Source organism: Cyclobacterium xiamenense, assembly GCF_900109255.1.
Taxonomy (GTDB): Bacteria; Bacteroidota; Bacteroidia; order Cytophagales; family Cyclobacteriaceae; genus Cyclobacterium; species Cyclobacterium xiamenense.
Map to the genome: position 1 here is coordinate 1 of NZ_FNZH01000015.1, position 45,715 is coordinate 45,715.

The following is a 45,715-nucleotide window of genomic DNA, read 5'->3' on the forward strand; positions in this document are numbered from 1 at the left end:
CTGCCCACATCTTCGCCGGGTTCTCGACTTAGCGCTCCGGTAAGTAGCGACTCGTCCTCCCCATTTACAAATCCGCTGCTGCTAAAGGTAAAGGTCGGATCGGATTCGCCGTAGGTTTTACTTTGACTGGCGTTGGCGGAAACGCTAAGTGTTTGTTGATTGATGGCAAAGTTGGCCGGGGTAAAGTCTACCGTGTAGTTTCCACCGGCACTTAGGTCACCCAGTGTCAGTGCATAGCTGCCCACATCTTCGCCCGGCTCGCGGCTTAGTGCACCCGTTAGTATGGATTCGTCCTCCCCATTTACAAAACCGCTGCTGCTAAAGGCAAAGGTCGGATCGGATTCCCCATAGGTCTTGCTTTGACCGGGGTTGGCGGAAATGCTGAGTGTTTGTTGATTGATGGCAAAGTTGGCAGGGGTAAAGTCCAGCGTGTAATTTGCGCCGGCACTTAAATCACCCAGGATCAGCGCATAGCTGCCCACATCTTCGCCCGGCTCGCGACTTAGTGCACCCGTCAGTATGGATTCGTCCTCCCCATTTACAAAACCGCTGCTGCTAAAGGCAAAGGTCGGATCGGATTCGCCGTAGGTCTTGCTTTGGCCGTTATCGGCAATAATGCTAAGTGTTTGTTGATTGATGCTAAAGTTGGCCGGGGTAAAGTCCAGCGTGTAGTTTTCACCGGCACTTAGGTCACCTAAAGTCAGTGCATAGCTGCCCACATCTTCGCCGGGTTCTCGACTTAGCGCTCCGGTAAGTAGCGACTCGTCCTCCCCATTTACAAATCCGCTGCTGCTAAAGGTAAAGGTAGGGTCTGCTTGTCCGTAGATTTTGCTTTGACCGGCGTTGGCGGAAATGCTGAGTGTTTGTTGATTGATGCTAAAGTCGGCCGGAGTAAAGTCCAGGGCATAATTTGCGCCGGCGCTCAAATCACCCAAAGTCAGCGCATAGCTGCCGACATCTTCGCCAGGTTCTCGACTTAGTGCACCCGTCAGTATGGATTCGTCCTCCCCATTCACAAAACCGCTGCTGCTAAAGGCAAAGGTCGGATCGGCTTGACCGTAGGTTTTGCTTTGGGCTGCATCTGCGGTGATGCTGAGTGTTTGTTGATTGATAGTAAAGTCGGCCGGAGTAAAGTCCAGCGTGTAGTTTCCACCGGCAGTTAGGTCACCTAAAGTCAGTGCATAGCTGCCGACATTTTCTCCGGGCTCGCGGCTAAGTGCTCCAGCTACTAGCGTTTCGTCTTCCCCAGTTACAAATCCACTGGAGACAAAGGTAAAGGTGGGATCCACGCTCCCATAGGTTTTGGATAAGCCTTCTGTAGCATCGATGCTCAATGGTTTCGGATTAATATTGGCACTACCGGTTGGGGCACCGGAAAGTGTCAGCGTGTACTTATCGGCATCTGCACCACTTAAGGCTGCCGATACGATGGACACGGGTTTGCTGGCTCCGCTTTGGGCAGTGGCAAACGCCACTACCAGGTCGGTGAGTTGTACGTCATCTCCTGTCTGTGGACTGAGTAGCTCCAGGTTGTTGCTAAGTAGCACCGCCTGTACCGTTCCGTCGTAGGTTTTGTCTGTGGCCTGGAAGGTGCCTCCCAGGGTAAGTTCTTGTTTTTCGGTGGTAAAGCTTGTTTCCGTACCAAAGGCAGTACCTGCGGCGTTGGTAGCAAAAGCTCTGACATAATACAGGGTATTGGGGTCCAATCCGGATACCGTGGAGGAAAAGACACCTGTACCGGTACCCATGCTGACTTTTTGGTCCGTCAGGTCTGGATTTCCCGACGTATTGAGAACAATCCCTCGTTCGGTTACCGAACTGAATTGGTCATTTTCCACCTCGCCTCCCAGCGATGCAGCGTCGAATGCGATGCTGGCTGGAGTCGTTGTGGTGACCACAGGAAGGGCAAAGACGGGGCCGAGGTAGGCGGATTTCACGGGGGTACCCGCATTGTTTCCATCGGATGGAGTGACTTCAAAACTGATAAAATGGCCCAGATAGCCGGAAAGCAGGTTCAACGCCTGTCCGTTTTCACCGGTAATTGGTGTCTCGTTACTTCCCAGCGCGTCGTCTGCCTGCCACCATTGAAAGGTACTTCCGGTCTCTGCGTCGTTTTCGGTATCGCTATAGGTATAGGTGCCCGTCAGGCTTTCACCAACAGCTGTCGTGCCGGAGGTACTTACTCCTGAAGCGACCGGAGGAGCATTGGGAGCGTTTACCTGGATGGATAGATCGCTGGTTGCTAGCAGGGATCCTCCGGTACCGGTATTTCCCTGATCATCGACTTGAATGGAGAGCACCGCTTCCCCGACAAAACCGCTCGTACTGGTGAAAACCAATCCATCCAGCGCGTTATTTATGTCGGTCAGGTTTCCAGTGAATTCCATGGAAGAATCACCAGCGCCTGTGCCCGTTAAGAAGGTTAATCCGGTGGTCATTGCCAGATCCAGGCTGCCGTTTGTCACAGAAAGTTCCACAAGTAAGGCATTGGCTCCCGCGTCTGGATCGCTTACAGCAATTTCGTTACCGCCAGCGTTGCTAAATGTAAGGGCTTGGTCGGAGACCGTTGTTTCGTTGGCCGGAAGGGCGAGTTCCGGCGCATCGTTGACGGCTGTCACGGGTATGGATAGGTTATTGGTTCCGTTTGCCAGCACGGATAGGCCTCCATTTGCATCTTCCACGACAATGGAAACAATTCTTTCTGTTTCGGTCCCCCCCAGTGTGGGGTCGTCCGAGGTAGAGCGAAAGGCCAACCCTCGGAGTATTTCGGTCAGGGCTGCTGCGGTGGAGGTACCCGTCAGTTCCAACGTGTTATCGTCTACTTCCTGTAAGGTAAAGGGAGAGGGATCTCCGAGACTCAGCTCATCGCCTGTGATTTTTCCAGAACCTTCAAACCGGATGGCGGCACGAACGAGTTGGTCCCCGTCTGCGTCGCTTGCCACGATGCTTTCTGCAATCAAAACGTTAGCGGCATTTTCCAGGTAGGCAGGCGCTGTTAGGGGGTCCGGACTAACCTCAGGAACGGTATTGATAAACTTAGTCACTTGTGCGGTGGCATCTGCTCCTGTATTTCCGGATAGGTCGGTCAGTGAAACCGTTAGAACGACTAGTCCGTTTGGCAGGCTTGTAAGGTCGATTCCTGACACTTGTTCGGTGGTGCTACCGATTGTACCCGAGCCTGTCACGGGAGTGCCGCCACCGGAACTCGCAAATGAAAACGAATAATTCGTCCCCACTTCGGCCCCGGCGAAGGTAAACCCAATCTGATCCTGGTTTGAAGCGCCGATTTCGGCTTGATCGATGGTGACCGAATAGCCTGTAGGCGCTTCCGTATCCAGGCAAAAATCAAAATTATCCAGGGCCAGGTAGGCAAAGGAACCGCCAACTTCCAGAACCAATTCATCAACGAAGTTGCCGGAATAGTCGGATGCCCCGTCGGTTGAAAAATCCAGGCTAAAGAATCCACCGGTGCTGCCAAAGGAGGTGGGGAAGCCCGTATTTTTTTGGATGGTATAGACCGTAGTACCATCCAATTTTCCGGTAACTGTCAGCGAGCCATCGTTGGTAGGCGTCACTCCGGAGGCAAAGGAGGAGAGGTAAAGGCTGATTTTGCTCAGGGTTACGGGCGTTCCGCTGACTTGTACCGTATAGGGGCCGGTACCGGAGGATTCGAGAAATTTCGCGGATCCATTGGCTCCAAACCCAATCCGGTTTTTTAACGCCCAATTACCGGATAGGCCAAAGGTCTTTCCATTTCCGCTAAAACTTACGGCTCCATCTGTTTCATCCTCAAAAGACTCGGAAAAGCAAGCCCCAACCAAATGGATTTGTCCGTTGACGTACTCTAGCGGACCCGTGTTACCGAGCGCATCGGCAACATCCGTTCCACTCTTTAGACGTAGTTGAAGCGAACCTTCACCAGAAATACCTGTGATCGTTACCTGATAGCTGCTACCGCTGCCAGTAAGTTGATTTAAAGTACCGGTGGCGCTTCCGGTAGTGACCAATGAAAAATCATCCAGGCTCAGGTTAAAGGCGTTTTCATCAAAAATGACAGAAAAGTCGATGGAACTGGCGGTGCTGCTGGGGCTTCCGTCTACCAGTATGCGCTGCACAGCCGGCGCTGCCGTATCGGTGTCGGGTACTGCTGCACAAAAGTTAATATTGTCAATCAGCAATTGTTGGAATCCATCGGCAATGGTAAATTCCACCTCGTCAACATTTGTATTTCTAAAATTTGTTGTTCCGTCGGTGGAAAAATCGAGTGTAAAAAACCCGCCATTTAGCGTGGCATCGACCGGAAACCCGGTGGTTTTAAGGATGGTAAATACAGCGACTCCATTTTTTTTACCTGTGACGGTCAGTGTGCCGCTTCCGGTAGGATTATCTCCGTTGGAAAGATCGGACAGAAACAGGTCGATGGTATTCAACGTGAAAAAGCTACTAGAACTGATGGAAAAGCTTCCGGGATTGTCCGTGTTTTTTATAAACCGATTGGAATTCCCGGCACCAAAACCCAGTCGGCTTTCTACCTCAAGCCCCGTTCCCAGGGAAAAAGACAACCCATTGCTGGAAAAAGTGGTGCTTCCATCCGGAGCACTCTCCAGAATTTCAGTAAAACAGGCGCTGACGGTGTGGGTATTTCCAGTGGTGAATGCGGGAACGCCTCCCGTGTTGTCTGCATTGGTGATATTGGTACCCCCTTTGAGATCCAATCGAATAAAGCCCTCACCGCTGATGCCGGTTGCGGTTACCTGGTAACTATTTCCCGAACCGCTAATTGCGGAAAGTGTTCCGGCGGTACCAGAGGTTGTCAATAGAAAGTCATCCAAACTGACATTGAGGGCAATTTTTGAAAAATTGACCGTGAAGCTCACCGTTGTTGCGGTGGTGGGAGGGGCTCCGTTTACGCTGATACCTGTAACCACGGGAGGATCTTCGTCCAACGGGGAAAAGGGTGATCCGGTCGTAACCTGATCGAGAAAGAAATAAATGTCGTCGGCATTGATCCGCACCTCGTCCACATCGTAAAAGTCCGGGTCGTTGTCAAACGTCTTCAGGCCATTGGTGGCTGAATTAAAGTCAATCGCTTTAGCCGCACCGATCGGGTTTCCTGCTTTGTAGGCACGGATGGTACCCGAAGTGGAAGCGCCCACACCGCCCTCCTGAAGAAAAATGCTTATAAATTGAAAGGAAGAGCCATCCGTTTTGCGAATGCTCCATTGCTGAATGCCGTTAGGGTTGAGGTTCGAGTCATTCAATGCCACGCTGCCCATAAATCCATCGTTTTGGGTGGCTTTTATCCCGGAGTTGACCGTGGCACTGGAGGTTTTTGTGACAGAAAATCGCAGACCGCTGTTGTCATAGGTCTCTCCAAACGTTCCTATGTAATTGGTAATTTCATTGAATGTTACCGTCGTTTGTGCCGTTACTAGCTGGCAACCAAAAAAAGATAAGGTTAGAACAAGCAGGTGCTTTAAAAGTGTCTTCATGGTCGTAAAAAGAATAATTGTTCGTTCGAAAAAGAATTCCCCGAAAAAACGATCGGGGAATTCTCTCAAGCATTTTCTAGCTTCGGGAAGGGTAGATTCCCTGGGTACAGATGATGAAATTTATCCCGGTAAAGGGAGGCGTATGGTCAAATGGCTGGCTTTGTCCTGCCACACCAATGGCTTGTGGACTCATGGTGGTATTGGCACCGCTGTCGTATGCGTTTACTGCTACGGGTGGATTGGATCGGTCTATTTGAACCTCGCTTAACGCAGGAAAGGCATTTTGAGGACTATTGGTATTTCCTGCGGCACTGTTGGCAACAAGGGGATGATTGTGTGCGGGCATATTTGCGACCGAAAGGGTAGTGCTCTCCCGACCCGCCATTTCTCCGAGGGTCCGAGTTGAAAGTCCGGGTCCCTGACCCGGCCCCATGGGTACCCGCCCTCGGAGGTCCGGTAAAGCGAAGGTATTTCGGCCATCTCCACCATAGGTCGTACCCAGGATCGAGAAGAGGGCCGAATTTTGGCTGATGGATAAAAGTTGACCATTGCAGAGGGCATACCCCCTGGGAGCGAAGTTACCGGCGAACATTTTGATTGTGCCCATTAGTTCTTCCATGATTCTAAATTGAGTTTTGGTTGATGATTGAAATAAAATATGAATAAATACCGTGAATTAGAAAGTAAATGAACGGTAACCAAAGGTAAATTAAAATAATAATATTTCTAGTCGATGAATTCGCTATATTTCAATAGCTTACGTTACTATACATGAAAAAGCTTTTCATATAAATTAAAACGCTTGATATACTGAAAAAAATTTAAATAATTCATATTAATCGTGAATTTAAGACAGCCGTTGTCTATAAGTTTTGCCAATTCACACGTTGGCAGAATAAAATAAGTATTGAAAAAATTTAACGTAGGCAAATATGGATTTCCCTCCTTCCAGCCTTCTGCTGGAGTCCTTTTTGCGAAAGAGGAGGGTCTGCCCGACGCATAATTCGCACCCTTATTGAGTAGAAGTATGTTTGATAGGATCGAATTCCTTGTAAATGACAAACCTTTTGCAGATTTTTGAAAAGGCCAAATACAGGCAAGGGTTGCAGCAATCAAGGCATGGAATCGCATGTAAGGAATAAACTATGGCACAAAATCGGGCATGCCTGAGGCAGACAGGCATAGGGTCATTAAAAGGCAAGATAAAATTCTATGAAAAATACGAACGGTGTAAAATCTGGAATTGCATCAAAAGCGGCGCTGTTGCTGTTAGTGGTGTTGGCTTTGGTTCGGGTTGGCTTTTGCCAGGATTCTCTACATGTCGTCGTCCATACGGAATTGGGCGAAATTCAAATCGAGCTTTTTCCGGATTGCGCTCCGATTACGGTGGCCAATTTTATGGCATATGTAGCTTCCGATGCCTATTCTTACTCCCATTTTTTCAGGGTGTGCAACGCGAGAAATGAAGCTGAACGGGAAATTCGTATCGAAGTGATTCAGGGAGGAGACGTACCCGATAGTCTGCTTCGCGTTCCTATTCAGTTAGAGACCACGAAACAGACCGGACTTTTACACAAAGATGGAACCGTTTCCATGGCCCGGTCCGAACCGAACAGCGCACAGAGTTCGTTTTTTATATGCATTGGCGATCAGCCGGAATTGGATTTTGGTGGAAAAAGAAATCCGGATGGCCAGGGATTTGCGGCCTTTGGAAAGGTAATTCGCGGGATGGACGTGGTACGACGCATCCAACAACTCCCCGACCAGGACCAATACTTGCTGGATCCCGTAGCAATTCGTTCGATCAAACGTCTGGAATAGGGGAAGGTGTACCCTTACCGGGTAGCTTATTTTGCCGTCCATCCTCCATCCACCGTGAGCATGCTACCGGTGGTGTAGCTTGCTGCATCGCTGGCCAAATACAGGGCGGCACCCTGTATTTCCTTTAGCTCGCCCCAGCGCCCAAGGGCCGTAGCGCCGATGATAAAATCCCGGGTCGCCGGATCATCCGCTACGGGTATATTCATTTCGGTTAAGAAGGGCCCCGGGCAAATGGCATTTACATGGATGCCAAAAGGAGCCAATTCGATGGCCAGGGCCCGGGTCATTTGCACGACGGCCCCTTTGCTAGCCGTGTAGGGCGTACGGTTTGCAAGACCTACCAAGCCCAGGGTGCTCGCCAAATTGATGATCTTTCCGGATTTTCGCGCTTTCATCGAGGGGATAACGGCCTTGTTGCACAGCCAGGTGCCGGTTACGTTGACGGACTGTACCTGATTGAAGGATTCCAGGCTAAGTTCGTCAATGGCCCCGCGAATGTTGATTCCTGCGCTGTTGATCAACACATCGATCTGGCCAAAATGCTCCAGCGCCTGGGCAGCCATGGCCTCGGTTTCTTCTTCTTTGCTAATATCCGCCGCAAAGGAAAGGGCCCGTATGCCAAACGCTTCGGATAAGACAGCAGCGGCTTTTTCTCCATCAGCTGCATTCCGGTTGACCAACAGAACATCTGCCCCAGCCGAAGCCAGCCCGGCTGCCATGGCCAGGCCCAATCCCTTTGATCCTCCAGTAACGATGGCTTTTCTGTTGCTTAAATCAAAAAGTTTGATTCCTGGTAGTCTGTCTTTCATAACGAAGGGGGTAACGAGTGAATGGTAGGGAAAGAAAAGAGGTGCCTTCTTGCACCTTGCGGTTGGATTAATCCCTGTCGAGGCAGGCCTCCAAACCGGCTTCGATGGAAGTAGGTTGCAATCCGTATGCCGATTCAATTTTGCTGCTGTCGAAACAATAATCTTCATCGAGCTGGTACCTAAGTTCCTTGATCTCCTGCATCAGTGGCATAAATAGGGCCAGCAACCCGATGGCCCAGGCGGGTAGCACCTGAATTTTATCGGGTTGATCCAACTTCGACCCCAGAAATGTAGCAATTGTCTGCGCAGAGGGGTAGGCCTTGGCGGTAGGCAGGTGCCATACCTGATTCCAGGCATCTTCCTGTACTGCGAGAAAAGCAGTCGCTTCTACCGCGTCGGGAATAAAGGTAAAGGAGTGTTTTTTGTCCTTGTTGTACATCCATTGGGGCTGTTTGCCCTTTTTCATGCGGTTAATAATGGTTTCGTGTACCATACTGGATGTTGCTCCCGGCCCGTAAAAATCGGCCGCACGAACGATCATGGCCGTTAGTTGCCCCTGGGCGATTTCATCCAAAATCAATTGGGCAATGGCCGCCCGCACAGCCCCTTTTCTGCTTTTCGGTCGGATAGGCGTAGCTTCATGCAAGGCGCCCACCTCGGCGGGGTCGTAGGCATACATGTTGTCAAAGAAAACCAATCTGGATCCATGGGTTTTGCAGGCTGCAATCACGTTTTTCATGATTATTGGCCATTGCTGTTCCCAAACTTTTGCCCGGTAGGTGATCCCGGCTACCAGATAGGTAATGGTAGAGCCCCTTACCGCTTCGTTCACCTCGCCAGCCTCTAATAAATCGGCTGTAACCAACGCTTCCTTGCCAGTAATTGGCTTGGGATGCCGGCTTACCAGGCGGACCGAAAGGGAGGATTCTGCCAGCTTACTGGTCAGACCGGCACCAATATTGCCACCGGCTCCTAAAATCGTATGTACCTTCATTGTGCTTTTTTAACGGTATGTCGACAAAATTAATAAAATTACCGATAAACCAATGAAATTGGGCCAAATCGAGCACTAACGGGCATTTTCAAAAAAGCACATTGGGTTATTTTTTTCCAATAAAAAAGCTACTTTTGTCGCCTGTATATTCGTATCACGTTGGTTTTAATCCATACGCTATGGCCCATTTCCGAAGCATTCGTTCCATGATCGGTGGAATAGTATTATTGCTTTTTCTCGTTCCTTCGGCATTCAATGCAGCCGCTCAGGACACCGTTTCCTTTACCGATCTCGAGGCTTTTGAAAAACCCGGCAAAACCTGGCAGGTAGCGGGCGATGTCATCGCAGATCTATCAGAAAAAGGAAGACTGGATATCATCGATGGATCCGGCGTATTGGTGAATCTCCCCACGGATAAAGATAATGGGCGGGATTTGTTCACGAAAGCGACCTATGGGGACCTGGACCTGGAAGTAGAGTACCTGGTGGCTAGTGGCGCCAATTCGGGAATTTACCTACAGGGAATGTACGAGATCCAAATCCTTGATAGCTGGGGTATAACGACGCCACGCGCCGCTGACAATGGAGGTATTTACGAGCGCTGGGACGAGCGCCAACCGGAAGGTCAAAAAGGCTATCAGGGATATGCACCCCGGCAGAACGCCAGTAAGGCGCCCGGTTTGTGGCAAACGCTTTCGGTATCCTTCCGGGCACCCAGATTTGATGCCGCTGGAAAGAAAATAGAAAATGCCCGGATTTTATTTGTGAGATTAAATGGGGTGACCATACACGAGGACGTGGAGCTTTTCGGGCCAACCCGGGGAGCCATGGCTGCGGAGGAAGTGAGCCGTGGACCCCTGCGCATACAGGGAGATCATGGTACGGTGGCATTTCGCAACCTTCGGATAACCGCTTTTGATAACCCAGCTCCGGAACTACGTGATTTGTCCTATGCGTTGTATCGCGGAAAGTTTGACGCGGTACCTGATTTTACCGCATTGCAGGCAACTAAATCCGGTAGTTTGAAAGCACTTACGGCCTCAATGGCTGGCGATGCAGGTCAGTTTGTGATTCGGTACCGTGGCCAGTTAGACGTGCAAACGGCAGGAAACTACTCTTTTCAGTTCAATTTTCCAGGAGGAAGCGGAAACGTGTCCATCAACGGAAAAGAAGTAGGTGCTTCCGGCGGAGCAAATCTTTCGGCGGAGATGTATTTGGAGGCAGGAAGGCATGCATTTGACCTGGCTTATCTCAAAGTTCAGGATTGGATGGCGGCCCATTTGGGTGCGGAAATTGCCGGTCCGGGCATCCGTCCGGTGACGCTCTCGGATCAGTCACTTTTGGGAACAAGGGGCCCGGACCCCATACTGGTGGATCCCAACGAACGGCCGGTCCTGCGAAGTTTCATGGATATACCGGGTAGCTACCGGGTCACCCATGCCGTATCCGTAGGCTCGCCGCAGCAGGTGAATTATACCTACGACATGGATCACGGAAGTCTGGTGCAGGTTTGGACCGGTGGGTTTCTAAATGCGACCCCTATGTGGCACAGCCGGGGCGACGGTTCTTCCCGACCGATGGGCGCAGTCGTCCACCTGGGTACACCCGCCCTGAGTCTGGCGCGGTTAGGTTCTCTCGAGGAAGTATGGCCTTCCGATACACTGGGAAGTAAGTTTCGAACAAACGGATACCGGGTAGGTACCGAGGCCCATGATTTGCAATTTTTGTACGAAGCGTTTGACCTGCAGGTGGAAGATTCGCTGGAGCCGTTAGAGGACCGGAAAGGCATTCGACGAATCCTGCACTTGACCGGGTCGCTCGAAAACACGTACCTCCGCCTGGCCGTTGCAGATCAAATCACCGATCTCGGAAAAGGCTTATTTCTGGTTGGAGACAAGGCGTATTACCTGAAGCTTGGCGGAGATAGTGCATTGCTTCCTGCAATACGTAGCAGTGAAGGGCAGCAGGAATTATTGATTCCGGCGAAGGAAAACATCGCGTATACTTTATGGTTTTGAATACGATGGTAACAAGTACGATGAAACGAATAAAAAATTCAATGGCGCTGCTGGTTCTGGCTTCCCTAACCTGGTTATTTTTTCTGCCCGCATTCGGTCAGGAATCGCCCATGGAGGAGGATTATTTCAAGATTTTGCGGGTGGGCGCTCCCGAGGGCCTCTTGTTGGAAGTGGGGGGCTTAACGGTCTTACCAAACGGAAACCTGGGTGTGGCTACCCGAAGAGGCGATGTGTATGTGGTGGAAAACCCGGGCAGTCAGCGGCCTTATTTTAGAAAATTTGCTTCGGGCTTGCACGAAATCCTGGGATTGGTTTACCGGGACGGCGCGTTTTATTGTTCCCAACGGGGAGAATTGACCAAGCTAGAGGATACCGATCAGGACGGCCGAGCGGATCGGTATACAACCGTTTTTAGTTGGCCGGTATCGGGCCATTACCACGAATACAGCTACGGACCCGTGATGGACGAAGCGGGGAATTTCTATGTCTCCGGCAACGTGGCTTTTGGAAACGAGGAATGGTGGAGAGGGGAAAGCCGGGTGCCCTTTAGAGGCTGGATCATGAAAATCAGTCCGGATGGCAACATGGAGCCCTGGGCGACGGGGATGCGCTCTCCTGCCGGGCTGGGCTACATAGATGGCAAGCTTTTTTATACCGAAAACCAGGGGGATTACATGGCATCCGGAGGGATTTGGCACATCCAAAAGGGCTCTTTTTCCGGGCACCCGGCAGGGCTTACCTGGGCGGGGCTGGAAAATTCTCCTGTGGCCCTTAGCGCAGAAGAGTTTCACGCCGTGGTGGATCCCCGAAAGGTCAAAAACGCACAAGGGCGGTATATCAAGCCAGAAAATATCGTCGACGAAGATTTCCTGACCCTGTACCAGGCGAAGGAACGCTTGCCGCAAATTACCCTTCCTGCCGTTTGGTTGCCTTATGGCATTCACGGCATTTCCACATCGGAGCCAATTAAAATCCCGGCGGGTAAGTTTGGTCCGTTTTCCGGGCAGCTGTTGGTAGGAGATCAGGGACAAAGTAAAATCATGCGGGTAATGATGGAGGAAGTAAACGGGGTTTTGCAAGGGGCGTCCATTGATTTCAGAAGTGGCTTTCGGTCGGGCGTGATGCGCATGGCCTGGGGCTTGGATGGCTCCTTGTTTGTGGGAGAGACCAACCGGGGTTGGGGTTCTGCAGGGGATGCAAACGAGGGCCTGGAGCGGCTGGTATGGAATGGAGAGGTACCTTTCGAAATACGGGACATCAAGGCGATGCCGGACGGATTTGATATCCGGTTTACGCTCCCCGTTGATCCCCTCACGGCAAAAAATCCGGATGCTTACAGTGTAGAGACATTTACCTATAAATACCACCCCGTCTACGGTAGTCCTCCGGTAAGCAATGAAATGGCAAAGGTTGAGGGTGTACAGCTTTCAGCCGATGGCATGGGGGTACGCTTGAAAATTACTGGCTTGAAGCGATACCACATTCATCACATTCGATTGGATGGAATTCGCGAACGAGATCGTGCTCATGCCTTGGTTCATCCGGCTGCGTACTATACCTTGAATGAAGTACCGGCGGGTATGCCGCTGCAGGCGAATGACATGATTGCTTTTGCATCCCCCTCCCAATCGGCCCCTGCACAACCGGCGACAGGGTCAGCGGTCCCGGAGGCCGTGCCTGTTGCGGATGGTGGTGCTTCGGAGGTACCGGACGAAGCGTTGGTTAGCTCCTTGCTTTCGAAGTATACCTGTATCGCCTGTCACAACAAAGATAGCAGGCAGGTAGGACCGGCGTATAAGGATGTAGCGAAGCGAAAGTATACCGCAGCGGAGATTGTGGAGTTGATCTATACGCCCAGACCGGAAAACTGGCCGGATTATGCCACCCCTATGCCGCCGATGCCGCATGTTCCGGAGGCCGATGCGTTAAAGATCGCTCATTGGATCAATTCGTTGGATTAATTTACCACCAAATAGAAGCAGCGTTTAATTTTCCGATATCGTCGCTTCGAGTCATTTCATGGGTTTATGATATTCTTCTAGCGGTCACTTGCCTAACTGTCCGGTAGGCAGGCTCAATTTCGTGTGTCTTTAATGTTTTTAACAGTCAGATGCCTGTTCCGATCGGAATAGGGAGAATCGTTGCCTGCTTACCTCCCTACCAAATAGAAGCATCCTACTGTGAGACACAGTTTTCACGCTTGATTTTAAGGGTTAGTTACATTTATCGAAATGTTGAGTTCCCAAAATTTTATTTTAGAACTAAATTATAAGCGAATCAAAATTTATATTTATTGGTTAAAAATTGTATTATTATTCTTTTTTTAAGATATTTTTCCTTTTTTTATAATTATTCATAACAAATCAAAGAATATGTGCCCATTTTAGTCCTGCATTTTTTCTTTAAAATATTATGGGCTTATTTCTTTTTCTTTTTTCTGAAAAATTGTAACATTGCTAAAACATTTAAAAGAAAACGAAGGTTCTACCTTAGTATATAAATGTTCGTAAACCCTAATCTAACCTATATGTTGTATAACACGAATGCTTATTTTTTTGAATTACAGAAATCAATAGTTTCGAATGCCATCTTTGGAACTGTGTCAGGGAAGCTAAGCACTAAGTTTCTCTCAACAACTTAATTTCTAAACAAACATGCCTGATTGAGCAAGGGTAGTATTTTGTCCAATACCTATCCAAACAGGTTTGTTTATTACAAATTATTTTCAATTCAATTCAATTCACAATTTAACCTATCAATTTGCTTATGTTAAAAATGTACAAATTTTGCAGTTTGGTGCTGTTTTTATTACTTGCGAGTACGGTATTCGTATTTGGCCAAGTAGAGATAACAGGAACCGTTTCAGACGACTTGGGGGAGCCCTTACCGGGAGCCGCCGTTTTGGTAAAGGGGACGTCCAATGGCACCGTCACAGATCTCGATGGAAATTACACCATCACGGTACCCGATCAAGACGCCATCTTGGTGTTTTCTTTTTTGGGATTTGATAACCTGGAAGAGCAGGTAGGAAGTAGGACTTCCATAGATGTTCAACTTGAGCAAGGAGTCAGTGGCTTAGATGAAGTGGTTGTGACCGGATATGGATCTCAATCTAGACGAGAGATTACGGGTGCAGTTACTTCTGTCGATTCTGAAGAGCTGTTATCGATACCAGCAACTACTTTTGCGCAGCAATTGCAGGGTAGAGCAGCTGGTGTTACTATCGTAAACGATGCCACTCCGGGAGGGGGAGCAACGGTGCGAATTCGGGGCTTTGGTACGATTAATAATAACGATCCATTGTACGTGATCGATGGGGTACCTACTCAAAACCAAGGAAACCTAAACCCGAACGATATCGAATCCATTCAGATTTTGAAAGATGCGTCAGCTGCATCCATTTACGGGTCAAGGGCTGCGAATGGTGTAGTCATTATTACTACCAAAAGAGGAAAAGTAGGAAAACCATCCATATCGTTTGATGCATTCTACGGAACCCAGACGGCTGAAAGAGGTCCAGACCCCTTAAATGCGACCGAATTAGGTGAATACTTGTATTTGGCCAATGTGTATGCTGGAAGAACCCCAAGCCACGGGCAATACACATGGGGACCGAACGGAGAGGTTAGCATACCGGATTACGTTTTTCCAAGCGGTGCTATGGAAGGGGATCCGGGCGTAGATCCTGCGCTTTATGCGTTGGAGCCTGGCAATATTTACCCCATCACCCGAGCATCGGATACCGATTGGTGGGCTGAAACTACCCGCTCGGCACCTATTCAGAGTTACCAGATTACAGCAAACGGTGGCACGGAGAATGGGAGGTACGCTTTATCCTTGAATTACTTTAATCAGGAGGGCATCGTCAACGATATCGGATACGATCGATATTCGGTAAGAGCAAATACTGAATTTAAAGCCTTAAACAACCGGCTTACAATCGGCGAAAATCTTTCTGTGACCGTAGGGAACAGAAAAGGTGGGTTCGGTAATGGTTCTGCAGGGAATAATGCGGAGCAAAATGCGGTATTTAGCTCATCATTGCAACATCCGCTGCTGCCCGTTTACGATATCATGGGTAACTTCGCAGGAAGTCGGGGTGCGAATCTGGGAAATAATTTTAATCCAGTAGCGGTCTTGGCCAGAGCAAAAGATAACCGTAATCTATCGCTTCGTGCCTTTGGTAACGTTTATGCCCAGGTGGACCTGACAGATAATCTGTACGTCCGTTCGAGTTTTGGGGTAGACGCAAATAACAGGAGGGGTAGATTTATTGGCCGACCTCAGCCTGAATACGTTGAAGGTAACTTTGTGAATAGTTCTACCTCTGAAAATGAGTATTCATACCAATGGGTATGGACGAATACCGTAAACTACACCAAGACCTTTAATGATGTTCATGCATTCGATGCGTATCTTGGAATAGAATCGATCAAGGAATTCGGTGAAATTTTTGGTGCAGCCCGACAGCGATTCGCGTTTGAGACCAATCCGATCATATCCTACCTCGATCTTGGTGACCCGAATACAGCGACGAATTTTGGCCGGGTAGTAAATGATTACCGATTGTATTCCCAATTTGGAAAAATAAACTATTCCTACGACGGGAAGTATTTGGTGCAATTCATTTTAAGAAATGATGGTTCGTCTCGATTCCTTGCTGCGTCAAGAAACGCAACCTTTCCTGCCTTCAGTTTGGGTTGGAGATTATCTGACGAGGCTGCAATAGCCGAAGCATTGCCATTCGTATCCGATATGAAACTAAGGTACGGTTGGGGAAAGACAGGAAACCAGCTGATCGGTGATTACAATGCCTATACGACGTATCGATCCAATATCTTTAACGCTGGGTACCCAATAGATGGTTCTACTTCTACCCCAGCATTGGGTTTTGATGCGCAAAGATTTGGTAATCCAAACGCACGATGGGAAACTACCACTTCCAATAACCTTGGATTAGATGTAGAATTTCTTGAGGGCAGGTACTTCTTCGAGTTGGATGTTTGGAATAGGGTGACATCGGATATGCTATTTCAGACTCCGATCAATTATGGACACGGTGACGCTACCGCACCTTTCTTCAATGTAGGTCAAATGACCAACAAGGGAATCGATCTAAACCTCGGACTTAATGATACTGCTATGGGAGGTGAAATACGGTACAGTGTTTCAGCAAACTACTCCATGTATCGAAATAACGTGGATAATTTGGCTGAAAATGAAGATAACGTATTGTTTGGTGCTTCTACCAGAGTACCGTCCGTTACCATTACCCAGTCTGGCTTTCCAATTTCTTCGTTCTTCGGATACAACAACTTAGGAATTTTTCAGACAGAGGAGGAAGTAAACGCACATCCCCCTTACGGAAGCTATAATGCGGTTGGTAAATTTAAGGTAGAAGACGTGAACGAGGACGGTGTTATAACTGACGCCGACCGTACGATTATCGGTAACCCGCATCCCGATTTTGTATACGGGATTAATCTAAATGTTGGGTACAGAAACTGGGACCTAACGTTATTCGGAAATGGTTCGGTTGGAAACGATATATTTAATTACATTAATTATTGGACCGATTTCAATACCTTCCAGGGGAACAAGTCCAAAGCGGCACTTTATGATGCGTGGCAACCAAACAATCCGGGTGGAACACTCCCAATTATGGATGCCAACGATCAGATCAGTAGTCGTCCGTCAAGCTATTTTGTAGAGGACGGTTCCTATTTCAGGTTAAGAAATGCGCAGATAACCTATAACCTTCCAGAAACTCTCTTAAGTAGTTGGGGTATGAGTAGGGCTGCGATTTATTTCCAGGGTCAGAATTTGTTTACTATTACCAAATATACCGGTACGAACCCGGAAATACAGACGGGAAGTAACAATACCGTTGGATTTGATGGGGGATACATGCCCGTCTCCAGAAATCTGATTTTGGGAGTTAATGTCACGTTTTAATTAATCTCAACAAAAAGAAGCAATAACATGAAAAATACATATTTAAAACTAGCTGCTGCTTTGGTATTGGGTGTGTCCACAACCTCCTGTCAAGAGGAATTTTTGGAAACAGTACCCCAAGGACAGTTTAGTACCGTTGGTCTGGAGAATGCGCAAGGTGTCGAGGGTCTTTTATTAGGTGCTTATGCGATGATTGATGGCTACGGTCTTGATGGTCAGTCAGGTTGGAATGGAACCATAGACAATTGGGTTTACGGAGGTGTAGTATCGGACGATGCTTATAAGGGAACGGACGCCGGTGATCAACCTGAGCAGTCTTTTTTGGAAACCTTCGATTTCCAGCCAACAAATTTGCACATAAGGAATAAGTGGAGAGCCGTCTACAAAGGGGTTGCCAGAACGAACGATGTGCTTAATACGCTAAAGGAAGCAGAGGATGTTTCCGACGCCCGTCGAGCTCAAATAGTGGCGGAAGCCAGGTTTTTGAGAGGTTTCTTCCATATGGAGGCCAGAAAAATGTGGCGTAATGTCCCCTATATTGACGACGAAACCTTTGTGTTATCCGATTTGGAAAGTAGTAAAGTTCCTAATGACCAAGAGATTTGGCCGGATATCGAAGCAGATTTTGAGGCAGCCATGAACGTCCTGCCTGAAGTTCAATCTGATCCAGGTAGGCCGACTAAATGGGCAGCACAGGCATTTCTCGCCAAAGCAAAAATGTTTCAGGGTTGGAATCAGTCTACTGGTGAAGCAAATACAGCTGTTTTACAGGAAGCCAAGACCCTTTTGGAAGACATTTTAATGGACGGTCCGTTTGCGTTGACACCTACGTTTGAAGAGAATTTTCTTGTGGGAAGAAGAAATAATGAGGAGTCGATATTCGAGATTCAGTTTTCAATATCCAGCGCCACTACCGCAGCTGCTAACGAGGGCACAACTTTAAATTATCCCTACACAGATCCCTGGGGTTGTTGTGGATTTTATCAGCCCTCTCAAAATTTGGTAAACGCCTATAAGACGTCGGCCAGCGGGCTTCCTTTGCTCGATACGTTCAATGAGGAAGATGTTCCAAATGACCAAGGTTTATCTTGGGATGATCCGTTCGAAGCTTACGAAGGGCCTTTGGATCCACGACTGGACCATACAGTAGGCCGCAGGGATATCCTCTACAAGGGGTATAAAATTCATGGAAGTGATTTTATCAGAGATCAGAACTATGCTGGCCCATATTCTCCTAAAAAGCACGTCGCTGAACCAGAATTTTTTGGTATAGGAGCTAACCCACGCCTTTCAGCAAACAATTACCGTATTATGCGTTTGAGCATGGTAATTCTATGGCTGGCAGAAGCTGAAGTAGAGCTAGGAAATCTAGAGCGAGCACGTGAGTTGGTTAACTTAATCCGAGAACGTGCCGCCAATCCAGCTGGGTACGTACCTAGGGCGATTCAAGGTGCCGAACGAAACGATTTTACCATTGTGGAAGGTGAGCCTGCTGCGAACTACGTAATTTCTACCTACGATGCTCCCTGGACGGATCCAGTGGTGGCACGAAAGGCTGTTCGAATGGAAACCAGGCTTGAATTTGCCATGGAAGGACATCGATTCTTCGATCTCCAGCGATGGGGAATAGCAGCGGAGACGATGAATGAATACCTGGAAGAAGAAGCTACTAAACGTACCTACCTTGGAAACGCTTCCTTCGAGAAAGGGGTTCATGAATATTTCCCTGTACCTTTAGAGGCCATTGAAAGATCTTTTAGAGATGGCTCGCCTACGTTAGTTCAGGATCCTGCATTTGACTAAATAATTTCATTGCACGGGTAATTCAGATAGAAGCTGTCTCATAAATTGAGGCAGCTTCTGTTTTTTTGTTGGGGATGGAAGCATTACTAGTTAAGCTTGATACAGAAGCTTTCATTGGTTTCTTTAGGGTGTTTATTTTTTTATTTGCTTAAGTTGGGGCTGTGTAAAAGTTTGCCTATATTCATTCAATGTGGTTTCTCAAAAAGTCCTTACCTTGTTTTCTTTTGGCTGCAGTCAGTTTTTGTTTCTCCTGCCGGCGGCCTATTGAAGACAAGCTATTCAGGCAGGTATTTTCATCTGAATCTGGCATTTCGTTTTCGAACGATATCGTTGAGTCCGATTCCTTCAATATTCTTACCGAAGAATTTATCTATAACGGCGCTGGTGTGGGTACGGCGGATTTTAACAACGATGGACTTCCCGATTTGTTTTTTGCCAGCAATGCGGTAGCTAACCGGCTCTACATTAATCAGGGAAACCTGCGATTTGAAGACATTTCGGAAAGTGCAGGAATCCAGGCATCCGAAAAATGGTGCACCGGCGTTACCGTCACCGACATCAATGGGGATGGCTGGATGGACCTGTACGTATCCGCGGCCATGAAAAAAGACTCGGTGGACCGAGCAAACCTACTTTTTATCAATCAGGGGCTGGATGCAGACGGCATGCCTTTTTTTACCGAAGAAGCCGAGAAATACGGCCTCAATGAAATGGGATACAGCATGTCGGCTGCTTTTTTTGACTACGACCTGGATGGGGATTTGGATCTGTACGTACTGAATAACCTACTTGTAACCGATCTTCCGGGCGTTTTTCGAGACAAACTGACCGATGGCTCTGCCGGGAATAACGACCGCTTGTACCAAAATAATGGAGACGGTACATTTTCAGACGTAAGCCGGCAAGCGGGAATTCAAATTGAGGGATATGGGCTCGGATTGGCCATTTCGGACATCAACGGAGACGGTTATCCGGATATTTATGTAAGTAATGACTACTTGTCCAATGATCTGCTCTACCTAAACAACCGCGACGGCACCTTTACCAACGAAATCCGGAACTATATTCGTCACCAAAGTCATTTTTCCATGGGGTTGGACGTAGGAGATATCAATAACGACGGACTCCAAGAAATCATCACACTGGATATGTTGGCTGAGAGTAATTTTCGAATGAAAACCACCATCAGTCAGAATTCTTACCAAAAATACGTCAATAACGATCGTTGGGGTTTTGAGTACCAGTACGTTCGGAACATGCTTCACCTGAACAATGGCAACGGGCTGCCCTTTAGTGAGATCGGGTTTTTGGCCGGAGTCTATCAAACGGATTGGAGCTGGTCCCCCTTATGGGCAGACGTGGATAACGATGGATACCGGGACTTACTGATTACCAATGGCTATCCCAGGGACATTACCGATAAGGATTTCACCAACTTCCGCGCTGATTTGGGTTCGGTGGCTACGACCAAAATGTTACTGGACTCCATACCTGTGGTAAAAATCCCCAATTATGGTTTCAGGAATAGGGGGAACCTCACCTTTGAAAATAGCAGCAAAGCCTGGGGAATCGATGTACCCTCTTTTTCAAACGGGGCAGTATATGTAGACCTGGATTTGGATGGAGATCTGGATTACGTGGTCAATAATATCAATCAGGAAGCATTCGTTTTTGAAAATCAACTGTATGATAAGACCGATGAACGTAGGGGAAATTACCTGAGAGTGAAACTTATCGGCAACCCAGACAACCGGCAGGGTTTGGGAGCAAAAGTACGAATTACGCTTGCTGACGGCCAAATCCTCCTGCGGGAGCAATTCACTGCCCGGGGATACATGTCTTCCGTAGAAGAAGTACTTCATTTTGGTTTGGGAAGTGTAACCAATATCGATTCCCTGGAGGTGATTTGGCCCAATGGGCACAGACAGGTACAAAGAAACCTACCGGTCAATCAGGTGTTGCCGTTGGATATTGCAAATGCCCAAAAACCAACCCTTTCGGAGGAAGCCGGTTCGGATACGGCAATGCCCCTGTTGGAGGAAGTAGGCGAAATGATGGGTCTGGCGATTGATCACCGGGAGCGGGATGTGGTGGATTATCACGTACAGCGAACGCTCCCACACAAGCTGTCGCAATTTGGGCCGGGATTGGCTGTAGGAGACATCACCGGAGATGGCCTGGACGACTTGCTTGTGGGCGGAGCAGCAGGCTATCCACGGCAATTACTCTTTCAGGCGAAGGATGGTAGTTTCCGGGTTCAGGATTTCCCACTTGCTTCCGAAAGCCAGATGGAAGACATGGGTTTATTGCTCTTTGATTGGGACATGGATGGGGATCTGGATTTGTACGCCGCTAGTGGGAGCAGTGAATTCGGGCTGGAAAACGAGGTGTATCGGGATCGGCTTTACGAGAACGATGGAAAGGGCAACTTCCGCTTGCTGGAAAATGCACTGCCAGACCTGCGGGAAGTAGGTACCGTCGTGCGGGCTGCGGACGTGAATGGAGACGGCTTTTTGGAGCTTTTTGTGGGAGCCCGATCCGGACAGGGAAAGTACCCCTTGCCGGGGAGAAGCGTTATTTTGAAAAAACAAGGGCAGAAAATGATCGATGTGACCGATAGCCTGGCACCGGGTCTGGCGACCATTGGAATGGTTACCGACGCCTTGTGGACGGATACAGACCAGGATGGACTCGTGGATTTGCTTCTGGTCGGGGAATTTATGCCGGTGACCATCTTCAAAAATACGGGTGGAAAATTAGTAAAACAGGAACATACCGGTCTGGAAGATGCACTTGGGTGGTGGAATGGAATCGTCGCTGCTGATTTTGACGCTGACGGTGATATGGATTATATCGTGGGCAATCTGGGACGAAATAACTTTTACCAGGTCACGGAGGAGCGGCCCTTATCGCTTTTGGCTGCTGATTTTGATAAAAATCAGAGCATTGACCCCATTTTATTCGCGTATTTCAAAAATCAAAACGGCGATTTTGAACAATTTCCCGTGCACTTCTGGCAGGATTTGTACGGGCAGAGTCCCTTGTTTAGAAAACGGTTTTCTACCTACAAATCCTATGGAAGGGCAGGGATGCAAGAGGTTCTGACAGCCGAGGAACTCGATTCAGCCTTGCACCTTAAGGCCAACCACATGGAGAGCAGTTACCTGGAAAACCTTGGCAATGGGCAGTTTTCCGTGCAACCCTTACCGCTATTGGCGCAGGTGGGACCGGTCTACGGAATGGTGGCTACTGACCTGGATGCGGATGGTAGTACCGATGTGTTACTGGTTGGAAATAATTATGGGAACGAGGTGTTTAGCGGTCGACAAGATGCCTTCGTAGGTCTGTGGCTCAAAGGGGATGGGGAAGGAGGGTTTGATCCCGTTTTGCCTTCCGAAAGTGGCTTTTTGGTGCCTGGAGACGGAAAATCCCTGGTGCGGTTGAAAACTTCGGATGAGCGGCTGATCACGTTGGCCGGACAAAACCGAAGCCGTTTATTAGCATTTAGTGAAACCGGGGCTTCGGCTTCTCCGGCGTATTTTTTGCCCCAGACGCTGGATGTTGATGTAGTTTTTCGCCTAACGGGTGACAGGTCAATTCGCAGGGAATTGTACCATGGATCGGGGTTTTTATCTCAGTCTACCCGTTGGCTAGAAATTCCGCGCGATGCGGAAAAAATCGAAGTAATAGACTATTCCGGGAAGGTTCGCACGATACCTGTATCCAGGGAATAACAATAGGAGCTGTAGTGAAGTAATGAATGCCAGGTGGTAGGAGCGCAGGCATACTTTTTCAGAAATCGGCTCGTTTATCCAGGTAGTATTTCCAGCAAGTTACCGCTCGCTACGCCCAAACCTATCGAAATTAGGGGTATATTTGCATTTTTAACGAATCGCCCTACTGAATGCCAAAACTAATCCGAATCACGACCGTTCCCCTTTCCCTAAAATTACTACTAAGACACCAGTTGAAGTACATGACCGAATCCGGTTACGAGGTTTTGGCTGTTGCTTCGGATGGGAAAGAGTGGCCGGATGTGTTACGGAATGAGAAGCATATCGAGCGGGTGATCGTACCCTTTACCAGGAAAATCACGCCCCTAAGGGACCTGCATTGCTTGTGGTTGCTGTACAAATTGTTTCGGGAGCAGAAGCCGGACATTGTGCACACGCACACGCCCAAGGCGGGTTTGCTGGGAATGGTAGCTGCCTGGGCCGCCGGTGTTCCGCACCGGGTCCATACCCTGGCTGGCATGCCACTGCTATCCAGGAAGAAAGTTCAAAAATCCTTGTTGCTTTTCGTCGAGAAAGCGACCTACCGCCTGGCGCATGAGGTATGGCCCAACGCCCATTCCCTGAAGGAATTCATTCTTCGCGAAAAATTAACCGACGAAAGAAAGATCAACGTGATAGGCAATGGAAGTTCCAATGGTGTGGACGTAGACCAGTTTAACAGGGGGAACCTACAGGAGAACCATTTGGTGGCGGCCACGATGAGAATTTCTCCGGGAGAGAACGAGTTCCTTTTTCTGGCGGTTGGACGATTGGTGAAAGACAAGGGAATCGCCGAACTGGTGGAGGCTTTTGTTCAGTCGAAGATCGTCGACCGTTCCAAATTGGTCTTATTGGGAGATTTTGAACAGGAACTTAATCCCCTGAGCAGGAAGACGATGAACCAAATTGCCGATCATCCAAAAATTGTTCATGTGCCTTGGTCCGATCACGTGGCCCACTACATGGCGCTCTCCGATGTGCTGGTGCATCCGTCACACCGGGAAGGCTTTCCCAATGTATTATTAGAGGCTGGAGCCATGTGCTGTCCGGTTATTTGTTCGGACATAGCAGGCAATCTCGAGGTAGTTTCCCCAATGAAATCGGCATTGGTATTCCCGGTCGGGCAGGTGCAGGCATTGCAGGAGGCCATGGAATACGCCTTCGTGAAAAGAGCCCGGATGCAAGACTTCGCAGAGAACCTGTACCGGATAGTTGTGGGTGGTTATACCAGAAAATCCGTACACCTGAGTATGTTGAATGCATATAATCGCATGTTGAATAGAAAATAACGTATTTAAAATTAATTGCAAATAATAATTTCGTATACCGTCCTATTTACTTAATTTTGACTCCGGGCAATCTGAACTTTTACCGAATGAGGCCGATTTGTATCCTGCTGTTTGTTGTCATGATCACCTCCTGCATCAGCAACAAACGAATCAATTACCTTCAAAACCTTAGTGGGAATGAAGCCATCGAGTTGGATGAGTTTATTCCCTATGCCGATGTTGATTACGAGTACGTCCTGCAACCCCACGACATCGTGGAAATAGATTTCGCTTCTCCGGATGAGGAATTGCTTCGGGCATTTGAGTACCAGGGAGCCTCTGCTGCCCGGGGTGCACGGGGAGGAGGGGGCGCCGCTGGTGGTGGAGCGATGGATGTATTTTATTTTTCCGGATATCCGCTTGACAAAAACGGTTTTGTACGGATGCCCGTATTGGGGACGATCAAATTATCCGGATTAACGGAGGAAGCTGCCCGAATCAAGGTGCAGGAAGCCGTTAACGTTTATTTTAAGGAAGACGTAGAGGTGAGGTTGCGTATCGGTGGCATCCGTTTTACAACCCTGGGTGAATTTCAAAGCGTGGGCCCAAAAATCATCCTAAAAAACAGGGCGACGATCTTTGATGCAATTTCTATGGCGGGTGAATCCAGTATTTTGGCGCGAAAAAATGAATTGTTTTTGATACGCCAATACGACGGAGGTACCAAAATTCATCAAATTAATCTGAATGATAGACAGCTGTTAGCATCGCCGTTCTATTTTATCCAGCCCAATGACATTCTGTATTTGCAACCCATGCAAATACGGCAGATTGGTTCGGGGGAAAATTTCTCCGCCAGTCTGCAGTTGGGGTTATCCATCATTACTGCCGTGATGTTTTTTTACGGGATCACTTCAGGAATTTTTTGAGCATGGAAAATCTAGATTTGTCCAAATTCGAAGAACAGGAAAAGCCAATTGATATAAAGTATTATATCATCAAGTATTTTCGGTACTGGCCCTTGTACCTGTTTTGTATCCTGATTGGCTTGCTGGCCGTGTTTCTTTTTCATCGTTACACCGTAGAACGGTTTGAGGTCAAAGGTAGCGTGCTGATTAAGAGTAACCTCTCTCCAGAAGTACGCATACTCGATCGATCGAATATTTTTTCGGGAGGAGAAAACCTCACCAACGATATTTTGCTTTTTTCGTCCAAAAACCTGGCAGCAGAAGCGTTGGAAAAGGTACATTTTGACGTCAGCTATTTTGCGTCCACAAACATTAAGGAAATCGAACTGTATACCAATAGCCCAATTAGGGTGGATGTGGACTGGGATTACCCTCAAATCGAAAATAGAAAAATCCGGATTGAAATCCTCTCAGATTCTACGTTCCAGCTATTGCCGGGGGAAAACATGTTTTTTGATCGGTTTTTCATGAGTTACCAATACGTAGAAGAGGACCGGGATATTTTTGGCAAGGAATTTTACTTTGGCGAACCGGTGGTGGGAGACCATGCCCGGTTTACCGTGCACCAAACGACACATTCGCCCCAATACGATACCTATGAATTCTTGCTTCATTCGCCTCAATCCCTGATCGATAGCTATGCGGGGTCGGTGCAGGTGAGGCCCTTGATCAATTACGGTTCGGTGCTTGAGGTGAGCATGACCACAAAAATTGTAGAAAAAGGAAGCGATTATGTCAATGCGCTCATGGATTCCTTTTTGGAATACGACCTGCGGGAAAAAAACCAGATTTCAGAGAATGCCCTACGGTTTATCGAAGAGCAACTCTTTATTGTGGAGGATTCATTGAATTCGGTCGAGCGACGGATGCAGCGCTTCAAAGTAGACAATAAAATGCTGGATGTGGATGCGGAGTTTGGCGGTGTGCTAAACAGCATTCAACTGTTGGAAGAGAACATTCAATCCATCGATTTCGAACTGGCCTATTATACTGCCCTCAAGGATTACCTGCTTACGAAATCAGACAATTTTGAAGAGATCGTCGCTCCCTCGCTGATCGGTATTACGGACGGGCTTCTCAGCGAACTGATTCAGCAATTAGTGGATCAGTCCCTGGAGCGAAGGAAGCTTTTAACTGCAGTCAGGGAGACCCATCCGGACGTTGCGGCCCTGGACCGACAGATCGGGCGGTTGAAAGAAAACATCTTCGAAAACATTGAAAATCTGGTCACCAATACAGAGAATAAGAAAAAACAGTACCAGCAAAAATTGGCTGCCTTTGATCGTCAGTTTGCCAACCTGCCCCAGGCAGAGTCCAACTATTCATCCATTTTTCGGGAGTTCAAACTTCGGGAAAACCTGTATACCTATTTGCTAGAAAAGCGCGCAGAGGCAGGCATCGCAAAGGCTTCGAATGTACCCGATAATAGCATTGTGGATTATGCTAAACGCGGCATACTCATTTACCCCAAAAAGACGCAAAATTATTCCTATGCGCTAGGACTTGGTTTTTTCCTTCCCCTCGGGTTTTTGCTGCTGTTTCATTACCTCAATAACCGAATCATGGATCAGGTTCAGCTAAAAAATTTGTTGAGAATTCCGCTTCTGGGAACGATAGGTTTCAGTGACAAAGACACCAATTTGTTGGTGGCAGAGCACCCGAGGTCCCTGGCGTCTGAATCGTTTCGATCCTTGCGATCCGCCCTTTTTTACATTGCGAGCGAAAAGAAATGCAAAAAAATTCTGGTAACCTCCAGTGTCTCCGGAGAGGGAAAAACCTACATCAGCCTCAACCTGGCATCCGCCATGGCCTTAAGTGGCAAAAAGACCTGTATTATCGGATTGGATTTGAGGAAACCGAAACTGTCTACCTACCTGGATATCTCCAGTAAAAAAGGGCTGTCCGGATACCTGATCGACAAAGATAGCGCCGATGAAATCATCGTTCCCACAGCATACGACAACCTGTTTGTTGTCCCTTCGGGACCCGTACCACCTAACCCGGCGGAGCTGCTTTTGAAGACCAAAATGAATGATTTTTTGGATAGGCTGGAAAAGGAATTTGACATCATCGTGATGGATTGTCCCCCGGTAGGGTTGGTGTCGGAGACCATGGATTTGTTGCGTTTTTCGGACGTAAACCTGTATATTGTCAGGCATGATTTTACCCATAAAAATCAATTATTAATGATCAATGATCTGTATGCAAATGACCAGATTAGAAATTTTTATGCGATATTTAATGGACTGAAAAGTGGGGGGGATACCTATGATTTTGGCGGGTACAATTACGGGTATGGCTACAATTATTCCTACATGAAAAAAAACAGGTACGGAGAAGGGTATTATGCAGAGGAGCCCCGCTACCGGCCGGGTTGGTTCAAAAAATTGATCAATAGGTTTAAGGTTTAATTTGCACACGGTATTTAATTAGTTTTTAGAATTTATTTGTTAGTTTATTTGAACGAATTTGCTATGAAAAAATCAATTTTAATTACCGGCGGAGCGGGGTTTATTGGCTCTCATGTGGTTCGACTTTTTGTGAATCGGTATCCGGATTACCGAATCATTAATCTGGATTGCCTGACCTATGCGGGTAATTTGGAAAATCTTTCGGATATCGAAGGAAAAACCAATTACGTATTTTCAAAGGTGGATATCAACGATAGCACCCAATTGGAGCAGGTATTTAACGATTTTCAGGTAACCGATGTGATCCATCTTGCGGCCGAATCCCACGTGGACCGGTCCATTACCGATCCGCTTTCTTTTGTAAAGACCAATGTGGTGGGCACGGTCAATTTACTGAATGCCGCAAAAAATTACTGGAAGGATCTATCGCAGCATCTTTTTTACCATGTTTCTACCGATGAGGTTTATGGTTCACTGGATAACGGAGGGTTCTTTACCGAATCCACACCTTATGACCCGCAGTCTCCCTATTCCGCATCCAAAGCGGCCTCGGATCATTTTGTGCGGGCCTATGCCAATACGTACGGACTTCGAACCGTACTTTCCAACTGTTCGAATAACTACGGTCCCAATCAATTTCCCGAAAAATTAATCCCGCTTTGCATACACAACATCAAAGAAGAAAAACCACTTCCAGTCTACGGAAAGGGCGAAAATGTCAGGGATTGGCTCTATGTGGAAGATCATGCCCGCGCCATTGATTTGCTTTTTCACCAAGGCGAGACTGGAAATACCTACAATATTGGCGGGTTTAACGAATGGAAAAACATTGACATTGTGCGATTGGTTTGCGAGATTATGGACCAGAAACTGGGGAGAACAGCGGGTGAATCTGCCAAACTCATTACATTTGTAAAAGATCGGGCCGGGCATGATTTAAGGTATGCCATCGACGCAAAGAAAATCAACGAGGAACTGGGCTGGAAACCACTGCAAACCTTCGAAACTGGCATCGAAAAAACCATCCATTGGTACCTGGATAACGAGGCCTGGCTGCAGCGGGTCACCTCTGGGGATTACCTGAAATACTACCAGGAACACTACGGCTAAGTAGAACAATCATGAGACAATACCATCAACTGCTACAACACATTTTGGCGAATGGCGTACAGAAAGGAGACCGTACCGGAACCGGAACCATCAGTGTGTTCGGTTACCAGATGCGGTTTAACCTTTCCGAGGGGTTTCCCCTCGTTACCACTAAAAAATGTCATACCCGATCCATTTTTCACGAATTGCTCTGGTTTTTAAAAGGCGACACCAACATCGCGTACCTGAAGGAAAACAAGGTGTCCATCTGGGACGAATGGGCAAACGAAGCGGGTGATTTGGGTCCGGTATACGGATACCAGTGGCGGCATTGGCCCGATGGGAAAGGAGGAGAAATAGACCAAATAAAAAATCTTATTCACCAAATCAAAACGAATCCGAACTCCCGCAGGCTCATTGTTAGCGCCTGGAATGTAGCAGACGTGGACCAAATGGCACTCCCTCCCTGCCACCTATTGTTTCAGTTTTACGTGGCTGAGGGCAAACTTTCCTGCCAGTTGTACCAACGTAGCGCAGACGTTTTTCTAGGCGTACCCTTTAACATAGCCTCTTATGCACTTTTCCTTTCCATGGTAGCCCAGGTTTGTGACCTCATACCGGGGGAATTCGTCCATACCTTCGGTGATGCCCATTTGTATACCAATCACCTGGACCAGGCGCGCTTGCAGCTTAGTCGGGATTGCAGGCCCTTGCCCCGGTTGAAACTGAATCCCGAAATAAAAGATATCTTCGCTTTTCGCTACGAGGATATTCGATTGGAAAATTACGATCCCCACCCACACATAAAGGCCGAGGTTTCTGTTTAACTGTTCGTAGACCAACCAAATAGCGCTGCTAACCCGGGAACGGGTTGAGTAGCAAATGAAATCCCCTGTATTTGTTCCAAGTAGCTGATCCCGGAAACGTTGCTTACAAATACCTGCTCGGCTTGCAATAGATCGTCTGGCCGAAAGCTGCCCTCAATCAGGGTAAGGTTCATTTCCTGAAGTTTTATGAGGATTTGTCTCCTGGCTACCCCGGCCACACAGGCATGCCGGAGCGAGGGCGTGTAGAATATGCCTTCTTTTTGCCAGAATAAATTGGCGCTCCCAGCTTCCGACAGGTATCCGTTCTGGTCCAATAAGATGACTTCCTCCTGCTGCTTTTTTTGCCGTTCCAGATTGGCCATCACGTAGGGTAGCGCGTTGAGTGTTTTGCAATTTGCCCACGAATTGTAAGGAACCCGAATTGAATCACTGATGTAGGCTGTTTTTTTTACGCTTGTCGCTGGATGAAAAGGAGCCACCGTCAGTAACTCGCAATACCCACTGTCTGTGGGGGTGTATTTCCCCAGTCCGGCTCTGAAAACCGTCCATCGTAGGCGGAAGGTTCCCGTCTTTCTGACCTGGTTTGCAACCAGTCTGGCGATGGTCTTTACCTCTGGAAGTTCTTCGGATTGAATCATCAAAGCCCGCATACCTTTTAGCAGGCGCTCCTGATGCAACTGTTCAAACCGTATTTTTCCATCGATATAAACCATCGTCTCAAAAATGCCATCCCCAAAAAGCATCGCTCGGTTGGGTGGAAAAGCCGGGACCTCCCGTAAGCTATTCGGACTCTCGGAAAAGAAATGTCTCATTATCGTACAATCAGCTGTCCGAATTTGGACGGTTTGCGTGAAGCGTTTTTGTAAACTGTTAAAATTAATTAATTTTTGAGGCAGAAGGGCAATAGTTAGCGAATTTCGCCTAAACTTGCAAGAAATACCAAAACTAGCACTAATTTTGACAATGGTAACGAAGTTTTTATTAACTTTATAGTCATGCCTAAAAACTTTCTCCATCAAACGTACACGTTCCAAATGACTTGCAACCTATGAAACGAATTTTACTCCTATTTTTTTTAGGCTGGGGGCTAGTGCAGCACGGGTTTTCGCAAACTACTTCTGGTAAATTAAGTCTGGAACAATGTGTTCAAATAGCCCTGGAAAACAACCTCAATCTAAAACGCAGCGAGTTGAACTTGCTTTCCTCAGAAGCGACGTTGATGGAGTCAAGGGGGCAGCAATTGCCTTCGTTTTCCATGGGTGCTTCCTCTGGCTTTCGCTGGGGGCGCTCCATCAATCCCGTCACCAACTTGTTTGAAACCCGAAGAATTGGAAACGTAAACGTCTCCGCGAATTCCAGTTTGCCGATCTTTGCCGGGGGGCAGATTCAAAACAGCATCCGTCAGGCAGAAACCACTGTAGAAACCAATCGGCTGAATCTGGAAGCCAGCCGCAACGATATTTCGTTGAACACGGTCAACCTGTTTATCAATGTAGCTTTTGCGCGTGAGCAGCTCAACATTGCCAACTCTCAGTTGACGACTAGCAAAGATCAGTTGCAACGAACCGAAAAATTGGTACAAGCAGGTTCTCTTCCGGTAGCCGATCAGTTGGATTTGCAGGCCCAAATGGCCACGAACGAGCTTGAGGTAATCAATGCAGAAAACAACCTGCGGATAGCCCGGTTGAATTTGTCGCAGGCACTGCAGTTGCCCTTTACCGATGATTTTGATATTCTGATTCCGGAGTTGGAGGTAGACGGACTGGAGATCGAAACGCGAGGTGTTGCGCACATTTATTCTGTTGCGGAGGGAATACTGCCAGAGGTAAAAGCTGCCGAACTTGGCATACAGGCGGCAGATTATGGTGTCCGAATCGCGAAGGGGACGTTTTTACCGAGCCTAAACTTGAGCGCGAACGTTTTTTCCAATTACGTGGACCAAACCAATTTTGGCACAACGGATCCCCTGCTGCGGCAATTTGAAAACAATTTATCGCAAGCAGCTAATTTGGGTTTATCCATTCCGATTTTTTCCAATTTCAGAAATCGGGCGAGCGTGCAGCGAGCCAGGGTTCAACGTAGGCTAAGTGAAATCTCCGAAATAGAAGTTCGGAATCAGTTGCGGCAGGACATCGAATCCGCCTATACCTCGGCGTACGCGGCAAGGCAATCCTACCGGAGTTCACTTCTGCGGGTAGAGGCATTGGAAGAAGCGTTTCGAATGGCGCAGCAACGCTTTGAGGTAGGGGCAATAAACGCCGTAGACTTTCAAGTCGCCCAAAACAATCTGTTCAATGCACAGGCAGACCTGGTGTCTGCGAAATACGAATACGTCTTCAGTGTGAAGGTGCTTGATTTTTACCTTGGAAAGCCACTTACACTCTAATTCAATCCCAAATCATGACAACTAAAAAGTCGAATAAACTAATTTACAGCCTATTGGCAGTAGTAGCCCTATTGGTGATCGTTACCCTGGTGGGCAGAAAGGCTGGATGGATAGGCGGAGAAAAACCACTGGAGGTAGAGGTAGGGAAAGTTACCAAACGAGACATTGTGGAAAAAGTCAGTGCATCCGGTGTGGTTCAGCCCGAGAGAGAAGTGAAGCTGAGTCCCGATGTAGCGGGGGAAATCATCGAATTGAATGTGAACGAAGGGGATTCTGTAAAACAGGGCGACCTGTTGGTGAAAATCAGACCGGATAATTTCATTTCTGCGCTTGATCGCTCACAGGCAAATTTAAACCAGCAATTGGCCAACCTTGCCCAATCCAAGGCTTCTCTGAAACGCGCGGAAGCGCAATTTACCCGTGCAGAGCTTTCGTTTCAGCGGAATTCGAAACTATACGAAGACAACGTCATATCAGACGCCGACTTCGAGCAGGCAAAAGCGGAATTTTTGACGGCGCAAAACGACCTCGAAGCAGCGAGACAGTCGGTTTTGGCTGCCGAATACGTTATCAAAAGCGCCCAGGCCTCGGTGGATGAAGCTGCAGAAAACCTTCGACTTACCAACGTGTACTCGCCCACCAATGGTGTGGTTTCCAGCCTATTGGTAGAACAAGGAGAACGTGTGGTAGGAACCGCTCAGATGGCCGGTACCGAAATGCTTCGCATAGCCGATTTATCACGGATGGAGGTTCGGGTTAACGTCAATGAAAATGACATCGTCCGAATCAGTATGCACGATACCACCTTGATTGATGTAGATGCCTATGCGTTTAGCGGCAAAAAGTTTTCCGGGGTAGTTACTGCCATTGCCAATTCGGCCAACGAGAAGGCGAGTGCAGATGCAGTCACAGAATTTGAGGTGCGCATCCGGATTTTAAATGCGTCCTACGAAGAATTGATATCGGAGGGCAACCCTTTTCCTTTCCGACCAGGCATGACGGCAAGTGTGGAGATCATTACGGACAGAAAGGAAGCGGTGCTATCCATTCCCCTGGCAGCGGTCACTACCCGTGCCAACGAAACGGTAGACTCCGAAGGAGGGATAGAGCGAATGAAAGAATTGGTTTTCATTAGAGAAGGCGAGCTGGCAAAAATTCGCGAGATAAAAACTGGAATTTCAGATTTTGAAAATATTGAGGTGTTGGAAGGTATTGCCGAAGGGCAGGAAGTGATCACGGGTCCTTATTTTGTCGTGAGCACACAATTGGAAAACGATAAACCGGTAAAGTTATCCGAAGAAGAAAACACAAAAGAAGACTAATCTTCTTGCTCCGGGATTACCGGAGCTGACATCCCTTCCGGTTCGTTGCCTGGCTATCAGTTGGTTTTGCGTAGATTTTGTTTCGAATTTTCGAAGTAGCTATGCTTTTTTTTCTTATTTTAGCCAGCGTACCAGGTTTTCTTGTATGGATTCGACGAATTTTGTTTCCCGCAGCATCGGGTGGGTTTGGATGGCACCTGCCCTGACCGGCATTCTTTTCGTGGGCTGCGGTCCCACGATTCCCGATACTGTTCGCAACGCGGCGGAAAATATCCCGGAAGAAATATCATATAACCTACACGTCAAACCCATCTTGTCCGATCGTTGCTTTTCCTGTCACGGTCCGGATCCCAATACCCGGGAGGCAGGGTTGCGGCTGGATACCGAGGAAGGCGCCTACCAAACCCTGCAGGACCGATGGATGACAAAGGCCGTTTCTCCCGGCAAACCAGGCAGTAGTGAGCTATTTCACCGCATTTTGGCCGAAGATCGGGAACTACGCATGCCCCCTCCAGAATCCAACTTGTCTCTCTCTGACCAGGAAAAAGCACTGCTGATTCGCTGGATCGAACAGGGAGCCGAATACCAGGATCATTGGGCCTATCTTCCGCCGGAGAAAGTGCCGTTACCTGTCCCTAAAAATACCAGCAGCGTAAAAAATGAGGTCGATGCATTTGTTTTTAGTCGACTGGATCGGGAAGGATTGGAACCCTCCCCGGAAGCACCTGCCCACACCTTGATTCGTCGCCTGGCCTTTGATCTTACTGGTTTGCCACCCGACTGGGAAATGGTGGAGCGGTTTGTAAACGATCCCTCGCCGAATGCCTACGAAAACCTGGTGGACGAATTGCTTGCCTCGGATGCCTATGCGGAGCGGATGGCCCTGGATTGGTTGGATGTGGCTCGGTATGCAGATTCCCATGGCCTGCATGCCGATGGAATCCGGATGATGTGGCCCTGGAGGGATTGGGTGATCGGGGCGTTTCGATCCAACATGCCCTACGATCAGTTCATCCAATGGCAAATAGCAGGAGACATGATGCCCGAGTCAAAAAAAGATCAGGTGTTGGCCACGGCGTTTAACCGAAATCACCAAATGACCGCCGAAGGCGGAATCATCGATGAGGAGTACCGATTGGAGTACGTGTTTGATCGATCCGAAACCACCGCCAAGGCTTTTTTGGGGCTTACCATGGAATGTGCCAAGTGCCACGATCACAAGTTTGATCCCTTGTCTCAAAAGGATTATTTTAGTTTGGCGGCATTTTACAACAATGTAGACGAAGTGGGAATGACCGGAGACGATAAAAATGCCGGTCCGATGATGCTGTTTACTGACGAGAAAACGGACCAAGAAATTGACCGCATCAAGAAAAAAATTAGCGAACTGGAAAGCAGGCAGCAGGCAGCCTTAACCGATCCGGTAGCAGTAACTAGTAAGAATTTACCGTCGACCACGCTGCAAAAGGGTTTGGTTGCCCACTTTTCTCTCGCTAGCCACGAAAACGAAATGACCCTCTCCGCCGACAAGGCATTGGAAGCGAGGGTATCGGGCAGTCCCGAACCGGTCACCGGACCCTTACCGGGACAGGGTGCGCTCCGGTTTAAAGAAGACTACGACATCATCGAAATCCCCGCAACCGGGCTTTTTGAGATGGATCAACCTTTTTCCTACAGCATCTGGATCAATCCGGAAACCGTTGAACCCTACCGGTTTATTTTAGGAAATATTGGCAACAAAAATACGTATTGGAGAGGCTACGAACTGTACCTGGACAGCCTGAACCGTATCAACGTACAGTTGATCCATGCCCTTCCGCACAATGCCCTTCACGTCAGCAGTGGGGAGCGCTTACCTACGGAAGCGTGGACCCAGGTAGCCTTTACCTACGATGGTTCGGGTAAAGCGAGCGGGTTGCGGATTTTTATCAATGGCCGGGAATCCGAAGGTCAGGTTCAGAAGGACAACCTGTACAAAAGCATTCTTCCGGTGAATACGAGTTATAGCGTGGTGGAAAAAGCGCTCCGGCTGGCGCGGAGTTACCGGGTTTTTAGCGGAGACGATGGGATTTACACGGGTAGCCTGGCCGATTTAAAGATTTACAAGCGAGCATTGACTGATTGGGAAGTAGCCGGGCTGTTTTCCGAAGAGGCAGGAAAAGCTCCAGAGGATCAGGCAGCAGCCCTGACGCATACCAATTATTGGGAGAATCCAGATCTGGCTGTGCTTGCTGATTCGCTCGCTTTTTGGCGGCAGAAGAAACTGAAATTGATGGGAGGAATTGAGGAGGTAATGGTCATGCAGGAACGCCCCGTTCCCCGAAAAACCTTTTTGTTGGAGCGAGGAGCGTACGATGCTCCGGGAGAAGCGGTGGAAGCCGCGGTTCCGGAGGTGCTTTCGGGCTTTTCTCCAGAATGGCCAGCCAACCGATTGGGGTTGGCAAAATGGCTGACCAGTCCGAAAAATCCACTGGTAGCACGGGTAACCGTAAACCGCTACTGGTACAGGATTTTTGGACGCGGGATCGTGCCTACGGTGGACGATTTTGGGAGTCAGGGACAACTGCCCAGTCACCCGGAACTGCTGGATTGGCTGGCGGTAGATTTCATGGAAAACGGCTGGGATGTAAAACAGCTCTTAAAAAAGATGGTCATGTCGGCTACGTACCGGCAGTCTTCGGAACCTACGGAACTATTATTGGAACGAGACCCGGAAAACGTGCTTTTGGCTAGAGGGGCCCGCCATCGGCTACAGGGGGAGTTTATCCGGGATAATTACTTAAAAGCCAGTGGGCTCCTGGTAAAGCAGGTGGGGGGACCAAGTGTAAAGCCCTATCAGCCGCCCGGCATCTGGGAGGAGAAAGGAGAATTTTCTTATTTTTTGTACAATTACCGGCAAGATAGCGGGGCAAATTTGTACCGCAGGAGCATGTATACCTTTATCAGACGCACGGCACCTCCTCCAGCCATGACTACCTTTGATGTGCCCAACCGGGAGGAGTGCATGGTTTCCCGGCAGGAGACCAATACCCCGCTGCAACCGCTGGTATTGATGAACGATCCCCAGGTGACCGAGGCAGCACGCGTGATGGCGGAAAAGATGCTTCAGGCGGGTGACCTGGAACAGCAGTTGGTAGCGGGCGTACGCAATTCCCTGGGCAGAGATCCGAAAAGTGAAGAAGTGGAAGTGCTTAAAAGCATGTATACCTCGGAATTGAAGCGTTTTGAAACAGATCCTGCGGCCGCAAGGGAGCTGTTGGCGGTAGGCGAATATCCGGCAAACGCCCGCATCCCTGCCGAAAAAACAGCGGCCATGACCATGGTTGCGAGTCTTTTGTTTAACCATTACGAATTCTATACCAAAAAGTAACCCCTAGCTATGGCCGATTTATGCCAACATACAAATAGGTATTCCAGGAGGGAGTTTTTGAGCAAAACCGGTCTGGGATTGGGTGGCTTGGCCCTTTCCTCCCTGATTGCTCCTACTCAATTGAACGCCAGTTCCCTTGCAGCGGGAGTGAATCCGATCGGTACGCATTTTTCACCCAAGGTCAAGCGTGTCATCTATTTGTTCCAAAGCGGAGGACCGTCCCAGTTGGAGTTATTTGATTACAAACCCGAACTGATCAAACGAAATGGAGAGCAGCTGCCGGACAGTGTGCGTCAGGGGCAACGGTTGACAGGGATGACATCCGGGCAGAAATCCATCCCCATGGTCGGTTCCGTGTATGATTTCAAGCAATACGGGGAGTCAGGAGCCTGGGTAAGTGAGCTTTTGCCACATATTGCCGGAATCACGGATGAGATTTGCATGATCAAGTCCATGTACACCGAGGCGATCAATCACGATCCGGCGATCACCTTTTTTCAAACCGGTTCCCAACAGCCGGGCAGACCTTCTATCGGTTCCTGGGTGAGTTATGGGCTGGGTTCTGAAAACGAGAATCTTCCTGCTTTTTGCGTGTTGCTTTCCCAGGGTAAACAGGGGGCACAACCGGTCTACAGCCGTTTGTGGGGGAATGGGTTTCTGCCCAGTTTGCACCAGGGCGTGCAGTTTCGATCAGGCAAGGATCCGGTGCTGTACCTAAATGACCCCCCCGGTATTTCCGGCAGGGACAGGAGAAACTACCTGGACCACCTGAAAAAACTGTATGATCTGGAATATGCCCAGTCGCAGGATCAGGAAATAAATGCCAAGATCGCCCAATACGAAATGGCTTACCGCATGCAAACATCTGTGCCTGAAACGATGAACATTGCCGACGAACCGCAGCACATTACCGACATGTACGGTCCGGAAGTATTGCAGCCGGGTACTTATGCTGCCAATTGCCTGCTGGCGCGGAAATTGGCCGAAAAAGATGTGAAATTTATTCAGCTGTATCACAAGGGCTGGGATCAGCACGGAAACCTTCCCAAGGACATTCAGACCATGTCCCAAAGCATGGACCGACCGACGGCCGCCCTGATCCGGGATTTGAAACAGCGGGGCATGCTGGAAGATACCCTGGTGATATGGGGAGGAGAGTTTGGGCGTACCAGTTATTCTCAGGGAAGATTGACTCCGGAAAATTACGGTAGAGACCACCATCCCAACTGTTTTACGATGTGGATGGCTGGGGCAGGTGTAAAGAAGGGTATTTCCTACGGAGAGACCGATGAATTGGGATACAATGTGGTCCGGGATCCGGTGCACGTGCACGACTTCCAAGCCACGCTGCTACACTTGTTGGGTGTAGATCACGAAAAACTCACGTTTAAACACCAGGGAAGGCGGTACCGCCTGACGGATGTACACGGAAAATTAGTGAAAGGAATTCTTTCCTAAGAAAGGTATTCTCTCCTAAACCGATTTGCTGCAATTAGCCCTTGTCTGGGTGGGGGGGTACAAGTAGTGGCTATCAACCATCAGTTTTTTGATTTTCCGAGCGCCTGTTCGATGTCCTGAATGATATCGTCTACGTGCTCTAGTCCTACGGATAACCGGACCAAACCATTGAGTATGCCTACCCGTTCTCGCTCTTCCTCTGTCAATTTACTGTGGGTGGTAGATGCCGGGTGGGTAATAATGCTTCTGCTATCTCCCAAATTGGCAGTAACACTGATCATTTTCAGTTCATCGATAAACTTTTTTGCCCTGGTCAACCCTCCTGTTAATGTCAGGGTGATGATGCCTCCGCCGTGCCGCATTTGCTTTTTTGCGAGCTGGTATTGCGGATGGGAGGGTAAAAAGGGGTATCGGACTCGTTCCACTTCTGTATTCCCTTCAAAATAGCTGGCGACAGCAAATGCATTTTCGCAATGCCGGTCCATACGTACCGCTAGCGTTTCCATGCTTTTTGCCAATACCCAGGCGTTGAATGGAGAAAGCGAAGGCCCGGTGTGCCGCATAAAAAACTGCACCTCATCGATCAGGTCTTTTTTCCCCAGTATAAGGCCACCCAATACCCTTCCTTGCCCGTCAATGAATTTGGTAGCACTGTGTGTCACAATGTGTGCTCCCCAGCGGGCGGGTTGCTGCAAATAGGGAGTAGCAAAACAATTGTCTACAACTAAAATAAGGTTGTGCGCATTGGCAAAATTGGCAATGTATTCCAAATCGATGATTTCCAGTCCCGGATTAGACGGAGTCTCAATAAAAATCATTTTTGTATTCGGTTGTAGAAGCTTTTCCCAGTTAACGATGTCTGAAATATCTCCATAAGAATGAGTGATTCCCCATCGGGGAAAAATCCGGGTCAATAACTGGTGCGTGCTGCCAAACAGGGAGCGGGAGGCAAGTATGTGATCGCCCTGATGTAGGAGGGAGGCCATGCTACCAAACATTGCGGCCATGCCGGAGGCGGTGGTGACCCCGGATTCGGTACCTTCCGCTGCACAGACTTTTTCAATCAGATCGCTGGTATTTGGGTTTGCGTAGCGCGAGTAGATATTTCCCGGTAGTTCATCGGCAAAAAGTTGCCTCGCTTGTTCTGCGGAATCAAACACAAAACTGGAACTCAGGTAGATGGGGGCAGAGTGCTCCCGTTGGTCTGAGCTGGAAGCGGCTATGCGCACCGCTTGGGTTTCAAAATTTTTATAAGCCATGAATACGTGATTTCAATAAGTGGTAGGAAAGGTTAACACCAATCGGGCAAAAAATAGCTGCCGTAACGAATGCGATTGGAAAAGGGAGTGGAGATGTTTCTGTTATCATGTTATCTAATTTATCGGTCCCTATCGGGTCAGGTTTTGGCACCTTTCCATGCGTTGGAAGGTTGCCAGAGGATCACAGAGCCTGTTCTCTCCCCCCTTCTTTATAAATCAGTTTCCTGAATCAGTTGCAAATAAACAGAGGGGATGTGGCATATCCAAATCCACTGCCGGATTTGACAGCTTAAAATGAAAAATCATATTGAACGCGGAAGCGCCAGCCGGAAGCTTCACGATTGACAGATTTCTCTTCAAAATCAAAATGGGTCAGATCCACGGTTAGTTTGTTTAGGTGATCGTTAAAAAAGCAATTGAAAGCCAGGGAATACTCTTCCTCGTTGTTTTCCTGTAGCCGCATCTCAGGACGGAACAGGGCGTACCTGCCTGCCAGTTCCAATTTGGGAGCCGAATTCTCCGAAGCAGCCGCATTTAGCAGGATTCCAGCCTGCACAAACCAGCCTTGAAGACGGGATAGCCGGTCGTTATTGGTATCGAAGATGTTTTTCCGGTGATATTCGCTGTGCCAGCTAAACGCCCGGTACATTAGCGTGGTCTCTACCAGGTATTGGTCCATGGCGTATTGCCCGGCTGTTCCGTTTTCAAAACCGGTCAATTGTCCGCCTCCCTGGGAAGAATACCGCGTGTATGGACTGGTGTTGGTCGTACCTGCCCACGCGATGGATGCAGTGGGCTTTTGGTGGTAGTTCAAGGCAGATCCGGACATGTCTACGCCCTCCCCCAATACATTCCATTGTAGCCTTCCGGAATACATCAAGTGGTTATCGTCATTTGTGCGGGCCCCAATGCCCGTACCCGTCAGCACCAGAAAATGGTAGTTGAAGTCAGCGAGGCCTCCACCGTCCCACCTGCCGTAAACGGAAGCCCCTTGTTGGCGGTCCAACGTAAAGGGCCGATTTATGATGGACCGCTCCATCAGCTGTTGCCTGCCGCTCGATATCACCCGCTCCCTGGAGTACTCGGACTTCCACTGGCCAATCTTGAAACTGAGCCAGGGCCATTTCGCTACCATCACCCGGAAATCCAGGATCCGGGATGCGGAAAGTTCGTATTCAAAATAATAGGTTAACCAGGGTTTGTGGGCATGTCCCCCCACTTTCAATCGGGCCCGGTTGATTTTGAACAGGTTTTGATCTTGTTCAAAGAAATCATCGTAGGTAATCGGATCCTGATCGGCCGGCGTCGCAAACCGGAACTGCAACCTACCTGCCAATTGCAAGCGGTACAGGCCGTCATCCGTACTAAACTGGAAACCCTTAGAACCATAGCGGGTACTGACGGCTGGCGGTGGTTTGACTGGGTCCTGAAATCCCATGCTTTCACCCATCGCCCATCCTAGCAAAAAAAATAGCAAAGTCTTTTTTAATAGCATACATGCAATTGATTACGTACACAGGCGCTTGTGGAATAACCGCGCACCGGAGACCAGAGCAGGTAACACTACCTGTAATTAATAGCTAATATTACCAATAAATTAACTTAATGTTAATTTAATGTTACGTTACCTGCAAATATAGAAATAGACTACTGAGTAAAAAAACCTTCGCGTGGCATTTGATAAGAAAACACTGGGTACGAAAATAGCTTTCCGAATGGTTTGCAAAAGGGGATAGGAAAAATGGTATAGGGTAGCGGGTAGCTGCGGTTGGAAACCCGGTCTTTTCCAACAATAAAAGCATGTGCCGTTGACCGGCGGTTTTTTTTCCATGGAGCGTCCGGAGGTTTCCCGGCTAGCAGTAATTGGTCCCGATTTTCTGTCTGACGACCGGTGGGTTCTTATACGAAATGATAGAATTTTTGGCCCTGTTCGTACTCGAATCCACGGGGAAGGTGCCGCAACACGTTTTCTACAAAAATTTCTTGATCTGCTTTGCCCAGATGGCATACCCTTTGGCGTTCATGTGGAGGTTGTCCTCCAGAAAAATATCCTCCATGGGTGTATTATTGGAAGTAAGCATGGGATTCCATAGATCAGCATAGGACACCTTCTTCTTTCCTCTGGCGTATTTTTTCAGCCTGGCATTGAGTTCCCGGTACTGATCGGCCAATTCCCATCTGGCCAGGCTGGGCTTGGGACTGATCAAAATGATTTCGGTTTGCGGATACGCCAAGTGTATTTGGCTGACGATCAGGTTATAGGTTTCTACGATTTCTTCGATCGTTTTCCCGGCAGCCAGGTCATTATCTCCTTCGTATATAAATACCTTTTTGGGCGCATAATCCACCACCAATTCATCCAGATAATGCAGTAAATCACTTGCCTGCGAGCCTCCGAATCCACTGTTGACTATCTTTTCTCTCGGAAAATCCTCCTGCAAACTTTTCCACATGCGGATGGTAGAACTTCCCGTGAATACCACCGAAGATTGGTAATCGGAAACCGGATAATCTTTTGATATCTGGCTAACCTGATCGGAAAATCGACCCGGGTCTTGAGCGAGTGAATCCGGTGAAAGGATTAAAAAAAGCAGGGAAAGGAATAGTAGATTTTTCATGGGGTATATCGTTAACGGGCCTAAACTACCATAATAATTCGAAGAATTAAAACCTGCCAAAAAAATGACTGTCACAAAAACGGACATAAAAAGCGTACAGTTTTGAATTTTGGTGCATCCAGGTGCGAAGCTGAGCCGTATTTGAAAATATACCGGTTAGAATTTTTCCTTCTCCGGCTCGGTTAGAAACAGGTATATATTTGTTAATGAGTCTATTATGCTTTATATGATTTAAAGCATCATTTTTATTTTTCCCAGCCTTGTATCGGGACGTTTATGGTATACAATTTGACTGGCAATGTCCAAAAGAATAAACGATTGATGCATACTGTAGAGAAATTCCTGATAGTTTGTTCCGGTGCCTACCAACCATTGGTGCGGAGGTGTCCGGCAAGTAGAAACAGGTTTCTCGGGATTGGGGCAACGGTCCTGTTTACGGCTATTTTTGCGGGCCTGTCTGTAAGTTATGCCTTGTCTACCGTTTTTTCCTCCTTCTGGGTGATTTTGGGTATTGCTTTGATCTGGGCTTTGATGATTTTCAATTTAGACCGGTATATTGTTTCTACCTTAAAGAAGCAGGATCAATTTCTTCCGGAATTCAAACAAGCCCTTCCCCGATTGGTGTTGGCCTTATTGATCGCCCTGGTTATTGCCAAACCATTGGAGCTACGGATTTTTGAAAAGGAAATCAACAGAGAACTGGATGAACAGCGTCTGGCTACAATCGAAAATAGCAGGAAAAAAATAGCAGCAGGGTATCCGGAAATCAATGAACTGGAAAGCAAAATTGAAAGCCTCAGGGCAGGGATTGCCGCTAAGGAGGATTTTCGTAACCAGAAGCAGGTGGAGTATGATCAGGAGAGATTTGGCGTAAAAACAGAAGGGACCACCGGGCTTGCGGGCATAGGTATCAATGCTGAGAAGAAGGAAAAACAACTGGATCAGGCAGAGCAGGATTACCAATATACCCAAAAGCTGAATGAGGGCAGGATTCAGGATTTAGAGGAGGAAATCAGGAGAATTAATGTATTAAAAGAGCAGGAATTTCAAAACCAAATGGTCTCCCTGGATGCGTATGATGGGTTGGCAGCCCGGTTACAGGCATTCAGGGATTTGACTTTAAAAAATACGGCTATTTATTGGGCCAACTGGATGATTATTTTTTTGTTTGTCATGATAGAGATGGCACCCATTCTGGTCAAGCTGATGGGAAGCAGAGGACCTTATGATCAGTTGCTGGATTTCCATGAGGCAGGCATTGTTCTGGCAGGGGAGGAGCAATGGCACAAAAAATCCGGCGATAGCGCATTGAGAAAAGAGGTTTTTGATGACTTGTATGATAAAAGAAAGGCGCGCCGTGTGGATTTTGAGCTGGGTATGCTGGGGGAAAAATAAAACAGTAGAAAACGTGCTATTCGACATTTGCCATCTCGAATCCAGACAAACAGGGTTTGCAACCCTGACAACGGGGGACCGGAGCCTCGTAGCCGCTTCCTATGTGGGTGCCGGGGTAATGCATCTCCCTACATTTACTCCAAAACTCAGGATTTTTCCACCAAATGTGGCAAAGCATACCTCCACACATTTATAAGCAGCCAATATGGGTTATGGAAGTATAGATGGCTCAAATCCAGATTTCACTAAAACTGCCCCATAATTGCTGTCATATTTTTACCCTATGACCCGCTTCTTGCTTTCAGGGCTAATCAAATCCAATATATTATTTGAAATTTTTGATTCCTGAACCCATTGAAAAATCATATACCCTGACTTTTCCTCAGCTAGTTTACTCTTGCATTAGTGACCAATAGCCTATTTAAATCGTATTTTTACAGTTCGCCTTCATTTTTTTCTATCGAAACCTGATTTATTTTTGAAATATTTTATAAAATAAGATTTCAGAATAATAATCTGCTATTTAATTTTAAATTATTAATTAATTCGGTACTTAAATTAAAAATTAGTTTAAAACAAAATTTTCTATTAAAAGTATTTGTTTAAAATTTTCTATTAAAAGTATTTGTTTAAAATTTTTTATTAAAAGTATTTGTTAGGAATTTTATTTAAATAAATTTGGAAATTTTATAATTTATTATTTTCTTCAGTTTAAATTTAATTTCAACTAAATTATTTTATTATGAAAATTCTAAAAAAAATGACAGCTATTGTGTTTTCACTTATAGCAGTAGCAGGGTTGTCCGTCCCTAAACTGGATGCGCAATGTACTCAGACTACAGCAGAGGGAGTAAATGGCAGATGCGTATTGCCAGATGACCTTAATGATTACATTTGCCTTGAGGATCTGAATAAACCTCATTGTTTTATTAGTGGGGGAGGATGTTAATCTATGGAAGATATGGTTACAATTATCATTGTAACCATATCTTATAATAACTAACTAAAATATCTATTAAATAAAAATTTACCTTTAAAAAATATGCGAATTAGATTTTTATACTTTAGTATATTTTTGATATGGAGCTGTGATTCAATGAATAAAAATGGCTCAAATATTGAACCGGAAAATGAAATAAAATTTAAAAAATTGGTGAAAAAATATTTCCTTTAGACTCATTAACCTCAAAAATGGGAAATTATTTTCAATATTTTGAAAATGATACGTCAAAATATTTTATTTTAATGAATAAGTTTAATAATGATTTAATATTTTATGATTATGAAACTGGAAATAGCCAGTTTTATATTAATATGGAGAAAAATGGACCAAATGGCGTTGGTGATGTTTCTGGGCTGCTCGTTCACTCTCTTGATTCTATCTTTATATATTCCTACAATAAAGGTTTATTACATATAATTGATAGCTCAGGCAAGATTAAAAATAAATATAATTTAATCTCTGATGGCCATAGGTATCAAGTAAGGCCTTATATTTCTAATACCACTCCAATGGTTAAAATTGGTAATAAGTTATTACTTAACTCATTTGGTTCAAGATTAAAATATTCAAAAATTAAGCGATAGTAATGAAAAATTAATCTTAGAACTAGATTTGTATGATAGATCAGTAAACTATTTTTTTGAATATCCAAAAATGTATTCTACAGGTATTTGGGGTACAGCATTACATTTTATGTATAATTCTTATAACCCAATTGAAAAAAAATTAATCGTAAGCTTTCCTATTGACAATAATATTTATTTGATTGGAAAAAATAGAAAATCTGAAAAATATTTGGCAAAAAGCAGCTTTATTGATAAAGTTAAACCACTTTCAACTGCAAATAAGATCGACCCCCCGCCTACAGTTGAAGAATCTTACTTTTTAAGATCTCAGCCAACTTATAGTTCAATTCACTTTGATGAATTTAGTCAAATGTATTATAGAGTTGCTTATAATTCAATGAATGAGGAAGATTTTTATTCTGGAGATCTTATTAAAAGTAGATTTAGGGACGCATCTATAATCGTATTAAATTCAAAATTGAAAAAAATTGGAGAAGTTAACTTAGGAAAATATGTCTATCATCCTAATTATCAATTTTATAATAAAAACGGAATTCATATAATGAAGCTTGCAATTGAAGATGAAGATAATTTGGTATTCGAAATATTTAAATTAAGTAAAGATGAATAAAGCTAGTTTATTTAATGTTTTATTATTAATTTTTATTCTGTATTCTTGTAAAGAAAAAGATATTCACTATAATAAGTTAAACAAATCTTTAAGTAAAATTCATTCTACAAAATTTAATGATGTTAATATTCTGTTTGTTATACCGGTACTAGGCTGCTTTTTTTGAACAGGTTAAAACTAGAATTTTTAACTTAGTAATTATGAAAAAGAGCAAATTTACCGAAGAACAGATCATCAAAATCCTCAAACTGCAGGAGGAGGGGCTCAAAGTAGAAGAGATATGCCGGAAGCATGGGATTAGTGCTGGCACGTTTTACGTCTGGCGGAACAAATACTCAGGCATGGAAGTACAGGAACTCCGTCGTCTCAGAAGTTTGGAGGAGGAAAACAGCCGGTTAAAAAAAATAGTGGCCAACCAAAGCCTAGAGATCGACATGATAAAGGATATTTTATCAAAAAAGCCCTGACGCCCATGCAAA

General features: G+C 47.1%; 27 protein-coding genes and 1 riboswitch. Of the genes, 19 read left to right on the forward strand and 8 right to left on the reverse strand.

All coding sequences use genetic code 11. From position 1 onward, the window contains the following. Both BMW71_RS22670 and BMW71_RS22675 read right to left on the reverse strand, forming a co-directional pair. A partial coding sequence (locus tag BMW71_RS22670) for an MBG domain-containing protein (protein ID WP_244891286.1) occupies positions 1-5,492 on the reverse strand: 5,492 nt, incomplete at its 3' end. Between the two features lie 76 nt (positions 5,493-5,568). After that, entirely contained in the window at positions 5,569-6,111 is a 543-nt protein-coding gene (locus tag BMW71_RS22675) for a phage tail protein (protein ID WP_218145626.1), read from the reverse strand. 593 nt (positions 6,112-6,704) lie between these two features. On the opposite strand from BMW71_RS22675, the gene BMW71_RS22685 reads away from it, so the two are divergent. Further along, complete coding sequence (locus BMW71_RS22685; RefSeq protein ID WP_092178831.1) at positions 6,705-7,313, forward strand: peptidylprolyl isomerase; 609 nt, start codon at positions 6,705-6,707, stop codon at positions 7,311-7,313. A gap of 26 nt (positions 7,314-7,339) precedes the next feature. Here BMW71_RS22685 and BMW71_RS22690 read toward each other — a convergent pair whose 3' ends face one another. Both BMW71_RS22690 and BMW71_RS22695 read right to left on the reverse strand, forming a co-directional pair. After that, the gene (locus BMW71_RS22690) at positions 7,340-8,122 is read right to left on the reverse strand and encodes an SDR family NAD(P)-dependent oxidoreductase (protein WP_092178832.1); all 783 of its coding nucleotides are present in this window, start codon (positions 8,120-8,122) and stop codon (positions 7,340-7,342) included. Between the two features lie 67 nt (positions 8,123-8,189). Next, on the reverse strand, positions 8,190-9,116 hold the full coding sequence (locus tag BMW71_RS22695) for an NAD-dependent epimerase/dehydratase family protein (protein ID WP_092178833.1): 927 nt from the start codon (positions 9,114-9,116) through the stop codon (positions 8,190-8,192). Between the two features lie 179 nt (positions 9,117-9,295). On the opposite strand from BMW71_RS22695, the gene BMW71_RS22700 reads away from it, so the two are divergent. From BMW71_RS22700 to BMW71_RS22745, 10 genes are all read left to right on the forward strand, one after another. Continuing rightward, the gene (locus BMW71_RS22700) at positions 9,296-11,134 is read left to right on the forward strand and encodes a 3-keto-disaccharide hydrolase (protein ID WP_092178834.1); all 1,839 of its coding nucleotides are present in this window, start codon (positions 9,296-9,298) and stop codon (positions 11,132-11,134) included. Positions 11,135-11,154: 20 nt separating this feature from the next. Then, the gene (locus BMW71_RS22705; protein ID WP_092178853.1) at positions 11,155-13,095 is read left to right on the forward strand and encodes a hypothetical protein; all 1,941 of its coding nucleotides are present in this window, start codon (positions 11,155-11,157) and stop codon (positions 13,093-13,095) included. 805 nt (positions 13,096-13,900) lie between these two features. Next, positions 13,901-17,089 carry a SusC/RagA family TonB-linked outer membrane protein gene (locus tag BMW71_RS22710; protein WP_092178835.1) on the forward strand — a complete coding sequence of 1,063 codons (3,189 nt, stop codon included), beginning with the start codon at positions 13,901-13,903 and terminating at the stop codon, positions 17,087-17,089. 27 nt (positions 17,090-17,116) lie between these two features. Next, on the forward strand, positions 17,117-18,892 hold the full coding sequence (locus tag BMW71_RS22715; protein WP_092178836.1) for a RagB/SusD family nutrient uptake outer membrane protein: 1,776 nt from the start codon (positions 17,117-17,119) through the stop codon (positions 18,890-18,892). Positions 18,893-19,116: 224 nt separating this feature from the next. After that, positions 19,117-22,626, forward strand: coding sequence for a VCBS repeat-containing protein (locus BMW71_RS22720; protein ID WP_244891287.1), 3,510 nt, complete (start codon positions 19,117-19,119; stop codon positions 22,624-22,626). Positions 22,627-22,796: 170 nt separating this feature from the next. Next, on the forward strand, positions 22,797-23,954 hold the full coding sequence (locus BMW71_RS22725) for a glycosyltransferase family 4 protein (protein ID WP_092178838.1): 1,158 nt from the start codon (positions 22,797-22,799) through the stop codon (positions 23,952-23,954). 86 nt (positions 23,955-24,040) lie between these two features. Continuing rightward, entirely contained in the window at positions 24,041-24,862 is an 822-nt protein-coding gene (locus BMW71_RS22730; RefSeq protein ID WP_092178839.1) for a polysaccharide biosynthesis/export family protein, read from the forward strand. 2 nt (positions 24,863-24,864) lie between these two features. Continuing rightward, on the forward strand, positions 24,865-27,312 hold the full coding sequence (locus BMW71_RS22735; RefSeq protein WP_092178840.1) for a GumC family protein: 2,448 nt from the start codon (positions 24,865-24,867) through the stop codon (positions 27,310-27,312). A gap of 63 nt (positions 27,313-27,375) precedes the next feature. After that, complete coding sequence (gene rfbB / locus BMW71_RS22740; protein WP_092178841.1) at positions 27,376-28,422, forward strand: dTDP-glucose 4,6-dehydratase; 1,047 nt, start codon at positions 27,376-27,378, stop codon at positions 28,420-28,422. A gap of 11 nt (positions 28,423-28,433) precedes the next feature. Further along, positions 28,434-29,228: a thymidylate synthase gene (locus BMW71_RS22745; protein WP_092178842.1), complete on the forward strand. Its 795-nt coding sequence runs from the start codon at positions 28,434-28,436 to the stop codon at positions 29,226-29,228. On the opposite strand, the gene BMW71_RS22750 is transcribed toward BMW71_RS22745, so the two are convergent. Beyond that, positions 29,225-30,040, reverse strand: coding sequence for an aminotransferase class IV (locus tag BMW71_RS22750; RefSeq protein ID WP_092178843.1), 816 nt, complete (start codon positions 30,038-30,040; stop codon positions 29,225-29,227). The two genes, BMW71_RS22745 and BMW71_RS22750, sit on opposite strands and share 4 nt — an antisense overlap. 236 nt (positions 30,041-30,276) lie before the next feature. Here BMW71_RS22750 and BMW71_RS22755 point away from each other — a divergent pair, with 236 nt between their 5' ends. The 4 genes from BMW71_RS22755 to BMW71_RS22770 all read left to right on the forward strand — a co-directional run bounded on the left by BMW71_RS22755 (position 30,277) and on the right by BMW71_RS22770 (position 37,764). After that, complete coding sequence (locus BMW71_RS22755; RefSeq protein WP_092178844.1) at positions 30,277-31,614, forward strand: TolC family protein; 1,338 nt, start codon at positions 30,277-30,279, stop codon at positions 31,612-31,614. Between the two features lie 14 nt (positions 31,615-31,628). Next, complete coding sequence (locus tag BMW71_RS22760; protein WP_092178845.1) at positions 31,629-32,936, forward strand: efflux RND transporter periplasmic adaptor subunit; 1,308 nt, start codon at positions 31,629-31,631, stop codon at positions 32,934-32,936. 145 nt (positions 32,937-33,081) lie between these two features. Next, positions 33,082-36,306, forward strand: a complete 3,225-nt coding sequence (locus BMW71_RS22765; RefSeq protein WP_244891288.1) for a DUF1553 domain-containing protein — start codon at positions 33,082-33,084, stop codon at positions 36,304-36,306. Positions 36,307-36,315: 9 nt separating this feature from the next. Next, complete coding sequence (locus BMW71_RS22770) at positions 36,316-37,764, forward strand: DUF1501 domain-containing protein (protein WP_092178846.1); 1,449 nt, start codon at positions 36,316-36,318, stop codon at positions 37,762-37,764. Between the two features lie 80 nt (positions 37,765-37,844). Here BMW71_RS22770 and BMW71_RS22775 read toward each other — a convergent pair whose 3' ends face one another. From BMW71_RS22775 to BMW71_RS22785, 3 genes are all read right to left on the reverse strand, one after another. Beyond that, positions 37,845-39,023 carry a trans-sulfuration enzyme family protein gene (locus BMW71_RS22775; RefSeq protein WP_092178847.1) on the reverse strand — a complete coding sequence of 393 codons (1,179 nt, stop codon included), beginning with the start codon at positions 39,021-39,023 and terminating at the stop codon, positions 37,845-37,847. 116 nt (positions 39,024-39,139) lie between these two features. Then, a riboswitch (SAM riboswitch) is annotated at positions 39,140-39,241 on the reverse strand. Between the two features lie 71 nt (positions 39,242-39,312). Continuing rightward, positions 39,313-40,518, reverse strand: a complete 1,206-nt coding sequence (locus tag BMW71_RS22780; RefSeq protein ID WP_092178848.1) for a porin — start codon at positions 40,516-40,518, stop codon at positions 39,313-39,315. Between the two features lie 475 nt (positions 40,519-40,993). After that, complete coding sequence (locus tag BMW71_RS22785; protein ID WP_092178855.1) at positions 40,994-41,641, reverse strand: SGNH/GDSL hydrolase family protein; 648 nt, start codon at positions 41,639-41,641, stop codon at positions 40,994-40,996. Between the two features lie 321 nt (positions 41,642-41,962). Here BMW71_RS22785 and BMW71_RS22790 point away from each other — a divergent pair, with 321 nt between their 5' ends. From BMW71_RS22790 to BMW71_RS22810, 4 genes are all read left to right on the forward strand, one after another. Further along, on the forward strand, positions 41,963-43,036 hold the full coding sequence (locus tag BMW71_RS22790) for a DUF4407 domain-containing protein (protein ID WP_092178856.1): 1,074 nt from the start codon (positions 41,963-41,965) through the stop codon (positions 43,034-43,036). A gap of 1,161 nt (positions 43,037-44,197) precedes the next feature. Further along, positions 44,198-44,623 (forward strand): DUF4221 domain-containing protein, encoded by a 426-nt coding sequence (locus tag BMW71_RS24055; RefSeq protein ID WP_262485685.1) that lies wholly within the window; start codon positions 44,198-44,200, stop codon positions 44,621-44,623. A gap of 28 nt (positions 44,624-44,651) precedes the next feature. Beyond that, on the forward strand, positions 44,652-45,236 hold the full coding sequence (locus BMW71_RS24060) for a DUF4221 family protein (RefSeq protein WP_177179744.1): 585 nt from the start codon (positions 44,652-44,654) through the stop codon (positions 45,234-45,236). A gap of 200 nt (positions 45,237-45,436) precedes the next feature. Continuing rightward, positions 45,437-45,703, forward strand: a complete 267-nt coding sequence (locus tag BMW71_RS22810; protein ID WP_092178852.1) for a transposase — start codon at positions 45,437-45,439, stop codon at positions 45,701-45,703. Positions 45,704-45,715 lie beyond the last annotated feature (12 nt).

Excerpts from the sequence above, each read along its gene's own strand:
- BMW71_RS22675 (WP_218145626.1), bottom strand. The coding sequence starts at position 6,111 with ATGGAAGAACTAATGGGCACAATCAAAATGTTCGCCGGTAACTTCGCT.
- BMW71_RS22685 (WP_092178831.1), top strand. The coding sequence starts at position 6,705 with ATGAAAAATACGAACGGTGTAAAATCTGGAATTGCATCAAAAGCGGCG.
- BMW71_RS22690 (WP_092178832.1), bottom strand. The coding sequence starts at position 8,122 with ATGAAAGACAGACTACCAGGAATCAAACTTTTTGATTTAAGCAACAGA.
- BMW71_RS22695 (WP_092178833.1), bottom strand. The coding sequence starts at position 9,116 with ATGAAGGTACATACGATTTTAGGAGCCGGTGGCAATATTGGTGCCGGT.
- BMW71_RS22700 (WP_092178834.1), top strand. The coding sequence starts at position 9,296 with ATGGCCCATTTCCGAAGCATTCGTTCCATGATCGGTGGAATAGTATTA.
- BMW71_RS22705 (WP_092178853.1), top strand. The coding sequence starts at position 11,155 with ATGAAACGAATAAAAAATTCAATGGCGCTGCTGGTTCTGGCTTCCCTA.
- BMW71_RS22710 (WP_092178835.1), top strand. The coding sequence starts at position 13,901 with ATGTTAAAAATGTACAAATTTTGCAGTTTGGTGCTGTTTTTATTACTT.
- BMW71_RS22715 (WP_092178836.1), top strand. The coding sequence starts at position 17,117 with ATGAAAAATACATATTTAAAACTAGCTGCTGCTTTGGTATTGGGTGTG.
- BMW71_RS22725 (WP_092178838.1), top strand. The coding sequence starts at position 22,797 with ATGCCAAAACTAATCCGAATCACGACCGTTCCCCTTTCCCTAAAATTA.
- BMW71_RS22730 (WP_092178839.1), top strand. The coding sequence starts at position 24,041 with ATGAGGCCGATTTGTATCCTGCTGTTTGTTGTCATGATCACCTCCTGC.
- BMW71_RS22735 (WP_092178840.1), top strand. The coding sequence starts at position 24,865 with ATGGAAAATCTAGATTTGTCCAAATTCGAAGAACAGGAAAAGCCAATT.
- rfbB (WP_092178841.1), top strand. The coding sequence starts at position 27,376 with ATGAAAAAATCAATTTTAATTACCGGCGGAGCGGGGTTTATTGGCTCT.
- BMW71_RS22745 (WP_092178842.1), top strand. The coding sequence starts at position 28,434 with ATGAGACAATACCATCAACTGCTACAACACATTTTGGCGAATGGCGTA.
- BMW71_RS22750 (WP_092178843.1), bottom strand. The coding sequence starts at position 30,040 with ATGAGACATTTCTTTTCCGAGAGTCCGAATAGCTTACGGGAGGTCCCG.
- BMW71_RS22755 (WP_092178844.1), top strand. The coding sequence starts at position 30,277 with ATGAAACGAATTTTACTCCTATTTTTTTTAGGCTGGGGGCTAGTGCAG.
- BMW71_RS22760 (WP_092178845.1), top strand. The coding sequence starts at position 31,629 with ATGACAACTAAAAAGTCGAATAAACTAATTTACAGCCTATTGGCAGTA.
- BMW71_RS22765 (WP_244891288.1), top strand. The coding sequence starts at position 33,082 with ATGGATTCGACGAATTTTGTTTCCCGCAGCATCGGGTGGGTTTGGATG.
- BMW71_RS22770 (WP_092178846.1), top strand. The coding sequence starts at position 36,316 with ATGGCCGATTTATGCCAACATACAAATAGGTATTCCAGGAGGGAGTTT.
- BMW71_RS22775 (WP_092178847.1), bottom strand. The coding sequence starts at position 39,023 with ATGGCTTATAAAAATTTTGAAACCCAAGCGGTGCGCATAGCCGCTTCC.
- BMW71_RS22780 (WP_092178848.1), bottom strand. The coding sequence starts at position 40,518 with ATGCTATTAAAAAAGACTTTGCTATTTTTTTTGCTAGGATGGGCGATG.
- BMW71_RS22785 (WP_092178855.1), bottom strand. The coding sequence starts at position 41,641 with ATGAAAAATCTACTATTCCTTTCCCTGCTTTTTTTAATCCTTTCACCG.
- BMW71_RS22790 (WP_092178856.1), top strand. The coding sequence starts at position 41,963 with ATGCATACTGTAGAGAAATTCCTGATAGTTTGTTCCGGTGCCTACCAA.
- BMW71_RS22810 (WP_092178852.1), top strand. The coding sequence starts at position 45,437 with ATGAAAAAGAGCAAATTTACCGAAGAACAGATCATCAAAATCCTCAAA.